This is a genomic window from Pseudomonas gregormendelii (assembly GCF_017114825.1).
GTDB classification, from domain to species: domain Bacteria; phylum Pseudomonadota; class Gammaproteobacteria; order Pseudomonadales; family Pseudomonadaceae; genus Aquipseudomonas; species Aquipseudomonas gregormendelii.
In genome coordinates, this window is record NZ_JADEVO010000004.1 from 171,438 (window position 1) to 229,108 (window position 57,671).

General features: G+C 60.9%; 45 protein-coding genes and 1 riboswitch (1 of these 46 only partly in view). Of the genes, 13 read left to right on the forward strand and 32 right to left on the reverse strand.

Translation table 11 applies throughout. The annotated features are described in order from the left end of the window. Positions 1-237: the 3' end of a molecular chaperone gene (locus IMW75_RS04905; RefSeq protein ID WP_205892013.1), read on the forward strand. It extends 1,542 nt beyond the left edge of the window; only the last 237 of its 1,779 coding nucleotides appear in the window; its start codon lies beyond the left edge, outside the window; it ends in the stop codon at positions 235-237. A 170-nt stretch (positions 238-407) separates the two neighbouring features. Here IMW75_RS04905 and serB read toward each other — a convergent pair whose 3' ends face one another. Further along, positions 408-1,622 carry a phosphoserine phosphatase SerB gene (serB, locus tag IMW75_RS04910; protein WP_045061854.1) on the reverse strand — a complete coding sequence of 405 codons (1,215 nt, stop codon included), beginning with the start codon at positions 1,620-1,622 and terminating at the stop codon, positions 408-410. Between the two features lie 135 nt (positions 1,623-1,757). Here serB and IMW75_RS04915 point away from each other — a divergent pair, with 135 nt between their 5' ends. Then, positions 1,758-3,278 (forward strand): AhpA/YtjB family protein, encoded by a 1,521-nt coding sequence (locus IMW75_RS04915; protein WP_205892014.1) that lies wholly within the window; start codon positions 1,758-1,760, stop codon positions 3,276-3,278. A gap of 322 nt (positions 3,279-3,600) precedes the next feature. Here IMW75_RS04915 and IMW75_RS04920 read toward each other — a convergent pair whose 3' ends face one another. From IMW75_RS04920 to IMW75_RS04960, 9 genes are all read right to left on the reverse strand, one after another. Continuing rightward, positions 3,601-4,314, reverse strand: a complete 714-nt coding sequence (locus IMW75_RS04920; RefSeq protein WP_205892015.1) for a PqiC family protein — start codon at positions 4,312-4,314, stop codon at positions 3,601-3,603. Between the two features lie 176 nt (positions 4,315-4,490). Further along, positions 4,491-6,758, reverse strand: coding sequence for a DNA topoisomerase IV subunit A (parC, locus tag IMW75_RS04925; RefSeq protein ID WP_045061857.1), 2,268 nt, complete (start codon positions 6,756-6,758; stop codon positions 4,491-4,493). A gap of 7 nt (positions 6,759-6,765) precedes the next feature. Next, positions 6,766-7,290, reverse strand: a complete 525-nt coding sequence (locus tag IMW75_RS04930) for a retropepsin-like aspartic protease family protein (RefSeq protein WP_045061858.1) — start codon at positions 7,288-7,290, stop codon at positions 6,766-6,768. Beyond that, a complete protein-coding gene (locus IMW75_RS04935; RefSeq protein WP_205892016.1) occupies positions 7,287-8,273 on the reverse strand; it encodes an esterase-like activity of phytase family protein in 987 nt (328 codons plus the stop codon). Before IMW75_RS04935 ends, IMW75_RS04930 begins: the two co-directional genes overlap by 4 nt. Further along, complete coding sequence (parE, locus tag IMW75_RS04940) at positions 8,273-10,177, reverse strand: DNA topoisomerase IV subunit B (protein WP_205892017.1); 1,905 nt, start codon at positions 10,175-10,177, stop codon at positions 8,273-8,275. Before parE ends, IMW75_RS04935 begins: the two co-directional genes overlap by 1 nt. Positions 10,178-10,225: 48 nt before the next feature. Continuing rightward, entirely contained in the window at positions 10,226-10,834 is a 609-nt protein-coding gene (locus IMW75_RS04945; protein ID WP_045061861.1) for a YqiA/YcfP family alpha/beta fold hydrolase, read from the reverse strand. A gap of 174 nt (positions 10,835-11,008) precedes the next feature. Beyond that, positions 11,009-11,824, reverse strand: a complete 816-nt coding sequence (cpdA, locus tag IMW75_RS04950) for a 3',5'-cyclic-AMP phosphodiesterase (RefSeq protein ID WP_205892018.1) — start codon at positions 11,822-11,824, stop codon at positions 11,009-11,011. A 101-nt stretch (positions 11,825-11,925) separates the two neighbouring features. Continuing rightward, positions 11,926-12,378: a DUF1249 domain-containing protein gene (locus tag IMW75_RS04955; RefSeq protein ID WP_045061863.1), complete on the reverse strand. Its 453-nt coding sequence runs from the start codon at positions 12,376-12,378 to the stop codon at positions 11,926-11,928. Then, complete coding sequence (locus IMW75_RS04960; protein ID WP_045061864.1) at positions 12,369-12,986, reverse strand: NUDIX domain-containing protein; 618 nt, start codon at positions 12,984-12,986, stop codon at positions 12,369-12,371. The genes IMW75_RS04955 and IMW75_RS04960 overlap by 10 nt, the downstream gene beginning before the upstream one ends. A 205-nt stretch (positions 12,987-13,191) precedes the next feature. Here IMW75_RS04960 and IMW75_RS04965 point away from each other — a divergent pair, with 205 nt between their 5' ends. Next, complete coding sequence (locus IMW75_RS04965) at positions 13,192-13,938, forward strand: RsiV family protein (RefSeq protein WP_205892019.1); 747 nt, start codon at positions 13,192-13,194, stop codon at positions 13,936-13,938. On the opposite strand, the gene cytX is transcribed toward IMW75_RS04965, so the two are convergent. Then, positions 13,907-15,199 (reverse strand): putative hydroxymethylpyrimidine transporter CytX, encoded by a 1,293-nt coding sequence (gene cytX, locus IMW75_RS04970; RefSeq protein ID WP_205892020.1) that lies wholly within the window; start codon positions 15,197-15,199, stop codon positions 13,907-13,909. The genes IMW75_RS04965 and cytX overlap by 32 nt on opposite strands. Before the next feature lie 151 nt (positions 15,200-15,350). Continuing rightward, complete coding sequence (gene thiC / locus IMW75_RS04975) at positions 15,351-17,240, reverse strand: phosphomethylpyrimidine synthase ThiC (protein ID WP_205892021.1); 1,890 nt, start codon at positions 17,238-17,240, stop codon at positions 15,351-15,353. Positions 17,241-17,408: 168 nt separating this feature from the next. Next, positions 17,409-17,514: riboswitch (TPP riboswitch) on the reverse strand. 202 nt (positions 17,515-17,716) lie between these two features. Between thiC and IMW75_RS04980 the strand changes: the two genes are divergently transcribed. Continuing rightward, a complete protein-coding gene (locus IMW75_RS04980) occupies positions 17,717-19,150 on the forward strand; it encodes a TolC family outer membrane protein (RefSeq protein WP_205892022.1) in 1,434 nt (477 codons plus the stop codon). Positions 19,151-19,214: 64 nt separating this feature from the next. Here IMW75_RS04980 and waaA read toward each other — a convergent pair whose 3' ends face one another. Both waaA and IMW75_RS04990 read right to left on the reverse strand, forming a co-directional pair. Continuing rightward, a complete protein-coding gene (waaA, locus tag IMW75_RS04985) occupies positions 19,215-20,492 on the reverse strand; it encodes a lipid IV(A) 3-deoxy-D-manno-octulosonic acid transferase (RefSeq protein ID WP_045061870.1) in 1,278 nt (425 codons plus the stop codon). An 11-nt stretch (positions 20,493-20,503) separates the two neighbouring features. Then, complete coding sequence (locus tag IMW75_RS04990; RefSeq protein ID WP_205892023.1) at positions 20,504-21,406, reverse strand: LysR family transcriptional regulator; 903 nt, start codon at positions 21,404-21,406, stop codon at positions 20,504-20,506. A gap of 102 nt (positions 21,407-21,508) precedes the next feature. On the opposite strand from IMW75_RS04990, the gene IMW75_RS04995 reads away from it, so the two are divergent. The 4 genes from IMW75_RS04995 to IMW75_RS05010 all read left to right on the forward strand — a co-directional run bounded on the left by IMW75_RS04995 (position 21,509) and on the right by IMW75_RS05010 (position 25,004). Further along, entirely contained in the window at positions 21,509-21,841 is a 333-nt protein-coding gene (locus IMW75_RS04995; protein ID WP_045061872.1) for a DMT family transporter, read from the forward strand. Positions 21,842-22,018: 177 nt separating this feature from the next. Further along, positions 22,019-23,194 (forward strand): NAD(P)/FAD-dependent oxidoreductase, encoded by a 1,176-nt coding sequence (locus IMW75_RS05000; RefSeq protein WP_045061873.1) that lies wholly within the window; start codon positions 22,019-22,021, stop codon positions 23,192-23,194. Further along, complete coding sequence (locus IMW75_RS05005) at positions 23,191-24,003, forward strand: aldo/keto reductase (RefSeq protein ID WP_205892024.1); 813 nt, start codon at positions 23,191-23,193, stop codon at positions 24,001-24,003. The genes IMW75_RS05000 and IMW75_RS05005 overlap by 4 nt, the downstream gene beginning before the upstream one ends. Positions 24,004-24,035: 32 nt before the next feature. Then, a complete protein-coding gene (locus IMW75_RS05010) occupies positions 24,036-25,004 on the forward strand; it encodes a hypothetical protein (RefSeq protein WP_045061875.1) in 969 nt (322 codons plus the stop codon). 97 nt (positions 25,005-25,101) lie between these two features. Here the strand turns inward: IMW75_RS05010 and hldE are convergent, their stop codons facing one another. The 3 genes from hldE to IMW75_RS05025 all read right to left on the reverse strand — a co-directional run bounded on the left by hldE (position 25,102) and on the right by IMW75_RS05025 (position 29,629). Further along, complete coding sequence (gene hldE, locus IMW75_RS05015; RefSeq protein ID WP_045061876.1) at positions 25,102-26,523, reverse strand: bifunctional D-glycero-beta-D-manno-heptose-7-phosphate kinase/D-glycero-beta-D-manno-heptose 1-phosphate adenylyltransferase HldE; 1,422 nt, start codon at positions 26,521-26,523, stop codon at positions 25,102-25,104. Between the two features lie 112 nt (positions 26,524-26,635). Then, a complete protein-coding gene (gene msbA, locus IMW75_RS05020) occupies positions 26,636-28,441 on the reverse strand; it encodes a lipid A export permease/ATP-binding protein MsbA (RefSeq protein ID WP_045061877.1) in 1,806 nt (601 codons plus the stop codon). Positions 28,442-28,456: 15 nt separating this feature from the next. Beyond that, a complete protein-coding gene (locus IMW75_RS05025) occupies positions 28,457-29,629 on the reverse strand; it encodes an O-antigen ligase family protein (RefSeq protein ID WP_122841537.1) in 1,173 nt (390 codons plus the stop codon). A 111-nt stretch (positions 29,630-29,740) separates the two neighbouring features. Between IMW75_RS05025 and IMW75_RS05030 the strand changes: the two genes are divergently transcribed. Continuing rightward, a complete protein-coding gene (locus IMW75_RS05030; protein ID WP_045061879.1) occupies positions 29,741-30,346 on the forward strand; it encodes a lipopolysaccharide kinase InaA family protein in 606 nt (201 codons plus the stop codon). Here the strand turns inward: IMW75_RS05030 and IMW75_RS05035 are convergent. The 15 genes from IMW75_RS05035 to glnE all read right to left on the reverse strand — a co-directional run bounded on the left by IMW75_RS05035 (position 30,341) and on the right by glnE (position 48,658). Then, positions 30,341-31,435, reverse strand: a complete 1,095-nt coding sequence (locus IMW75_RS05035; RefSeq protein WP_205892034.1) for a glycosyltransferase — start codon at positions 31,433-31,435, stop codon at positions 30,341-30,343. The two genes, IMW75_RS05030 and IMW75_RS05035, sit on opposite strands and share 6 nt — an antisense overlap. A 48-nt stretch (positions 31,436-31,483) precedes the next feature. Further along, positions 31,484-32,245 (reverse strand): hypothetical protein, encoded by a 762-nt coding sequence (locus tag IMW75_RS05040; RefSeq protein ID WP_045061880.1) that lies wholly within the window; start codon positions 32,243-32,245, stop codon positions 31,484-31,486. Between the two features lie 55 nt (positions 32,246-32,300). Continuing rightward, positions 32,301-33,257, reverse strand: a complete 957-nt coding sequence (locus IMW75_RS05045; RefSeq protein ID WP_205892025.1) for a glycosyltransferase family protein — start codon at positions 33,255-33,257, stop codon at positions 32,301-32,303. Then, positions 33,254-34,684 carry a PIG-L family deacetylase gene (locus IMW75_RS05050; RefSeq protein ID WP_205892035.1) on the reverse strand — a complete coding sequence of 477 codons (1,431 nt, stop codon included), beginning with the start codon at positions 34,682-34,684 and terminating at the stop codon, positions 33,254-33,256. Before IMW75_RS05050 ends, IMW75_RS05045 begins: the two co-directional genes overlap by 4 nt. Positions 34,685-34,692: 8 nt before the next feature. Beyond that, positions 34,693-35,589, reverse strand: coding sequence for an antimicrobial resistance protein Mig-14 (locus IMW75_RS05055; protein WP_045061882.1), 897 nt, complete (start codon positions 35,587-35,589; stop codon positions 34,693-34,695). Further along, complete coding sequence (locus tag IMW75_RS05060) at positions 35,589-36,719, reverse strand: glycosyltransferase (protein WP_045061883.1); 1,131 nt, start codon at positions 36,717-36,719, stop codon at positions 35,589-35,591. The genes IMW75_RS05055 and IMW75_RS05060 overlap by 1 nt, the downstream gene beginning before the upstream one ends. Then, positions 36,703-38,460, reverse strand: a complete 1,758-nt coding sequence (locus tag IMW75_RS05065) for a carbamoyltransferase (RefSeq protein WP_205892026.1) — start codon at positions 38,458-38,460, stop codon at positions 36,703-36,705. Before IMW75_RS05065 ends, IMW75_RS05060 begins: the two co-directional genes overlap by 17 nt. Before the next feature lie 252 nt (positions 38,461-38,712). Further along, entirely contained in the window at positions 38,713-40,161 is a 1,449-nt protein-coding gene (locus IMW75_RS05070) for a lipopolysaccharide kinase InaA family protein (RefSeq protein WP_205892027.1), read from the reverse strand. Continuing rightward, a complete protein-coding gene (locus tag IMW75_RS05075) occupies positions 40,161-40,913 on the reverse strand; it encodes a lipopolysaccharide kinase InaA family protein (RefSeq protein WP_045061886.1) in 753 nt (250 codons plus the stop codon). Before IMW75_RS05075 ends, IMW75_RS05070 begins: the two co-directional genes overlap by 1 nt. Continuing rightward, the gene (locus tag IMW75_RS05080; RefSeq protein ID WP_045061887.1) at positions 40,910-41,644 is read right to left on the reverse strand and encodes a lipopolysaccharide kinase InaA family protein; all 735 of its coding nucleotides are present in this window, start codon (positions 41,642-41,644) and stop codon (positions 40,910-40,912) included. Before IMW75_RS05080 ends, IMW75_RS05075 begins: the two co-directional genes overlap by 4 nt. Next, the gene (gene rfaP, locus IMW75_RS05085; RefSeq protein WP_205892028.1) at positions 41,644-42,450 is read right to left on the reverse strand and encodes a lipopolysaccharide core heptose(I) kinase RfaP; all 807 of its coding nucleotides are present in this window, start codon (positions 42,448-42,450) and stop codon (positions 41,644-41,646) included. The genes IMW75_RS05080 and rfaP overlap by 1 nt, the downstream gene beginning before the upstream one ends. After that, positions 42,447-43,571, reverse strand: coding sequence for a glycosyltransferase family 4 protein (locus tag IMW75_RS05090; protein ID WP_045061889.1), 1,125 nt, complete (start codon positions 43,569-43,571; stop codon positions 42,447-42,449). The genes rfaP and IMW75_RS05090 overlap by 4 nt, the downstream gene beginning before the upstream one ends. Next, entirely contained in the window at positions 43,571-44,632 is a 1,062-nt protein-coding gene (gene waaC, locus IMW75_RS05095; protein ID WP_045061890.1) for a lipopolysaccharide heptosyltransferase I, read from the reverse strand. The genes IMW75_RS05090 and waaC overlap by 1 nt, the downstream gene beginning before the upstream one ends. 1 nt (position 44,633) lies before the next feature. After that, complete coding sequence (gene waaF, locus IMW75_RS05100) at positions 44,634-45,668, reverse strand: lipopolysaccharide heptosyltransferase II (protein ID WP_205892029.1); 1,035 nt, start codon at positions 45,666-45,668, stop codon at positions 44,634-44,636. 50 nt (positions 45,669-45,718) lie between these two features. Next, a complete protein-coding gene (glnE, locus tag IMW75_RS05105) occupies positions 45,719-48,658 on the reverse strand; it encodes a bifunctional [glutamate--ammonia ligase]-adenylyl-L-tyrosine phosphorylase/[glutamate--ammonia-ligase] adenylyltransferase (protein ID WP_205892030.1) in 2,940 nt (979 codons plus the stop codon). Positions 48,659-49,042: 384 nt separating this feature from the next. Between glnE and aceE the strand changes: the two genes are divergently transcribed. The 4 genes from aceE to msrA all read left to right on the forward strand — a co-directional run bounded on the left by aceE (position 49,043) and on the right by msrA (position 57,574). Next, the gene (gene aceE, locus IMW75_RS05110) at positions 49,043-51,688 is read left to right on the forward strand and encodes a pyruvate dehydrogenase (acetyl-transferring), homodimeric type (RefSeq protein WP_205892031.1); all 2,646 of its coding nucleotides are present in this window, start codon (positions 49,043-49,045) and stop codon (positions 51,686-51,688) included. Between the two features lie 11 nt (positions 51,689-51,699). Further along, a complete protein-coding gene (gene aceF, locus IMW75_RS05115; RefSeq protein WP_045061894.1) occupies positions 51,700-53,658 on the forward strand; it encodes a dihydrolipoyllysine-residue acetyltransferase in 1,959 nt (652 codons plus the stop codon). A 399-nt stretch (positions 53,659-54,057) separates the two neighbouring features. Beyond that, positions 54,058-56,751, forward strand: a complete 2,694-nt coding sequence (locus IMW75_RS05120) for a sensor domain-containing phosphodiesterase (protein WP_045061895.1) — start codon at positions 54,058-54,060, stop codon at positions 56,749-56,751. A 175-nt stretch (positions 56,752-56,926) separates the two neighbouring features. After that, on the forward strand, positions 56,927-57,574 hold the full coding sequence (gene msrA / locus IMW75_RS05125) for a peptide-methionine (S)-S-oxide reductase MsrA (RefSeq protein WP_045061896.1): 648 nt from the start codon (positions 56,927-56,929) through the stop codon (positions 57,572-57,574). The last annotated feature ends 97 nt before the right edge of the window (positions 57,575-57,671 follow it).

Below are 57,671 nucleotides of genomic sequence, written 5' to 3' on the forward strand. Positions count from 1 at the left end.
ATCAGCGCGGTAGACCTGCCCGCCACACTATTGGCCCCGCGCCTGCCCTTTCAGGAAGGGCAAAAGGTGATGATCAACACCAACGGCGAGGAACATCGGGCAGGGCTGGATCGACGGGTGGCGAGTACCAACAGTTTTAATCAGTTCGCTTACCGGTCGTTGGAGGGTGCCAAAAACGACAACGCCGCGGGTGGCGGCGTCGAGGAAGACTTTGATTCTTTGTGGAAGTCGCTTTGAGGTCAGGCATGAAAAATGTAGTGCGGCCATCGCGGGCAAGCCTTGCACCCACAGGTCAGTGATTTTGTAAGATTTTGGTGTGGTCATCGCGGGCAACCTTTGCTCCCAGGTCGGTGATTCTGTGGGAGCAAGGCTTGCCCGCGATGAGGCCTGATCAGGCGGCTAAAGTCTCAGAGCTGCCCATCACGATCCCGAAAGCCCAGCAGATACAGCACACCATCCAGCCCAAGGGTCGAAATCGCCTGCTTTGCCGACTGCTTGACCAGAGGTTTGGCACGGAACGCCACGCCCAACCCGGCGATCGCCAGCATCGGCAAATCGTTGGCGCCGTCGCCCACGGCAATTGTCTGCTCCAGACGCAGGCCTTCCTTGTGCGCCAGCTCCCGCAACAGGTCCGCCTTGCGCTGCGCATCGACAATTGGCTCGACCGCCACGCCAGTCACCTTGCCGTCGACCACTTCCAGTTCATTGGCAAATACGTAGTCGATGCCCAGTTTTGCTTGCAATTGCTTGGCGAAGTAAGTGAAGCCGCCTGACAGGATCGCTGTCTTGTAGCCCAGGCGCTTGAGTTCGGCGAACAGGGTTTCGGCGCCTTCGGTCAGGCGCAGCGAGGCGCCGATCGAATCCAGCACGCTGACGTCCAGCCCCTGCAGCAAGGCCAGGCGCTCCTTGAAACTCGCGCGGAAATCCAGCTCGCCGGCCATCGCCCGCTCGGTGATCGCAGAAACCTGCTCGCCCACACCCGCGGCCTTGGCCAGTTCATCAATGACTTCGGCTTCAATCAGCGTGGAGTCCATGTCGAACACCGCCAGGCGGCGGTTGCGGCGGAACAGCGAATCTTCCTGGAAAGCGATATCGACGTTGAGGTCCTGCGCCACGCTGAGGAACTCGGCCCGCAGCGCCTGCGGGTCGGCCGCTTCGCCACGCACAGAAAACTCGATACAGCCCTTGCCCTTGTCGGCCGGCGTATCCAGCGGCATGCGTCCCGACAAGCGATCGATATGATCGATATTCAGCCCATACTTGGCCGTGATCGAGCTGACGGCCTGCAATTGCTCGGCAGTCACCTTGCGGGTCAACAGGGTAACGATGTGGCGTTTTTTCCCCTGGTTGCCGACCCACTGCTGGTAATCCTCTTCGGAAACCGGCGTGAAACGGACCTGTTGATCGAGCTTGTAGGCCGTGAACAGAATGTCCTTGAGGACGGACTTGCCTTGCTCGGTGTCGGGAATCTCAACCAGGATGCCGAACGACAGGGTGTCGTGGATCACCGCCTGGCCGATGTCGAGAATGTTCACACCACCCTGGGCCAGAACGCCGGTAATGGCCGCAGTCAGACCCGGACGGTCGACTCCCGTGATGTTTATCAGGACGATTTCGCGCAAGGCGCACCCCCGCAAGTGGAAAAAAACCGCATTCTACCCACATTCAGTGACCATCGGGCACCGTGAGCGCTTTGCCGGTCTGGGGCCTGTCGCTATACTGCGCGTCAACTTCACGGACAAAAGAGCCGAGCTCAAGTGAACCGGCCCACGCCAGTAAAAACCGATAACTTCTTTCTGCTGATCTTCCGGGCACTGCGCCATCGCCGTGTACCGATTGCATTACGCATTGCCAGCCATAACGTGATCCTGGTCGCCCTGGCCCTGGTCATCTACGCCTGCGTGATGGGATTGCAGTTCAAGCAGGCCATGCACGAGCAAGCGGATGCGCTGGGTGAAAGCCTGACCACGCAAACCGCCACCTCCGCCACTGAGTTGCTGGTGTCCAATGACATCCTCAGCCTGAATGTGCTGCTCAACAACCTGACCAAGAACAAGCTGGTGGCTCACGCTGCCATCTATAGCGTGGATAACCGCATCCTCGCCGAAGCCGGGCAGCGCCCCAAGCACAGCCTGCTGGGCGAAGCCGAGGGCATGTACCAGAGCAAGATCACTTTCCAGGACGTGACGGCCGGGCAACTGCGCATCAGCCTGGACATGGATCAGTTCCAGCAGCCGATGACCATCAGCCTGCAGAGCATGGGGATTCTCAGTGCCATTCTGCTGGCCTTATCCCTCGCGCTGAGCCTGCGCCTGGGTCGGCACATCTCCACGCCGCTGCTGCAACTGCGCGTGTGGCTGCGCAACATCGACGAATACACCCCGGCCACCGAGCGTCAGGACGAGATCGGCGACCTGGCGCGTCAGCTGCACGCCAACTTCGCCCCGGAGCCCGTTGAACCCGAGCCGGACCCGGAGCCTGAGTACGAAGAGACAGAAGACGAAGACGAGCCTTCTTTCGAGGTGCGCAACCTGCGTGACCCGAGTTTCGACGAAACCAGGCCGGTGGCCGGCTTGAAGCCCGCGCCTCGGCAGATTGTCAGCACTGTCGAAGATGACGACGACGAAGACCCGTTCGCCGACCTGCGTGACGAGGCAGTGGCCAGCGCGCCCAAGCCCGTGGTTAAAGCGCCCGTTTCCAACGTGCCTCAACACAGCGCGGTGCTGGCCGTGCAACTCGGTGCCCAGGATCAACTGCGCCGCCTGCCCCGTACTCGCCTCGAGGAGTTGCTCAAGCGTTATCGCGACTGCCTCGACCAGGCCGCCTCGCTCTACCAGAGCGAGCTGCACACCCTGAACGACGGCAGCACCCTGATGCTGTTCCACACTGAAGACAGCGGCGAAGACTACCTGACCAATGCGATCTGCTGTGGCGATTTGCTGCGCGCACTGGGTCATCAGTTGCAGATCGAAGTGGCCGACTCGGGCATTACCCTGCAACTGCAGCTGGGCCTGACCTTGGGTGACGAGCTGTTCGGTCTGAGCCAGATTGACCTGCTGCTGACCGAATCGGCTCAGGACGCCCTGGCCTTGTCTCAACACAGCCGCAACCTGCTGCTGGTGGAACGCAAGGTCGGCGACGACGTGCTGATCCGCCAGCGCGCGCGGATCCGCCCGATCGCCAGCCCTGAAGGCGCATGCTGCGTGGAGCGTTTGATGGAGCCGTATCCATCGATGCTGGAGCGGCAACTGGCGCGGATGCATGAGCGCCGGGCTTAAGCCCTGATGTGAAAAAGCCCGCAGACAAGTGATTGTCTGCGGGCTTTTTGTTACCCCCGCTGGCGCCATCGCGGGCAAGCCCGCTCCCACAGGGGTTCTGGGTCCACACATTTTCTGTGGACACTGCGGGTCACCGCAGGAGCAGGCTTGCCCGCGAACTGCCCCCTACAGGGTTCTGGGTCTACACATTTCCTGAGGACACCACAGGTCACTGTGGGAGCGGGCTTGCCCGCGAAGAGGCCCCCACAGGCAACATCGATCTCCCAAGACAGACAAAACAAAGCCCGCACAAGGCGGGCTTTGCTCTGGCTTCATTCAGGCCTTAAAACCTGAACACTTCCATATCGGTGCGAATTGGCGAAGCCATCGGGATCTTCGGCTGTTTGTCCTTTTCCGCTGCGGGCGCGGCAGGCTTGGCGGCCGGTTTCTTCGGCCCTTCGGCAACTGGGGGCTGGTTGGCCAGGGGCTTGAGCGCCACCGACAGCTGCTTGGCCAGCCGTTGCAGCAATACGCCCTGGGCCTGGACCTGCGCCGCCGTGCCGCCTGCGTGCTGCTCCTGCAGATGAATGATGCGGTTGTCCCGCACCTGGCCGCGACGGTCGATCAAGCGCCATTGCGCATCGAGGATAGCTGGCTGCGACTCACCCGAATCCAGGCGTGTAATGGTCAACAACACCTGCACATCCGGCGTGAAGCCAAGCGTCGCCGGCGCCAACACCACGCGCTGGCTGTCCAGGTGACCAGACACCTGGCGTAGCAGCAATTGATCGATGTCCGAAGACAGGCTGCCAGCCCAACGACCGTCGGTCGAGGCCTGGAGGCTGCCGTCCGGTTGCCGCTGCAAGAGGGTCTCACGTTGCAGGTAGTCGGCAATTGTCACCGGGCCCAGCAAAACGGCCATGCCGGCACTTTGTGCCGGCTGCACCGGATTACCGCTGTCCAGCTGATACAGCGACACCGGTTGGTGAACGCTGCAACCCGCCAGGCCAAGAACGCCAGCGAGCATCAAGATAAAAGGAAGGCGCAGAGCAGTCATCGTCCCATCCAGGTGGTTGCCACACGGCTAACCACAGTGAAAATACTCAATAAATATGAAGATCGCTCGGCCACGCCGGCGCTTGAAAGGCCGTATCATCCGTGAATATGCGTCCCGACTCCAGCGCGAAAGCGTCGATCTACGCGTTAAATCGTAGATCGAGCGCTCTAGCACGCCTAATTGAGGTTTTCGACGAACAGCGCATCCACTCTCTGAAAGCCTCGTGGCAGTTTGTTACCACGGCGTCCACGCTCACCTTTGTAGTGTTCGAGGTCGTCTGCCTTGAGCGAAAGCGTGCGTTTGCCGGCCTGCAGCACCAGTGTGGCGCCATCGGGCAGTACGGCGATGTCCGTGACATATTCTTCGCGACTGGCTACTCGCTCACCGGGAATGCCGATGATCTTGTTGCCTTTGCCCTTACCTAATTGTGGCAGATCACTGATCTTGAAGATCAGCAGGCGACCTTCGGTGGTCACCGACGCCAGCCAGTTATGCTCACGATCAGCTACCGGCCGCGGCAGGATCACCTTGGCGTTGTTCGGCAGGCTCAACAGCGCCTTGCCCGCCTTGTTCTTGGCCTGCAGGTCCTCGCCCTTGACCACGAATCCATAACCGGCGTCGGATGCGATCACGTACAGCGCATCGTCCTCGGGCATCATCACGCATTCAAAGGTGGCGCCTGGCGGCGGCGTCAGGCGACCGGTCAGGGGTTCGCCCTGGCCACGGGCCGATGGCAGGGTATGCGCCGCGACCGAGTAGCTGCGACCGGTAGAGTCGATAAATACCGCGAACTGGTTGGAGCGCCCGGCAGCCAGGGCCTTGTACCCATCACCAGCCTTGTAGGACAGACCGGTGGCGTCGATTTCGTGGCCCTTGGCGGAACGTACCCAGCCTTTTTCCGACAGCACTACCGTGACTTTCTCGTTCGGCAGCAGATCGTGCTCGGTCAGGGCCTTGGCCTCGGCGCGCTCAACGATTGGCGAGCGACGGTCGTCGCCATAGGTTTCGGCGTCCTTGATCAGCTCGGTGCGCACCAGTTTCTTCAACTTGGCTTCGCTGCTCAGCAAGGCTTGCAGCTTCGCTTGCTCCTTGAGCAACTCGTCCTGCTCGCTGCGCAGCTTCATCTCTTCCAGCCGCGCCAGTTGACGCAGGCGGGTGTCGAGGATGTAGTCGGCCTGGATCTCACTCAGGGCAAAGCGCTCGATCAGCGCAGCCTTGGGGTGCTCCTCGGTGCGGATGATGTGGATCACTTCATCCAGGTTGAGGTAGGCAATCAACAAGCCGTCCAACAGATGCAGGCGACGCTCGACCTTGTCGAGGCGGAATTGCAGGCGGCGACGCACGGTCTGCACGCGGAATTCCAGCCATTCCACCAGCAGCGCGCGCAGGTTCTTCAGCTGCGGCTTGCCGTCCAGGCCGATGATGTTGATGTTGACCCGGTAGCTCGACTCCAGCTCGGTGCTCGCGAACAGGTGCTGCATCAAGCCATCGTGGTCGAAATTCTTGCGCGCGCCCGGGATGATCACGATCCGGCACGGGTTCTCGTGGTCCGATTCATCGCGCAGGTCAGCGATCTGCGGGGCCTTGGAAGGCTTGGCCTGCATCATCGCGGCGATCTGTTCCAGCACTTTGGCACCGGACACCTGGTGCGGTAATGCGGTAACGATGATGTCGCCGTCTTCGATGTGGTACACGGCGCGCATGCGCACCGAGCCGCGACCGGTCTCGTAGATTTTCAGCAGGTCGGCGCGGGGGGTGATGATCTCCGCCTCGGTCGGGTAGTCCGGACCCTGGATGTGCTCACAGAGTTGTTCGACCGTGGCCTTGGGTTCATCCAGCAAACGTACGCAGGCCGTGGCCACTTCACGCAGGTTGTGCGGCGGCACGTCGGTGGCCATGCCCACGGCGATGCCGGTGGTACCGTTGAGGAGGATATTCGGCAAACGTGCAGGTAATACCAGCGGTTCGTCGAGCGTTCCGTCGAAGTTTGGCCCCCAATCTGCCGTGCCCTGCCCCAACTCGCTGAGCAGTACTTCGGAATAACGCGACAGCCGCGCCTCGGTGTAACGCATGGCGGCGAACGACTTGGGATCGTCGGGCGCACCCCAGTTGCCCTGGCCGTCGACCAGCGTGTAGCGGTAGCTGAACGGCTGGGCCATCAGGACCATGGCTTCGTAGCAGGCCGAGTCACCGTGCGGGTGGAATTTACCGAGCACGTCACCGACGGTGCGCGCCGATTTCTTGTGCTTGGAATCGGCGTCCAGCCCCAACTCGCTCATCGCATAGATAATGCGCCGCTGCACCGGCTTCAGGCCGTCGCCGATATGTGGCAAGGCGCGGTCCATGATCACGTACATGGAGTAGTTGAGGTAGGCACTTTCGGTGAAGTCAGCCAGCGATCGGCGTTCTACGCCGTCTAAGCTGTCTGCAAGGATGTCGCTCATGCGGGCCTCATCGGTTCGTTGTCTGGCGCAGCAGCATGGTGCCACCGCGCTGAGTAAATTCAAGTTTGTTAAGGGCGCTCATACCAAGCAGCACCTGATTACCTTCGAGCCCGGGGGCGACCAGCGCGCGAACATCACGCAGCACGATGTCGCCGACCTGCAGCCGGTCGATTCGGGTTCGATAACCCTTGCTCAAACCGTTGGCGGTGCTCAGGGTCACCCCGAAGCCCTCTTCCAGTTTCAGCTGCTTGGCCATCTCTGCAGGGACCGACACATCTGTCGCCCCGGTGTCGAGCATGAAATCCACCGGCTGGCCGTTGATCTGGCCGCTGGCGACGAAGTGGCCCTGGCGATTGCTGGCCAGTTTTACCTCGATGAACCCCTCACCCTGTTCGGAGTCGACCACAACATTAGGGTTGTGCTGGCGCGCTTCCCATTCGCCGAAAAACCGCGTCGCCAGAAACAACGCGGCGCACCAGGCCAGCACCATCAGCACCCGGCCGGCACGCTTGCCCGGCGTCTGTTGACTCATAATTTGCCACTCCAGCCGCCTTCAGGCGCAGCAAAGCGCCAGATGAACGGGCGAACCTCACCATCGACGCGAGCCCCTGTGTTGTTGTCGACGCCTATCCAGGCGCCCGTGGCGTCCACTACCAGTGCTTCTTCCAGCCCGTAGTCCTGTGGATAACGCCGGCCATCCTGCAGCAACTCGGCGGCATAAGACCAGCAACGCTCGACCTTGGCCGTTGTTGCATCGCGCCGGCATATTTCGTAGGCATTGCGTTCGAGGGTGAACAGCTTGCCGTTGAACAATGACAGGTCGGCGAAGTCCAGCGACACCGGCCTTGCGTGGTGAAACTGCGGCGGCTGCGCTCGCTTGCCACCCTCGCTCAGCAGCACACAGTTGCCGTCACAGTCCCATTGCGTGGCCCCTCGCTTGATCAGCAGCAGGCCGCGGCGATCACGCTCGGCGGCCAGCCATAGCTGGTCGCCTTGCGGGTTGACCGCCAGGCCTTCGAACAGCGCATTGAAGCGCAGCAACATGCCCCCGGCCCGCGCCTCGCGGACCAGCCTGGGCGCAATGTTCAACCAGGACGCAGGCCCGGTCAGCGGCACCTGCAACACGGCCGCATGGGATTCACTGACGATGTAACGATTACCGGCGTTGTCGCAGGTGATGCCTTCGAAGTCCAGGTCGCCGCCGCGCACGAACGATGCCGCCCAACTGCGCGAGCTCAAGCTCCAGGGCAAACCGCTGGCCGGTGCCACGGGCACATCGATGTGCACGGCTTCGGCCTGCCAGGGATCCTGCCGGGTATCGAGACGGTAGATCTGGTCATCGTCGCGATCGGACACCGTCCACAGCTCGTCGCCGCACTGTGCCAGCCCTGACAGGTTGCCGCCGGGCATGCCGGCCACGGCATGCCCGGACACCAGGCGCAACTCCGGGACCGGGTCGGCCAACGCCGCCGTGCTCAGAAGTAACGCACATGCCAGGGCCAAGCCAACCCGCATCAGCCAAGAACCTCGGCCAGGTTGCCTTTGGACTCCAGCCAGGACTTGCGATCGCCAGCGCGTTTTTTCGCCAGCAGCATGTCCATCATTTCAGCGGTGGCTTCGTAATCTTCCAGCGTCAGCTGCACCAGGCGCCGGGTGTTCGGGTCCATGGTGGTTTCGCGCAGTTGCGGCGGGTTCATTTCACCCAGGCCTTTGAATCGGGTGACCTGTGGCTTGCCGCGCTTCTTCTCGGCCACCAGGCGATCGAGAATGCCATCACGCTCGGCCTCGTCCAGGGCGTAGAAGATCTCCTTGCCGAGGTCGATACGGTACAGCGGCGGCATCGCGACATAGACGTGACCGGCATCCACCAACGGGCGGAAATGCTGCACGAACAACGCGCACAGCAGGGTCGCGATGTGCAGCCCGTCGGAGTCGGCGTCGGCGAGGATGCAGATCTTGCCGTAACGCAGCTGGCTCATGTCCGCAGCACCGGGATCGACGCCAATCGCCACGGCGATGTTGTGCACTTCCTGGCTCGCCAGGACTTCACTGCCGTCGACTTCCCAGGTGTTGAGGATCTTCCCGCGCAGCGGCAGGATGGCCTGAAACTCCTTGTCCCGCGCCTGCTTGGCCGAACCGCCCGCGGAATCACCTTCCACGAGGAACAGCTCGGAACGCATCGGGTCCTGCCCGGCGCAGTCGGCGAGTTTGCCCGGCAATGCCGGGCCTTGGGTGATGCGCTTGCGCTCGACCTTCTTGCTGGCCTTCAGGCGACGCCCGGCGTTGTTGATCGCCAGCTCAGCCAGGAGCATGCCGGTTTCCGGATTGGCGTTGAGCCACAGGCTGAACGCATCCTTGACCACCCCGGAGACAAACGCCGCCGCCTCACGGGACGACAGGCGCTCCTTGGTCTGGCCGGAGAATTGCGGCTCCTGCATCTTCATCGACAGCACGAAGGCAATGCGTTCCCAGACGTCTTCCGGCGCCAGCTTCACACCGCGCGGCAGCAGGCTGCGGAATTCGCAGAATTCGCGCATGGCGTCGAGCAAGCCCTGACGCAAACCGTTGACGTGGGTGCCGCCCTGCGCCGTCGGGATCAGGTTGACGTAGCTTTCCTGCACGCTGTCGCCGCCTTCCGGCAACCACAGCAGCGCCCAATCGACCGCTTCCTTGTTACCGGCCAGGCTGCCGCAGAACGGCTCGTCCGGCAGGCGTTCGAACTCGGTGACCGCATCGACCAGGTAGGAACGCAGGCCGTCTTCGTAATGCCATTCGACTTTCTCGCCGGAGGCCTTGTCTTCAAAACTGACCAGCAAGCCGGGGCACAGCACGGCCTTGGCTTTGAGTACGTGCTTGAGGCGGCTGACGGAAAATTTCGGCGAATCAAAGTATTTCGGATCCGGGGCGAAGAAAACACTGGTGCCTGTGTTGCGCTTGCCGACGGTACCCAAGACTTCCAGCTCGGTTTTCTTGTAGCCATCGGCGAAAGTCATCTGGTATTCGTTGCCGTCACGCTTGACGCGCACCCGGACTTCGGTCGACAGGGCGTTGACCACGGAGATACCCACGCCGTGCAGACCGCCGGAAAACTGGTAGTTCTTGTTGGAGAACTTGCCACCCGCATGGAGCTTGGTGAGGATCAGCTCGACGCCTGAAACGCCCTCTTCCGGATGGATGTCCACCGGCATGCCACGGCCGTCATCGCTGACTTCCAGGGAGTGATCGGCGTGCAGGATGACCTGCACCGAGGTCGCGTGACCGGCCAGGGCTTCGTCGACGCTATTGTCGATGACTTCCTGGGCGAGGTGGTTCGGCCGACTGGTGTCAGTGTACATGCCAGGGCGTTTGCGCACCGGGTCGAGGCCCGAGAGGACTTCGATGGCGTCTGCGTTATAAGAGCTAGCGCCGGGAGTGGCCATGGGGTCTCGTCGTCCTTTGAAAAAAGTGTTCTGTAGAAAAGGGACCGGTCACAGTGCTTTGAAATCAATCGCTTGATACAAATCTGCGCCAATGCCGGCAAAACTCAACATGGCCGGCAGGTGCGCGGCAAAGCCCTGAAAGCTGTGATCGCCGCCGGCCTGGATGCGCAAGGCACAGGCCCGGTAGTAGTGCTGGGCGTGGCGATAGTCCAGGGTTTCATCACCGGTCTGCAACCACACCTGATAACGCTGGGGGTCCTGCGGTGCCGGCACTTCCAGCTCGGCCAGGGCCGTTACATGGTCGTGGGTCAGTTCCCAGGCCTCATCGGTGTACAGGTTTTTCTGCGTCCCCAGGTGCCCGTCGAACATCCGGTGCGGGCTTACGGCCGGGTTGACCAGCAGGGCCTTCAGGCCATGGCGCTCGGCCAGGTGAGTCGCATAGTAGCCGCCGAGTGAGCTGCCGACCAGCAGTGGCCGCCCCAGCTCGGCAATCGCCTGTTCAAGCTGACCGATGGCTTCGCGCGGATGATGATGCAGGGCGGGTACCCGCAGCTGATCGCTCAAACCCAGGCGGCCCATCACCGTCATCAGCTGCGTGGCCTTTTTCGAGGAGGGCGCGCTGTTGAAACCGTGGATATAGAGGATCGAGCCGGACATTTGAGCTCCCTGTTCGTCGGGTAAAGAAGGCGGAGTTTACAGGGTGTCGGGGGAAGCGGGGATATCCGTGGAATTTGGAGCGTCTGTGCGAACGCCTTCGCGGGCAAGCCCGCTCCCACAGGATATGCGCTGCGGGCTTGCCCGCGAAGGCCATCACGCGGTCCTCAGGAATGACTAATAACCGTCAGCGTCGTAATCGACCTTGAATTCGAACCCCGTAACCCGCTCAACGCCCGTCTCAATCCGCCCATCCGGCAGCAACCGCAACCATCGATACCCCGGCGCTTGATCCCCCACCTTGAAATCATCGCTCCCCGGTTCAAACTGGATGCAGGTCGAAGGCGAAGCGATCAACCGAACACCGTTGCGCTCACGGTCAATTTCCTGGTGCACATGCCCCCAGAGCACCGCCCGCACTTGGGGAAAGCGATCCAGCACGGCAAACAGCGCCTCTGGATTGCGCAAGCCGATCGGCTCCATCCAGGCACACCCGATAGATACCGGATGATGATGGAAACACACCAGGTGATGGCGCTCCGGCGCTTCGCTCAGCGAACACGCAAGCAATTGCAGCTGTTCATCCTGCAAATAACCGGGCACCGAGCCCGGCACCGCCGAATCCAGCAGCGTCACTCGCCAGTTGCCGATATCCACCACCGGCTCCAGCAAAGCGCTTTGCACCGCCGCCTCGGCCATGATCTGCGGCTCATCGTGGTTACCGGGAATCCAGCGCGCCGGGGCATCGAGCTGGCGGGTCAGGTCGCGAAACAGCTGGTAAGACTCCAGTGTTCCGTCCTGGGACAGATCTCCACTGGCAATCACCAGGTCAATCAGGGGCTGCTGCAGGCGCACCAGATCGAGGACTTTCACGAGGCTGTCCCGGGTATTCATGCCCAGCAACGTGCCATCCGCGGCAGCGAACAAGTGGCTGTCAGACAGCTGCACCAGCAACGCCGAATCGGCGGTGGTCAATGTGGATACGCTCGGCAAGGCGTTCTCCCAGGGCGAAAGCACGGGTATTGATGAGTGCCGCAATTATGCTGGGTGACAAGCGAAAGAGGAAAGTGGTGAACGCACAACGCAGTTCACAACTAACGAACGACTTCGTATTCATGCCCCAACGCCAGGCAATGGCTCAACCACTCTCCCAGGAACATGTTCAGCTGGGCTTTTTCATCCGGTTGATGCATCGAGGCATTCGGATAAGGATAGATGCCGCGAAAGCGTCGTGCATGTTCGGCACTGACGACTTCAGCCATGCAGGCGTCGTGATACACCTGGACTTCCAATTGCGGCACCGGCAGCCATGGCAGGCTGTGCTCCTGGCGCACTTGCAGGGTAGTGGTGTACGGGCAGACCTGCAGCACCTCTAGCGCCAGTACGCCGAGCATCTGGTCGCCATGAGTCACGGCAATGCGTCGCGCCGCCGGCTCGCTGCGCATGTCCGGCAACAGTCGCATAAGGCGCGCATAGTTGGCCTCACAGGAAGCTTGCAGCCCCGCAAGGTCGACTCGATAGCGATCGCGCAACTTGTTTACGACCATAACCCCCTCACTTCAGCGCGGTTTAAAGCTAGCCATTGCAAGGCAATGATGCTGGCCGCGTTGGCAATTCGTCCGTCGCGCACGGCTTGCAGGGCATCTTCGAACGCCCAGACCGTAACGCGGATATCTTCTGCTTCTTCTTCCAGCCCATGCAGGCCACCGGCCCCGGTGGTCTCGCAACGTCCCAGGTACAAATGCACAAACTCATTGCTGCCGCCCGGCGATGGAAAATACTTGGTCATCGGCCAGAGCGCCCCAAACACAAGCCCAGCTTCCTCCTGCGCTTCGCGGTGAGCAACTTCTTCCGGCACTTCATCCTTGTCGATCAGACCGGCGACCAGTTCAATCAGCCACGGGTTGTCGGTCTTGCCCATGGCGCCGACGCGAAACTGCTCGATCAGTACCACTTCGTCACGCTGCGGGTCGTACGGCAGGACGCAGACGGCGTCATGGCGAACGAACAGTTCTCGATTGATTTCGCGACTCATGCCGCCGGCGAACAATTCGTGGCGCAGGTGCACACGATCAAGCTTGTAAAAGCCCTCGTAGCACTTTTCGCGCCGAACGATCTCAACGGCGGTCGGAATGGCGTTGGCAAAATCAGTCATGACAATCCTCGTAGTTGCTCCGAGGCTCCAGCCTCGACTTCGCGCCATCCTAACGCGCCCGCGACCTTTGATGCAGCCCCTTTCCAGACAGCGGGATAGACGGTGAGGGCGAAACCAACTCTAATTAGCTTAGTGGCGAACTGATTACCGCGCTGGCAGTCGAAGCGGGTAACTTTCGCCTTTCCCTGTTTCATGAAGGACGCCCATGTCGCTTTTCAAAATCGCCTCCGTGGCCGCAATCGCGTTGACCCTGGCCGCTTGCCAGAGTCTGTTCCAGCCCAACTACCGGACGCCGCTGGAAACCACCCGTGACGCCTCCGAACAGCTGAAGCCGGGCTGCACGACGCCTGATTGCCCGCTGGTCAATATCGACACCCTGCGCTTCCCTGCCGAGCCTGCGCTCGACGGCATCATCGAAAAGCGCTTGCTGCAAATGACCCGCACCTCGCCCGACGCCCCGGTGGCGCCGACGCTGGCGGCCTATCGCGATGAGTTTTTGCGCACCGCCGGCCCGCGCTACAGCAGCTACTTGCAGGCCAAGGTACGGGAGCAGCATGACGGCTTGGTGATCATCGAGTTTTCCAGTTACCTGGACACTGGCGGCGCCCATGGCACGCCGGGCCGCAGCTTCATCAACTATTCCCGCCAGCAACACAAGGTGCTGACGTTGTCTGACATGTTGCTGCCAGGCCAGGAAGACGCATTCTGGAAAGCCGCGCAGGTGGCCCACAACAGCTGGCTGATCAGCACCAAGCTCGATCAGGAGGCGGAGTTCGTGAAGAGCTGGCCCTTCCAGAAGACCCAGAACGTGGCGCTGACCTATGGCGGGGTGATCCTCAAGTACGAAACCAGCACCATCGCCCCCTACGCGCTGGGCCATGTCGAACTGAAGATCCCCTACCCACGCCTGAACGGCATTCTCAGACCCGAGCTGTTTCCCGGCCGTAACTGAAGGCAGCTCCCAGCATAAGCTGCAGCAGCCCTGCCAGAATCAGTGACGGCAGGGTTGCGCCGATGTCCGGGTACAGATTGGCCAGCAAATGATAAGTGCTCACCCCGCCCAACCAGGCGAGCAACGCCGGCCAGCGCAATGCGGCTGATGCGACTCGGGCACTGCGCTTGCGCAGGATGAAGTGATCCACCAGCACCACGCCGAACAGCGGCGCAAACACCGAGCCGATCAACAGCAGGAAGTTCTGGTACTGCGCCAAAGGCGCCAGCAAGGCGATCAGCGTGCAGACCAGGCCGATGGCCAACGCCAGGTACTCGACTTTGAAGCGCACCAGCACCGCGCTGGACACTGCCGCCGAGTGAATGTCGGCAAAGGCGTTCTCTGACTCGTCCAGCAGGATCAGCAGCAGCGGAATCCCCAGGCCGGCGCCAGCCAGTGCCAACAGCAGGGCATTGACTTCACCACTCGGGGCGAACGCCAGGGTGTAGGCCACGCCAAGGCTCATCAGCCAGAAGTTACCGATAAAAAAGCCCAGCGCGGTTCCGCCGAAGACGTTTTTCGCACGCTTGCCGAATCGCGAGTAGTCGGCGATCAGCGGCAGCCAGGACAATGGCATCGCAATGGCGATGTCGAAGCCCACGGCGAACGGCATCGAACCGTCGCCCGCCTGCGCCCACAGTGCGGCCAGGTCGGCTTTGGCGAACAGGTTCCAGGTCAGCCAGATGCACGCGGCCAGCAATAGCCAGATACCCCACTTGCGCAGGATCTGGCGCACGAACGTCAGGGGCCCGCTGACCGCCAGCAAAGTGGCCAGGCCACCGAAGAACAGGGTCCATAGCAGTGGGCTCGACAGCAGACTGCCTTCGCTGAAGGCACGTGCGCCCAGCAGACTGGCGGCGTCGCGCATGACGATGATTTCGAACGAACCCCAACCGATCAGTTGCAGCAGGTTCAGCACCGCCGGCAGGCTTGCGCCCTTGATGCCGAGGCTCAGCTTGAGTGCGGCCATCGACGACAGGCCGGTGTCGCTGCCGATCACGCCGACGGCCGCCAGCAGCAGGACGCCGACCAAGGTGCCGAGGAAGATTGCCAGCAGTGAACCGGACAGGCCGAGGCCAGGCGCGAGCAAAGCGCCGGTCTGCAGCACCATCAGGCCGATGCCGAGGGAGAACCATAGGGAAAACAGATCGCGACCACCGAAGACACGCTTTTCAGCGGGCACCGCAATGTCGGGGGAGTAAGTGCTGGGTTGAATGCTCACGGGTGTTATCTCAGAGGGACATTTGTTGTTGTATTGATCGCTATCGCCAGCAGGCTGGCTCCCACAGGGGACTTGTGAACGCTACAGATCCAATGTGGGAGCCAGCCTGCTGGCGATGGGGCCTGTGCAGGCCCCACCTTTTCAGGTCAGATCAAACCTTCTTGTACAGCTGACTGCCTTCCTGCCTGAACCGCTCAGCCTGCTCCGCCAGTCCCTGGGCCACTTCGGCATCAATGGTTTCGATCCTCTGGTTGGCCGCATATTCACGGACTTCCTGAGTGATCTTCATCGAGCAGAATTTCGGTCCGCACATGGAGCAGAAATGCGCGACCTTGGCCGAATCCTTCGGCAACGTCTCATCGTGATACGAACGGGCGGTGTCCGGGTCAAGGCCCAGGTTAAACTGGTCTTCCCAACGGAATTCAAAACGCGCCTTGCTCAGGGCATTGTCGCGAATCTGTGCACCCGGATGGCCTTTCGCGAGATCGGCAGCATGCGCGGCGATCTTGTAAGTGATGATCCCGGTTTTCACGTCATCCTTGTTCGGCAGGCCCAGGTGCTCCTTGGGCGTCACGTAGCAAAGCATGGCGCAACCGAACCAGCCGATCATCGCCGCACCGATACCGGAAGTGATGTGATCGTAGCCTGGCGCAATGTCGGTGGTCAGCGGGCCGAGGGTGTAGAACGGCGCCTCGTCGCAGCACTCGAGCTGCTTGTCCATGTTCTCCTTGATCAGCTGCATCGGCACATGGCCCGGGCCTTCGATCATGCACTGCACGTCGTGCTTCCAGGCAATTTTGGTCAGCTCGCCAAGGGTTTCCAGTTCGCCGAACTGCGCGGCGTCGTTGGCGTCGGCAATCGAACCTGGGCGCAGGCCGTCACCCAGCGAGAAGCTGACGTCGTAGGCCTTCATGATTTCGCAGATGTCTTCGAAATGCGTGTAGAGGAAGTTTTCCTTGTGATGCGCCAGGCACCACTTGGCCATGATCGAACCGCCACGGGAAACGATGCCCGTCAAGCGCTTGGCGGTCAGCGGCACGTAGCGCAGCAGCACACCGGCGTGGATGGTGAAGTAGTCCACGCCCTGCTCGGCCTGTTCGATCAGGGTGTCGCGGAACAGCTCCCAGGTCAGGTCCTCGGCCGCACCTCCGACTTTTTCCAGGGCCTGATAAATCGGCACTGTACCGATCGGCACTGGCGAGTTGCGGATGATCCACTCACGGGTTTCGTGAATGTGCTTGCCGGTGGACAGGTCCATGACCGTGTCCGAACCCCAGCGAATGCCCCAGGTCAGTTTCGCCACTTCTTCTTCGATGGACGAACCCAGGGCGCTGTTGCCGATGTTGCCGTTGATCTTCACCAGGAAGTTACGGCCGATGATCATCGGTTCCAGTTCGGTGTGGTTGATGTTGGCCGGAATGATCGCGCGGCCACGGGCGATCTCGTCACGGACGAATTCAGGGGTGATGATCTTCGGCACGCTGGCGCCGAAGCTGTGGCCGGCGTGTTGCTGGTCCAGCAGGCCGGCGGCACGGGCCACTTCGAGCTTCATGTTCTCGCGGATGGCAACGTATTCCATCTCGGCGGTGATGATGCCTTTGCGCGCGTAGTGCATCTGGCTGACGTTGGCCCCGGCCTTGGCGCGGCGCGGGTTGTTCACGTGGGCGAAGCGCAGCTTGGTCAGTTCGGCATCGGCCAGGCGTTCCTGGCCGAAATTGGAGCTCAGGCCGCTCAGGCGCTCGGTGTCGCCACGGGCTTCGATCCACGGCGAACGCACATCGCCCAGGCCTTTGCGCACGTCGATGATGACGTTGGGGTCGGTGTACGGGCCCGAGGTGTCGTATACAACGACAGGCGCGTTGATCTCACCGCCGAAATCGGTCGGGGTCACGTCTAGGCTGATTTCACGCATCGGCACGAGGATGTCCGGGCGAGAACCCTGGACGTAGACTTTTTGCGAGCGGGTAAAGGGCTGAACCGACTGTTGATCGACTTGGGCCGAATCACTCAGGTTCGTCGTATTTTTTAGTTTTATCGTCATCACGGGCTCTCCAGACAGCATCCAGGCAGTGGATTTTTGTCGGAGCGAACCTGTAACGAATGGACGCGACCAATCAGCGATGACACTGCTGCTGGTGCTGTGCTCAGTGCTCGAGGGGTGTTCGATTGTCGAACAACATCCCGGACGAAGCACAAGAGGACTCGCCGGGTGACGAGAAATCTTGTTCCCTACGCAGGCGCTAACCTGATCAGGTTCAACGGGATCCGAAATTATTCGATCTCAGCCTCATAGCAAGGCACCCCGACAAGAACCCGGCCAGTCTAGACACAACTGACACGGAACGCCAACCCCGCAGTAAACACCTTGATGAATGGCGTAATTACAGGATTGTTGCCGAACGTGTGCGCAACTACACTCGCTACGCCGCATCGCGTCATGACGTTGTGCGTTGACGATCTACAACATCGCGCCGTACCTTGGCGCAAATTATCAGCGTAATTTTTAGGGATGGCCGCATGCTGCGCAAACTTTCACTGGCCCTTGCCGTGTCTTGTGCTTCGAATGGAATGGCCTGGGCAGCGGAAGCGCCCTTATCGACCAGGACTGACCTGGTGAGCGTCTATCAGGAAGCCGTGGATAACAACGCCGACCTGGCTGCTGCTCGCGCCCAATATGGCGCGCAGAAAGAGGTAGTGCCCCAGGCACGGGCCGGGTTGTTGCCGAATCTGTCCGGCGGAGCCCAGGTCGCCAATGTGCGCACCGACATCAATCAGCCGTCCGCCGTGGCCTCCCGCAGCGCCAACTCCTACCAGGCGACACTGGCCCAGCCACTGTTCCGCGCCGATCGCTGGTTCCAGTACCAGGCGGCCAAGGACGTCAACGAACAGGCGGCGCTGCAACTGTCCGCGACAGAGCAGAACCTGATCCTGCAGACCGCCGAAAACTATTTCAATGTGCTGCGCAGCCAGGACAACCTGGCCTCGACCAAGGCTGAGGAAGCGGCATTCAAACGCCAGCTGGACCAGTCCAACGAACGCTTCGATGTCGGCCTCTCGGACAAGACCGACGTGCTGCAATCGCAAGCCAGCTACGACACTGCACGGGCCAACCGCATCGTTGCGCAGCGCCAGGTGGATGATGCGTTCGAAGCGCTGATCACCCTGACCAACCGTCAGTACAACTCGATCCAGGGCATCGTCCATACCCTGCCCATCCTCCCGCCGGCACCGAATGACGCGAAGTCCTGGGTCGACACGGCCGCCCGGCAGAACCTCAATCTGCTGGCCAGCAACTACGCGGTCAGCGCGGCTGAAGAAACGCTCAAACAGCGCAAGGCCGGCCACGCTCCGACGGTGGATGCGGTGGCGAAGTATGAAAAAGGTGACAACGACGCTTTTGGCTTCAGTAATCCGAATGCTTTCAACCAGGCCTATGGCGGGCCGGTCGAACAACGCACCCTGGCCCTGCAGTTGAACATCCCGATCTACAGCGGCGGGCTGACCAGTTCCCAGGTCAGGGAGTCCTACTCGCGCCTGGACCAGACCGAACAACAGCGTGAAGGCCTGCGCCGGCAAGTCGTGGAGAACACGCGCAATCTGCACCGTGCGGTGAATACCGACGTCGAGCAGGTGCAGGCGCGCAAGCAGTCGATCATTTCCAACCAGAGCGCGGTGGAAGCAACTGAAATCGGCTATCAGGTTGGAACGCGCAACATCGTCGACGTGCTCGATGCCCAGCGCCAGCTGTACACCTCGGTGCGCAACTACAACAACACCCGGTACGACTACATCCTCGACAACCTGCGCCTGAAACAGGCAGCGGGCACGTTGAACCCGGGCGACCTGGAAGACCTCAAGCGCTACCTCAAGCCCGACTACAACCCCGACAAGGACTTCCTGCCGCCGGATTTGGCCAAGGCTGCGGCTGAGCAATTGAACGCCCGGCCGTAAAAGCAAAAGATCGTCCGAAGGCTCGGGCCGCGTTCGGGCGATCTTTTATTTCAGGCGACGCAGTCTAACGGTCGATCAACCGCCCCAACCCATCCAGCAATCGTTGCAACGCGCCCTGATTGGCGCGCATCACGTTCAATCCGGCCTGGGCCATGCGCTGTGCGTCCCGGGGCAATTCGAACAATCGTCGCACCTCTACCGCCAACCCTTCGGCATCTTCCACCTCCTGCAGCGCGCCGGCATTGCGCAGTTGCGCGGCTATCTCGAGGAAGTTGAACAAGTGCGGGCCGCTCAGTACCGGCTTGGCCAGTGCTGCCGGCTCCAGCAGGTTGTGCCCGCCGTTCGGTACAAGGCTGCCACCGACGAATGCGGTATCAGCCAGGGCGTAAAGGAACAGCAATTCGCCCATGGTGTCGCCCAGCAGTACTGAAGTACCGGCGCTGACAGTTTCGCCGGTGGAGCGTCGAACCGTGGCGAAGTCCTGCCGGGCGCACAGCTCGAACACCGAATTGAACCGCTCCGGATGGCGCGGTACCAGGATCAGCAGCGCATCGGGATGATTGGCGAGCAACTGACGGTGAGCCGCCAGCACCACCTCGTCTTCGCCTTCATGGGTACTGGCGGCAATCCACACCGGACGCTCCTGTGCTTGCCATTGGCCGCGTAACTCGGTGGCACGCTGCAGCAGCTGCGGGTCGATGGTCAGATCGAATTTGATCGAGCCGGTGACTTCGACGGTTTCCGGGCGCGCACCCAGGTCGCGAAAGCGCGAGGCCTCGGCCTCGGTCTGCACTGCAAACAGGCTCATTTCGGCGAGCATCGGCTGGGTCAGTTTGGGCAAACGGCCGTAACCCCTGGCCGAGCGCTCGGACAGTCGGGCATTGGCCAGCGCCACGGGAATACCCCGTTTTGCACACTGGTGGATATGGTTGGGCCAAAGCTCGGTTTCCATGATCACTGCCAGTTTCGGCCGCACGCGATCCAGGAATCGCTTTGCCGCACAGGGCAGGTCATAGGGCAGGTAGCAGTGTTGAATTCGCGGTTCATTGGCGAACAGGGCCCGAATGCGCTCGGATCCGGTCGGGGTCATGCAGGTCACGGTGATCGGCAACTGTGGATAACGTTGCAACAGAGCGCGGATCATTGGCGCCGCCGCGATGCTCTCGCCAACTGACACCGCGTGTACCCAGATTCCGCCGGGCTGCAACACCGGCAGGCCATAGGAAAATCGCTCGCCGATGCGTTTGGCATACGCCGGCGCCTTGCGCGCCCGCAGCCAAAGCCGAATCGCTACCAATGGCAGCCCCAGGTAAAACAGCGCGGTGTAGAGAGTTCTATTCATGGCGGCGGAGTTTATCGGCTTTTGTCGCCGATCGCCCGCAAGTGCACGGCAAAACGTTCCGCCAGCCAGCGCGCGGCCGGGCCCAGTGGCTCGTCGCGACGCCACACCAGCTCCACGACAAGGGCCGGAGGCGTCCATTCGCTGACCAGTTCGACCATCTGCCCCTGATAAGCAGGGTACTGCACCACGTGCCGGGGCAACCAGGCCCAGCCGAGGCCACGTACCAGCCATTCGGCCATTACGTAGAAACTGTCGGCCCGCCAGACCTGCGGACTGGCGGGTTCGCTACCGGGGTAGACACTGGATTGAGTGGACATGAGTAACTGGCGATGCTGCGCCAACTGCTGGCAATCAACTTCGTTTTTGCCGGCCAAGGGGTGGCCGGTGCCACACACTGTCACCATTTCGACGCTGCCCAATACCCGGCGCTCAAGGGATTCGGGAATCTGGTCGTGATAAAACAGCAGGCCGAGGTCGGCCCGGCGCTCCACCAATTTACGCGCCACATCGCCCTGGGCAGCACTGGTCAGTTGCACCTCAAGGCTGGGAAATTGTTGCGCCAGGGCTTCAAAGCTATCCACAACTGCCTGGTAGGGCATGGCCTCGTCCTGGGCCACCCGCAGACGGGCTTCCTGCCCGCGCATCATCGCCAATGCCCGGCCGTTCAAACGCTCGCACTGACGCAGGACTTCCCTTGCTTCTTCGAGCAAGGCATCGCCGGCTTCAGTCAATTTCGGCTGGCGCCCGCTACTGCGATCAAACAGGCTGACGCCGAGGTCTTCTTCCAACAGCGCAATCGAACTGCTCACGGCCGACTGGGCCTTGCGCTGAGCGCGCGCCACCGCCGAGAACGAGCGTTGTTCCGCTACGCTGACAAACAGACGAAGCTGTTCCAGACTCCATTGCATGCTCATGTGCAACCCATCTCCGTAACAGATAGGTAATGACTTTACCGCATCTGGCGAATCTCTAAAATGCAGGCTTGATAAAGCAACACATCACTTGAGGATGCACCCATGACCGCTTACTACTACCTGGCCATTGCCATCTGCGCCGAAGTGATCGCGACCGTTTCAATGAAAGCCGTCAAAGGTTTCAGCACGCCCCTGCCGTTGGTGCTGGTGATCGTTGGCTACGGCATCGCCTTCTGGATGCTGACGCTGGTGGTGCGCAGCGTACCGGTAGGCGTGGCTTATGCGGTATGGGCCGGCCTGGGCATCGTGCTGGTCAGTGTCGCCGCGCTGTTTATCTATGGGCAGAAGCTGGATGTGCCGGCGATGCTGGGCATGGCGCTGATTGTGCTGGGGGTGGTGGTTATCCAGTTGTTCTCCAAAACTGCAGGCCACTAACGCCTGCAATGCTGTCTAGTGTGGGAGTGAGCCTGCTCGCGATAGCGGTGCGCCAATCGACGCGTCGGTTGCCAGGTAAACCGCTATCGCGAGCAGGCTCACTCCCTCGGGTCTGTCGGCCGCTGCAATGTTTGAGTCTGTATACTGCGCCCTCGTCTTGAACACTGAGGTCGCTGCATGCCATCCGTTATTTCCACCGACGTTTTGATTGTCGGCGCTGGTGTCGCCGGCCTCTGGCTGAACGCGCGCCTGCGCCGCCAGGGTTTTTCGACCGTGCTGGTGGAAAGCGCCACCCTCGGTGGCGGGCAGAGCCTGAAGTCCCAAGGCATCATCCACGGCGGCGCCAAGTATGCGCTGCACGGTGCACTGACCGGCGCCTCGGAAGCCATCGCCGATATGCCACGACGCTGGCGTGAAGCGCTGGCCGGCGACGGCGAACTGGATCTGAGCGGCGTACGCCTGCTGTCCGAAGCCCACTATCTCTGGTCCCCCGGCACCATCGCTGGCAACCTCACCAGTTTCTTCGCCAGCAAAGCCGTGCGGGGCCGGGTCGACCAGGTCAAGGGCGAGCAACTGCCACCTGCCCTGCAAGACAAGCGTTTCAAGGGCAAGGTCTATCGCCTGGCCGAGCTGGTGATCGATGTACCGAGCCTGATCCAGCGCTTGGCCGACCTCGCGGGCGACGGCCTGCTGGCCGGGCATGAGATCGAACCGTTTCTGGAGGCTGGCCTGCTGGTCGGCCTTAGAGTCGACGGGCGCGATATTCGGGCGCAACGCATCGTTCTCAGCGCCGGGGCGGGTACCGCAGCGCTGCTCGAAGCACTGGGGTTGAGCCAGCCGGCCATGCAACGTCGACCGCTGCACATGATCATCGCCAAGGGCCCCGGCCTGAAGCCGTTGTACGCCCACTGCCTGGGTGGCGGGACCAAGCCGCGCATCACTGTCACCACGCACCCGGCGGCCGATGGCCAGTGGGTCTGGTACCTGGGTGGCGATATTGCCGAAGCCGAAGGCGTCGCCCGCGAGCCGGCCGAGCAGATTGCCACCGCGCAGAAAGAACTCGGCCAGCTCCTGCCCTGGATCGACCTCAGTACCGCCCGGTGGGCCACTTTGCGAGTGGATCGTGCAGAGCCTTTGCAGTCCGGCCTGACACGCCCGGACAATGCCTTCCTGGCTGAACAGGGCCGGCTGCTGGTCGGTTGGCCGACCAAGCTGGCACTGGCGCCGGACTTCGCTGACCGGGTCATCGCCTCTCTACAACGCGATGGCATCCAGCCCAGCCACAACGCTACGTTGCCTGAACTACCGAAACCACCCATGGGCATTCCTGCCTGGGAGCAACTGCTACCATGAGCCAACCAACCCTGCACGAACTGCACCGCCCGCTGGGCAGCACAGGCCTGATGGTTTCGCCACTTGGCCTGGGCACCGTGAAACTGGGCCGCGACCAGGGCGTCAAGTACCCGAACGGTTTCCAGATTCCGGGCGATGATGAAGCGCGCATGTTGCTCAAGCTCGCACGGGATATGGGGATCAACCTGATCGACACCGCCCCGGCGTATGGCCACAGCGAAGAGCGCCTCGGCCCGTTGCTGCGTGACCAGCGCCAGGAGTGGGTGATCGTCAGCAAGGTGGGCGAAGAGTTTGCCAATGGCCAGTCCAGTCACGACTTCAGCGCCGCCCACACCCGGTTGTCAGTGGAACGCAGCCTGAAACGTCTGGAAACTGATTTTATCGACCTGGTGCTGGTGCACTCCGACGGCAATGACCTGGCGATTCTCAACGACAGCGAGGTCTACGCAACCCTCGCCGAACTCAAGCAAGAGGGCAAGATCCGCGGATTCGGCTTCTCCGGAAAAACCGTCGAAGGTGGCTTGAAGGCTCTGGAACAGGGTGATTGCGCGATGGTCACCTACAATCTGAACGAATTGAATGAAAAAGCCGTCATTGACTATGCTGCTGCTCACGGCAAAGCCATTCTCGTCAAGAAAGCCCTGGCCAGCGGCCATGTGTGCCTGAGCCCTGGCGTCGATCCGGTGCGCGCCAGCTTCGAGTTGTTGTTTGAACATCCGGGCGTTGCCAGTGCTATTGTCGGGACCATCAATCCGCTGCACCTCGCCCACAATGTCGCGACCGTTGCCAAGGTCCTTCGTAGAAACTGACGCCGCCGACGCGGCCTTAAGCAGGAGCCGACATGCCGCGTACGCTCATAAGAAAGAACCCCAGCAACTTCAAGACCCTGCCGTTATTCGTCGAAGCGACTCCCGAAGGCCTGAGTTACCAGAGCGTCGGAATGCCGCTCAATTTCTCGCAAACCCTGCAGCGTCGCCGCCCCGTGGCCGTGGCCGATGCAGAGCGCTTCGCCGTGGAGCTGGCCAATCTCGGGGTTTCGGTGCGCCTTACATTGCACTGGCAGAACCGCGATTACTGGGTCTTGGTGCGCCAGCGCCGACAGGATCGCGGCGACGTGGTGCTCAAGCTGATCTCCGGTTATGTGCCGGCCCACGAGCTCAACCTGCCGCTGCACACGGCCATTCAGGAAATCGCCGAAGAATGCCTGCTGGAAACGCCCGAAGGCTGGCTTGGCGGACGCTTCAATGACACCTGGCTGCCTGCGCCCTACTCGTCCGCCCTGCATTATCGGGAAGCCTTGCCGTTTCGATTGACGCCCCTGTCGGGGTCGGCTCGACCGGTGCGCTGCGCGAACATGCAACTGATCGAACGTCCACGCGCTTACGTGCACCTGCCCACCGCCTCGTTGCAGCTGATCTACGACTTGCGCCTCGAGGTCCCCAAGGAAGCCAAGTCGCTCAGCCTGTTTCATGTCGACGAACGCCTGGAAGGCGACCAACTGGTGGCCAGGCTCGATCGCAAGCGGCCCGATCTGTACCTGATGCCTTTGCAGGACGGCCAGCCGATGGCTGAGCTCTACACCTTGAAGAAAGACCACCTGTATCCGGCGAGCACTCGCGGGTTGTACCTGGCAGAGAGTTTTGCCCAGCAGGAAGGCTGGCTGGTGCGCGATGAGCGGATCAAGTGGAAGGATTGGGTGAAGCAGCAGGGACTGAGCCTCCCGGGGAAGGACTCGGGTTTAGCGCGGTTGCGGGGCAAGGCCAAGCAATTGCTGAAGAGAATCGTGCCACGCAAGAAGCTCAGTTCCTGAACCAAAAGATCGCAGCGCCTACAGGGCAGGAGCTGCCGCTGGCTGCGATCTTTTCACGTTGCGATCAAAGAAATCTTCAACGATCGCAGGCCAGCTCTTACGACTTGCGGATCTTCTCCACAATCGCCGTAGTCGAGCTGTTTTCCACCAGCCCCAGGACCTTCACCGTGCCGCCGTAGGCTGCCACGATGTCAGCACCCACCACCTGCTCAATGCCGTAATCGCCACCCTTGACCAGAACGTCGGGCTTGACTTCGCGCAGCAGGTTTTCCGGGGTCCCCTCCGAGAAGCTGATAACCCAGTCCACAGCGCCCAGGCCGGCCAGGACGGCCATGCGCCGGTCAACACTGTTGATCGGACGCCCAGGACCTTTCAGTCGGCTCACTGACGCATCGTCGTTGACTGCAACGATCAGACGATCGCCTTGGGCCCGCGCCTGCTCGAGGTAAGTCACGTGACCGGCATGCAATATGTCGAAGCAGCCGTTGGTGAACACGATCTTCTCTTTGTGCGCACGGGCATCGTCAACCGCCAGCAGCAGTTGCTCGAGCCCCAGCACACCGCGCTCGGAGCCTTCTTCGCGCTGAATGGCGCGCCGCAGTTCCGGTGCACTGATGGCAGCAGTACCCAGCTTGCCGACCACGATACCCGCAGCCAGGTTGGCCAGGGCCACTGCATGGGGCAATTCTTCACCGGCAGCAATCGCTGCTGCCAGGGTCGAAATCACCGTATCACCGGCACCCGTGACGTCGAACACTTCACGCGCCCGCGCGGGAAGGTGCAGCGCGGGATGACCGGGGCGCAACAAGGTCATGCCGTGCTCACCGCGAGTCACCAGCAAGGCGCCGAGGTCGAGCTCCTGCATCAGGGTCGCGCCCTTGGTCACCAGCTCGTGCTCATCGCTGCATTTACCGACGATGGTTTCGAACTCGCTGAGGTTCGGCGTGATCAGGCTTGCACCACGATAGATGGAGAAATCCTTGCCCTTGGGATCGGCCAATACCGGAATACCACGGGCGCGAGCAGCCTGGATCAGCACCTGATGGTTCTTCAGCGCGCCTTTGCCGTAGTCGGACAACACCAGCACCTTGATGCCTTCGAGCAATTCGTCGACTTGCTCGCCCAAGGCGAGGGCATCGGTAGCGAAAGGTTCTTCGAAGTCGATACGCAGCAATTGCTGGTGACGACTCATGACCCGCAACTTGACGATGGTCGGCTGGTGCGCGATGCGCTGGAACAATGCCCGCACGCCGGCGCCCTTGAGGCTGTTGGCGAGGCTGTCGGCGGCTTCATCGTCGCCGGTGACGCCAACCAGGGAAGCCGGCGCACCCAGAGCGGCAATGTTCAACGCAACGTTGGCGGCACCGCCTGGGCGGTCCTCGATTTGCTCGACCTTGACGACTGGTACCGGCGCCTCCGGGGAGATCCGTGAGGTACCACCATGCCAATAACGGTCGAGCATGACATCGCCGACCACCAAGACAGGGGCTTGATCGAATCGCGGCATGGACAACTTCATGGAGCAACCCACATACAAAATGAACAGGGGCGCGATATTAACACAGGGTTGCCGTGGGCTTGCGCCACGGCTGCAACCGAATGAAACATCGTTCTTCGCCCCCGGGCCTGGATCAGGCGATATTTTCCGTCGGTGCGTCGAGCCCCATGGCGTGCAGGCGCGAGTAGTAGCCATTTTGCGCCAGCAACTGCGCGTGGGTACCACGCTCGACAATTTCACCATGGTCCATGACCAGAATGAGGTCGGCCTTTTCGATGGTCGACAAGCGGTGAGCGATCACCAGCGTGGTGCGGCCCTTCATGACCTGGTCCAGTGCCGCCTGGATATGGCGCTCGGATTCGGTGTCGAGTGCCGAAGTCGCCTCATCCAGGATCAGCAACGGAGCGTTCTTCAACAGGGCCCGGGCAATTGCCAGGCGCTGGCGTTGACCACCGGACAACAGCACGCCGTTTTCACCGACCTGGGTATCCAGGCCATCGGGCATCTGGGAAATGAAGTCCATCGCATAAGCATCGGTGGCGGCCTTCTCGATGTCGGCCCGCGGGGCGCCAGCCAGGTCGCCGTAGGCGATATTGTTGGCGATGGTGTCATTGAACAGCGTCACATGCTGGGTGACCTGTGCCACGTGCCGACGCAGGTTACGCAGGCGATAGTCTTCGATTTCGACATCATCGAGCAGGATCTCGCCGGTCTCGTGATGGTAGAAACGAGGGATCAGGCTGGCCAGGGTCGACTTGCCACTGCCGGAGCGACCCACCAGCGCGATCATCTGGCCGGGTGCCGCGGTGAAGCTGATGTTTTTCAACACTTCACGATCGGTGTCCGGGTAGGTGAAGCTCAGGTTGCGCACTTCCAGGTAACCGCTGACGCGATCACGCTCGACCGTGCCGCTATCAACCTCAGGCTCAACGTCCAGCTGTTCGAAAATGCTTTCGGCACCGGCCACGCCTTTCTGGATGGTCGAGCTGACTTCCGACAATTGACGGATTGGCTTGGGCAGCAGGCCCGCCGCCGTGATGTAGGCCACCAGGTCGCCCGCCGTAGCGTCGCCCCGCAGGAACAGTACCAGGAACATCAGCACGGCCATGGCGGTATAGATGACCAGCTGCAACATCGGCGTATACACCGCGCCGGTCTTGGTCATGCGCAGCTGCTTGTCCGTGTTGCCCTGGCTGGCTTCGGCAAAGCGGCGCTCTTCATAGCTCTCGCCGCCGAAGCTGCGCACCACGCGATAACCCTGGATGGTTTCGGAGGCGACGTGGGTCACATCCCCCATCGCCACCTGGATTTTCTTGCTCTGCTTGCGGAATTTCTTGCTGGTGTTACCCACCATGAAGGCAATCACCGGCAGAATCGCCAGCATCACGATCGTCAACTGCCAGTTCATCCACAACAGATAGGCAAACAGGAACACCACGGTCAGGCCTTCACGAATCACGACCTTGATCGCGTCCGTGGCGGCGCCGGTGACCATTGTCACGTTGAAGGTGATGCGCGAAATCAGATGCCCCGAGTTATGGGTATCGAAGTAGCGGTTGGGCAATACCAGCAGCTTGTTGAACAGCTCGACGCGCAGGTCATGCACCAGCCCCAGCGAAACCTTCGCCAGGTAGTAGTTACCCAGGAACGAGCCCAAGCCCTGCCAAGCCGCGATCAGGATGATCAGCAGTGGCACCGCCATCAGCAACTGCAGGTCCTTGAGATAGGGAACATTGGGAAAGAGCACGGCTTCAGGGTTGCTCAGGCCGTCGACGAAATATTTGAGGATCCCCGCCAGCATTGGCTGGGTGGAAGCAAAGATCACGAAGCCCACGATACTCAGCAGGAAAAGGCCAACATAGGGTTTTACATACCCCAACAGCCGAAGATAGATTTTCAGGCTGGAGTCCTGTCCCGCTTTGGGCGGTGCGTCACTCATCGTAGAGCTCACTTGTTAGGAAGAACGCGAAATTTTATCACAGGCACCGGGGTTGGCCCGCGCCCATACCAAAACACTGGCCAATCCGATCGGTAGCCAGCTGATGAACCACTCAGCCCTGGGCGTGCCGGTCAGGCTGGCCGCATCAAATTGCATGGCCAGGGTGGAAAACAGCCAGATGCCGATAATGCCCTGCCCGTACAGCGACGTCCTGGCTTTCCAGGCCTCAAGCAGCACGCCAAACCAGACTGCACACCACAGCAGCAGGCCTGGCAGACCCAACTCGATTGCCACATGGCTGAACAGATTATGGGCATGGTCGAAATACATGTCTGCGGCGAACACCTTGTAGTCGCCGCCGAGCCCGAGGCCGCGCCATGGATGCTCGGCGATCATGTTGAGGCTGGCAACCAGGATCTCCGGGCGATAGGAGGCACCGCGGGCCAGCACCAGTGGTTCGAGCAACCAGAACGCCAGCAGCGCCACCGCCAGGGCACCGATTGCGACGACGCAGCTGCGCCGGTCCCGGCACCAGATGGGCATTGCGAGCAACGTGAAGAACAACGCCAGGGCCGCGCCCCGGCTTTGGCTCATCACCACGAACGCGCCAAGCAAGCCCAAGGCCACAGCCCAGAGGGCCTGCATCCAGCGCTCGCTAGGCACCCAAAGCACGAGCCACACGGCCGCGAGCCCGATGACGTAGCCGCCAAGGATCGGGTGAGACAGCTCCCCCAGGCCTTCAAGACGTGCAACCCAGGCATTGCCATTAACACCATAGAATTTTATGACAGCGGCCAGGGCTGTCAGCGCCAGGCCGAAACCTCCCCACTGCATGAGGCGAATCACGCGCTCCGGCCGACCGTTGGCCAATATCGGAAAAAACAGCAGGAACACGACTATGTACAACAGGCGCTTGGCCTCGCGAGCGGGTTCCTCGACGTTGGTCCACGACAGGCTGATCAAAGACCAGACCAGCAAACCCAGCAGCGGCAGGTAGATCCAGCGCTGTTCGTACAACAGCTCTTTGAGTCGAACCCGCGCAGGCCAGGCGAACACCAGGGCCGGGAGCCAGAGCAAAGCGACCAGGCCCTGTTGATAGGCTTTGTTGGTAGGCGCTACGGCAATGGCCAGTAAAAACCAGATCAGCCCTGCGGCCATCCATAGTTGCGCCCAGCGTGTTTCCTGCATCGATTTGCTCCTTGGATAGTTCACCCTGCCTCACCCGGCATGGTTAAAACTGAAACTTTTCGGCATCATTGCCCGCCACGGTGCTCCGCAATTCCGACAAGGCTTTCTACGATGCAATGTTCCCGACTTCCGCAAGACGCTTTAAATCAAATGATTGAAGGCGCCAGAGTATTGGAGGCTGATAGCTACGGTCCGAAAGTCTACCTGTTGCAGGATGGGAATATCCTCAAACTGTTCAGGCGCAAGCGACTATTTTCTTCCGCAATATTTCGCCCGTACTCGAAACGGTTCATCGATAACACCCTGGAGCTGCAAAAGCGCGGCGTGCCCACCCTTCAGGTGCTGCAGTTCTACTGCCTGCAAGGTCCAGGCATGACCGCCGTACTGTATGAGCCATTGCCGGGTGAAACCCTGCGCCAGGTTGCGGCAAAAGACGGCTTTGACTGGCAGCAGAACCTGCCGGCGCTCGCAGAATTGATCCGCAGCCTGCACAAATCGGGAATTTATTTTCGCTCGTTGCACCTGGGCAACATCGTGGTGACGCCAGATAACCGCATGGGTTTGATTGATGTCGCAGACATGCGCTTTGTGCGTGCCCCACTGCCGAAGCACCTGATCAAGCGCAACCTGCAACACTTCGCGCGCTATATTGCACGCGAGAACCTGAACGGCAGCTTTCCAATGCAAGCATTGGAGCAGGCCGTCATGGCGTCATGACAACAGTTCGCGGACCGCTTGGCTGAAGTCGAGCCAGGCCTGGTCAGGTGCCAGCTTGCGGTACTGGCCCGCTGCAATCGTTGATGCGCAGTCATTGAATGCACTCAGAATGGCCGCGCTCCAGGCGTTGACGTCGGCAGCGGCGACATACACACCCTTGTCATCCAGCTGTTCGCGAAACACCGGAAGTTCGCTGGACATCACCGGCACGTCCGCCATCACGGCCTCCTGCATGATCAGCCCCAGGCCCTCGCTCAACGAGGGGATCGCAACCCAGTCGAAAGCGCGGTAGAGCTGCGCGGCGTCGTTCAAATGCCCCGGCAACGAGACATTGCCGCCGAGCCCCAGGCTATCAATACGCGCCTGCAGCGCGGCACGATTCGAGCCCTCGCCGATAATGACCAGACGCAGATCTGCGCGCTGTTTCAGTGCTACCGCGAAGGCGTCGAGCAGGCACGCAAATCCTTTCTTGTCTTCCAGTCGACCGACCGCACCCAGCACCGGCGTCTCGTCGAGCGGCAGCCCCAGGCGAGCACGGGCATCCTCTCGCGAGAGCACCTCGGCGCGAAAGGCAACAGGGTCATATGCACTGCGCAGCGCCTGGATCGGGAGTTGAAGGTCCTGGCCCAGCTTGGTCGCCAGCGTGCCTGACACTGCGACCAGCGTCAGTTGGGTTGGCTTGAAGTGCTGGAACAGCGCCCGGTCTTCGGGACGAAGTCGAGTGGACCCGTGGAAAATCACAATGGCACGCACGTGAGGCAGTTTCTTCAGCAGGGGCAACAAGGTGCGGGCAACGCCCAGGCCGTCGAGCAGCAAAAGATCTGCCTGGCTTTCCAGGAGCGCTTTCTTGAACCCGGCCTGCATCCAGGGCTTGGTCAGCCGCCAGAAATGCCGCCCTTTCAACTGCGCGGAGGACAGGTTCCACTCCCTGGCGCCAGCCACGTTCACGCCACAATCAGTTGCGCAGCCCTGTAACAGCCAGGTCTTGACCGGTGATGTCGAGGCCGCCTGGGACAGAATCTGTTGGTGAACCTTGTGTATCGACGCAAAAGGCGCACCGCCGGACCACATCACATTGAGAATGCTCATGGCGCCACGTGCCGCTTCAGGCATCTGCCGGGTTCTCTCCTGGTGCACTTAATTGATGAACCAGCCAATGCATACTCCCACCAGTAGAGACAATGCGAACTTGATCTGTTCGCGCCGACTGCGCCGCGCCTTGCGCTCACGCTCGACAGAAGTCTGGACGTGCAAACCAAACCCCGTATGCCGCACCGCATCACCCTCAAGCGTCACTGCAGTGAGGTTCAGCTGCGCGTAACGCTTGGACAGCGCCTTCTCCCCGTCGTGCGAGGCATAAGGGGCACACAGCCGATATTCCTTGATCCTGCGCAGCCCGGGGTTCAGCGAGAAACTCTGCCACTCGGGCTTGTCCGAGATCAGTGGATAGCAGGCCACACCACCAATGAACTCCCGAGCACCCAGGCGAATGTAAGGGCTGTGCACACTCAGATCGTAAATATAGCTGCGCATCCAGACCTGGAGGATTTCCGGACGCAATTCGAGGATTTTCAGCGAGTCTTCCACGAATCCTGGGCGATAGAATTCCCAGTCGTCTTCGCAATGAAAAATGTACGGAGTGCTGACATGTTCGTAAGCCAGGTCGATGGATGCCAACTGACCGAGCTTCGGGCGATTGACGAACACCGTGCAATGGTCTTTCCAGCCCGCAGGGATGGCCGAATGCACAGCCTCGTCCCCGGCATCTTCAGTAATGAAGACTTCGCGGATGGGCGCTGTGTTGAACCGGTCAAAACTCTCGAGAGTGGTTTTGAGCAGGTCCAGGCGGCCACAGCTGGTGACCACCAAGGTGATGTTACTTTCGGTTGAAAACTGCACTTGATTCTCGTTTAAAGTCAAAGTGCCAGCAATATCAATGGCTGACCGGCCCTTGTCAAACGCCCAGTTTCAGGCGCACTTTTTCCAGCAGACTCAGTGGTGCACGGGTGCGCAGCGCCGGCTTGAGCGCCTCGACGATGCGTTCGCCGATACGCGCAAAGCTCAATTGCACCACTACCAGTTCCCGGCCGTTATCGGCAATGCGCCGTGCCAGCTCAGGGTCGGCCCGCAGTTGCGCGAGTTTTTCCTGCAACTGGGCGATGGTCTGGTAGAACACGATGTTATGCATGTCCTGCAGACCCAACGCGCGGCTCTCGGCCTCGCCCTGGTCATACGCCAGCAACACGCAACCGCAGGCCATGGCTTCGAAGTTCTTGATCATGAACTCGCCCATGCCGACATCGGCACTGACGAAAAAACGGATACGGTTGAGGGTATCGCAGTATTCCTCGCCGGACTTGGTCCGGGTCACGACCAGCGGCTCAACGCGCCCCAGCTCATCGAGCAAGGCTTTGCGACCGCTGTAGGCAACGCTGTTGGTGCTGCCGACAAATGCCAACTCGATATCACGTTCGCGACCCTGGTCCTGCAGCAGGGTCTGGTCGTAGCCCTTGGGCACGAACACCGCATCAAACCCTTCCTCGCGCAGACGCTCGGCCACCACATATCCCGAGCTGATCACCCGCACCCACGGCAGCTTGCGGTAATGGGCGCTGAACTTGCCGGTGTACTTGCACGGGATGTAATTCTGGTAGGCATCGTGCTCCAGAAACACCAGGTTGGGCACGGTCTGGATAAAGCGAACCTGCCTGATTTCCTTCTTGAAGCGCAGGAAGAACACAATGCGGTCGTAGCGAGTTACATCGACGTGCTTGCGGAAATAGCCGCGCAGGTCGTCCTGCTCCTCGCTGGTCAACTCGCGCTTGTCGCAATCGCAATGGGCGGCGATTCCGTCGTAGAGGCGATCAAGGATCGCTCGCTGCTCTTTCTGCACCAGGAACAGAACTTTCAATTGGTTTCTCTCTTTCCAGACAGATCTTGCACCCAGAACAATTCATGGCGCCGGACGGTTTTGCGGAAAAACTCGTTTTCCCCGTAAGCCGGCCAGCGTCGAGCCGCCAGGCACCTCTGTATTGCCCGCCGCAGCAGGCGCTTCAATGGCAGCCTCGGTTGGAGGTCATGCATCATGCCCAGGGCCATTGCCTTGTGGCATTGTTGTTTGTCGGACAGGCCGAGCGCCCAGGGACGCATGGGCTCGTCGGCCGTCAGTTGCGGCGGCAACGCCACGCCAGTGCCTGCCTCACCCATGGGCCAGCAATCGTTATCGTGGAGGTGATTGGCGTAATACAACAAGGTTTCAGGCTGCCAGGCAGTGGCGCCCAGCGCCTGCATGACGGCTTGCTGCGAACACTGGTGGTCCGGATGGGGATCGAAGCGCGGATGCGGCAACACGATGACCTGGGGCTGAATGCGCTCGATCAGCTCATGCAGATCCCCCAGCAAGTTGTTCCAGGTAGGGGCACCGTCAGCATCACTGCGTAGGGCAAACGGGTTGAAGCGGCGGAAGTAGCGAGTATCGCCAAGCTGCGCTTCGCGGGAGGCCGCCGGACAGTCCGGTGCATCCTGCATCGCCGGCAATTGCAGACAGAAATACCCCAGCTGGATGCAGCGTTCCTGCGCGACACCGCCCCACAACGGCACGCCAATGCTGTCCCACGCACGCAGCGAGCCTTTGAGGCGCGCCGCCTCGACGCTATCAAGGCCCATTTGCTGGTAGTGCTCGGCTTCTATTTCACCGGCTGTCACGGTCACGATCCAGCTTTGCTCGGCGCTGCTGTACAAGCCGAACGCCGCCAGCTCGGCGTCGTCGGCGTGGGGGGCGATGACCAGCACCCGCTTGTCACGGTAGTCGGGGTATTCGAAGGCCCACAGCACGGGTTCGCCGAGCAACCGGCAGAACCGTCCGCGCAAGCGCAGTTGCCCCTGGGACAGCACCGACGCCTGCCCGGTCAGGTTGAGGTAGCGCAACCCGTCGACACCCCGCTCGAAAGCCTGACGGTCGGGATTACTGCCCCCCGTTAACTCGACCACGGGATCGAAAAAGCGCCCCAGCCAGGTGCTTTGTATGCGCAGCGCCAACACCAGCGTGGCGTCGTCGACCAGCATGACGCCCTCGTCCAGGCGCAACCGCTCGCCGTCCAGATGGACTTTGGGTTGCTGAGTGTAGGGTGGAAAGCTGTATTGGTAATCATCGCCAGGGGAATAGAACAGATGGTCAGCGAACCAGGCTTCATGGGCTACCCAGCCCAGCACCGCAATGACCAGCGGCAACCACCAGGTCACCAGCCAACCAACGACCACTAACACCAGCAACACGATAAGCAGGCTCAAACGCTTGTTGCGTCGATGGCGCTTTAGCAGCAACTGTTTACGGCTGATGGGCTGATTCATACAGTGAATACCGGGACAGGGTTACACCAGCGATCCTTGTATTCCCGATCGGCTCGCCCGAAAGAGAATCGCAAGGGCTTGTCCAGCGCCCGGGCATGCTCCCAGGCACTTTGCGTATTGAGGAAACTCAGCACGCTGCCGGGACTGAATTCGCGGGTTTCAGGATCGACGCCACCGTTGATGTACTCGACGCTGATCCATTGCGGCGCTTCAACCCGGTAGACCAGTTGAATCGCGATCGGCGCATCATTGAGGAAAATGACCGAGCCAATCAGCAACTCACGCAACAGCTCGATGACCTCTGCCATGCGTTCGGCACCTGTGGCCGGGAAACCCCATCTGCGCTGGAACAGATCGCAGTAGATCGCTGCCAGTTCGCCGCTGGAAAACTCGGTGACTGGTCGCACGACGCCGCCGGCCTCTTCCAGAAGACGCAATTCACGGCGCTGGTTATAGCGGAACTTCTTCGACAATTCTTCAGGGGTGCGGGCCATGGCCAATTGCTCGGCTTGCAGCCTGATACCGGTGAACCTTCCTTCGCTCATCGCGCACAGGTAGCGTGCACGATGGCGCAGCGGCGCCTGGGCATCGGCGGCGGCCGGCAGGATCAGTTCTGCATTGCCCAGGTCGAACAGGCCTTTTTTACCCCGTCGCTTGAGCACATCCTTGGACAGCGCCAGGTCGCGACCCCAGGTCGGGATAGCAGCCTTGATTTCACCTTGCTGTTCCCATGCCAGATAACGCACCGGGATATCGGCCATGTGTGCCAGGCGTTCAACGACCATCGGATGGGTTGCGACACTGCCGCCATAACGGTGCCAGGCATCGGCATAGGTCGCGGCATCGATTACTGCCCAGCCACGTTCGCGCCAGCCTTGAAGTCGGTTGAGCATCAGCCCCTCTTTGCCAGTTCGGTAACACGCGGCAAACGCCAGAAAGCGTCACCCACCGCGCGATCGGAGAAGCGTTCGCGCAAGCGATCAGTCATCAGTTCCGCGCATTGGCGGCGCTGGTGATCGTCCATCGCGGCCAGGTGCTGCAGCCCTTGGGCCAGATGCTCGGCATCACCCAGGGGGAACAGGATACCGACACCTTCGACCACTTCCCTGGCGCCGCCCGCTGCAGTGGCGAGCAGCGGCACGCCGGCGGCCATGGCTTCAAGCAGCACCATGCCGAACGGCTCATGATCGGAACTCAGGGCAAACACATCGAAAGCACGGAAATAACGACGAGCCTCGGGCACCTGGCCCAGGAACAGTACCCGGTCACCGACTCCCAACTCGCGGGCGAGCGCCTTGAGGTCCTGCTCCAGGCGACCGGTACCGAGGATCACCATCTGGCTGTTCACCGGCAAGCCAGGCAAAGCCTTGGCAAAACCGTGCAACAAGGTGGCCTGGTCCTTGTCGGGATGCAGGCGCCCGACGTTACCGACGATCCACGCATCCATCGCCAGGCCAAGGGTCTCCCGGGCTACCTGCCGCGACAGCTGGCTGTCTTGCAATGCCTGCACGTCGATGCGGTTGTAGAGCGTCTGGATTCGGGAATCCGGCCATTTCGGCAGGCATTTGCGCATATCGTCGCGCACGGCATCGGACACCCCGAGCAGGCTCAGGCGCTTGCGAAAAATATGCGCAAAAAGTTTGCGGGTGCCGCGCTTGTAATCGCCAAAGGCATGGTGCACGCCAATCACCGGCAACGAGGTACCGAGCAAGGCGATATAGATCGGTTTGAAGCGGTGGGCGATGCAGAAGCTGAAGTTGCGCGACGCGGCGATCTTGCGCAGATCCCGGATCGCTCCCAACTTCAGGCCACGAATGGACTTTGAACTGTACTCCATGAATAACACTTCATCGGAAGCACAGCCCGCAGCGACTTCGGCATCGGCCGCCCCGGTAAGAAACACCGTGGTCACCCGATAACCGGTCCCCGCGAACAGGCTGGCGTACTGCCGGGCGCAGTCCAGAAACGGCCCGTCATAGCCGTGACAGAACTGCAGCACATGGCGTTCAGCCGAGCGTGTCATATGCGTCAGCGCCCTCTTTGACCACCAGAATGTCTTCCATGATCAGATACTGCAGGTCGGAACCGAAGAACATGTTCAAGGCGTCGGCCGGTGAGCAAATCATCGGCTCGCCACGACGGTTGAGCGAGGTGTTGAGCGAAACACCGTTGCCGGTCAGCACTTCCAGCGCCTTCATCATGTCGTAGTAACGCGGGTTGTATTCGCGCTTGAGCACTTGGGCCCGGGAAGTGCCGTCTTCGTGGACGACTTCCGGCACGCGGGTCTTCCACTCTTCAGCCACTTCAAAGGTGAAGGTCATGAACGGCGCCGGGTGATCGATCTTGATCATCTGCGGTGCAACGGTGTCGAGCATCGACGGGCAGAAAGGCCTCCAGCGCTCGCGGAACTTGATCTGGTGGTTGATGCGGTCAGCAACGCCAGTGGCACTCGGGCAGCCAATGATCGAACGACCGCCCAACGCACGCGGGCCGAATTCCATCCGCCCCTGGAACCAGGCAACCGGATTGCCATCGACCATGATCCTGGCGATATTTTCCGGCATGTTCTCGAGCTTGCGCCACACCGGCTTGCTCGGGTGACGGGCGCATGCTGCCAGCACGTCTTCGTTGGTGTAGGACGGGCCGAGGTAGACGTGTTCCATCTTCTCGACTGGCACACCACGGGCGTGCGACACATAAGCCGCGGCACCGACTGCGGTACCGGCGTCGCCCGATGCAGGCTGGACGAACAGTTCCTTGACGTCGTCGCGGGCGATAATCTTCTGGTTCAGCTTGACGTTCAACGCACAGCCGCCAGCAAAGGCCAGCTTGCCGGTTTCCTTGAGCACGTCGCCCAGATAATGGTCGATCATCTGCAGCGCCAGCTTCTCGAAAAGCGCCTGCATGCTCGCGGCGTAGTGGATGTAAGGCTCGTCGGCAATGTCGCCTTCGCGCTTTGGACCCAGCCACTCGATGAGTTTCGGCGAGAAGTAGAAACCTTTGCCTTTCTCTTTGTAGCGGCGCAGGCCAATCACGTTGGCGTAATCGGTGTTGATCACCAACTCACCGTTCTCGAAGGACGCCAGGCGGGAAAAGTCATATTTGCTGGCATCGCCATAAGGCGCCATGCCCATGACCTTGAACTCACCGTCGAGCATCTCGAACCCGAGGAACTCGGTGATCGCGCCATACAGGCCGCCCAGGGAGTCAGGATCGAAGAACTCCTTGATCTTGTGGATCTTGCCGTTCTCGCCATAACCGAAGAAGGTCGTAGCGTACTCACCCTTGCCGTCGATCCCCAGGATCGCGGTTTTCTCCTTGAAACCGGAGCAGTGGTAGGCGCTGGAGGCGTGGGCCAGGTGATGCTCGACCGGCTCGATCTTGATTTTCTTCGGATCGAAGCCCAGTTGCTCGAGGCACCAGACAATTTTGTTGCGATAACGCTTGTAGCGACGGTTGCCCATCAGGATCGCATCAAGTGCACGATCCGGGGCGTACCAGTAACGCTTGGCGTAGTGCCAGCGAGCCTCGCCGAACAGGCTGATCGGGGCGAACGGAATCGCGACTACATCGACGTCGGACGGCTTGATGCCCGCCTGTTCGAGGCAGAACTTCGCCGATTCGTAGGGCATGCGGTTCTTTGCATGTTTATCGCGCACAAAGCGCTCTTCCTCAGCCGCCGCGACCAGCTTGCCGTCGATGTACAAGGCTGCGGAAGGATCATGGCTAAGGGCGCCGGACAGGCCAAGAATCGTCAATGCCACAGGGGTCTAGCCTCTTTAGTCTGCATGCAGGCGCAATGCGCCTCAAAAAATTGATGTGCCCTCGCAAGCGGCGAGAGACAGCTAAAGGGCGGGATTATAGCGTAAACAAGGCGGGAATGACCCAGCGCTTATTTGACTTGGACGATCAAGATCAAAAGATCGCAGCCTTCGGCAGCTCCTACCTCTGGGCGCGAAGGCGAGACCGGCACAATCCCCGTAGGAGCTGCCGCAGGCTTCGATCTTCGCGCCCTATCAGACGCGGGAGATGTCTTTGGGCAAACGCTGATCGATGATTTGGTAGAGGGCGCTGCTCTCTGGCCAATTGCGCATGAATCGCGCCCGATCCCGCGCATAGGCAGGGGCGAAGCTGCCTGGCGAGCCGTGCTGGCACATGGAGTCCAGGTCGATCAATGCCCAGCGATCATGATGCCAGAACAGGTTATGGCCTTTGAAATCGCCATGACTGATGCGCTCGCTGATCAGTTCGGCGAACAGATGATCCAGCGCCAGCAGCTCGGCCTCGGGGGCGTCCCCGCTATCTACATAGGGGGCAAAACGTTCGATGATATCCGGACCTGGAAGGTACTCGGTGACCAGATACGCCCGACTGCGCAGCCAGAAAAAACGCTTCTCCAGCAAGGCCAGCGGCTTGGGCGTAGCAATGCCCAGGAAGGCCAGGCGATTGCCTTCGCGCCACGAATGCCAGGCACGACTTGGGCGCCAGAAACGCTTCAACCAATGGGCGAACCCCTTGATGTTGTAGCGCTTGATAACCAGCGTCCTACCTTCTACCTGCACTTTTCCTACACTCGCCGCGCCACCGGTCTTGTACAGATGGCCTCGATCAAGTAACTCGTCCGCCTGCTCCAGCACTGGCAGCATCGCCGCCTCTTCCTCGCGCCGAATAGCCCTCAAGGCAAACGCCCCGCGCTGGACGCTGAAGAGCGTGCACTCGCGCCCAACCTTGATCAGGAAGTCCTTGAGGCGCCAGGCGCGAACCTTGTTGATCTGCTTCTGCAATGCCTCCATGGGTAAGGCATGCTCGCCATTGCTCAACAGGTAATACACCAGGAGCTCTTCGGTGAAAGGCTCGAGGGATTTGGGCAGTTGGGCGAAAAAAACCCCGAGATTTTCCAGTACTTTCTGCCGCGACAGTGGCTGCCCCGGCGTTTCAGCGCAGATTCCCGCGCCATCAATCAAATACAGACGGCCGCGCTGGCGCAACAGGTTGTCCAGGTGCAGATCTTCCTGCCACAAGCCTTTGCGGTGCATCTGGCCGATCGCCCCCAGCGCAGCTGCCAGGACGGCCGACTGCTCGTCCGCGAGCATTGGCAAACTCTCGACCTGCTTCCACGCATCGCCCAGGCTCTCGGCGTCCTCGAGAAAATCGAACAGCAGCCAGCCGCCCTCGCCTTCCTTCAAGCCATCGGCCAGCAGCAACGGGGTGGTCAAGCCTTGATCGGCGAGCAAGCGCACGCCATTGAGTTCGCGCTGGAAGTGCCGCGACGCTTTAGCGCCGACCAGTAACTTGGCCAGCACGGGACGGCCGCGCCAAACGCCAGCACCGACGTATCGCTGCCCAGGCAGCACGCGCAGCAAGCTCAGCAACTGCAAGTTGGCAGGACCGGCGGCATCGGCCAGTGAAATGCTCAATGGCAGGCCCGGGTTACGCCCTGCATGCTTCAGTTCGGACAAACGCATCAGCGCGCCTCCTTGTAACCGCGCCGCGCACCCAGGCGCTGCAGCCAGCTGTCGATCAGTGAACTGGCCACTGGCTGATCCAGGTAAACCGCCAGCAACTCACGCACTTGTGCGTCGTTCCACTGCGGCGCACGACGCAGCAGAGGCTCGAGATCCTTCACCCGGTCGCGCTGCCCCAGCAGCAATGGCCGGGTCTTTTCCAGGTCAATCAGCTGGGCTTGATAGCCGCTGGCGGTGGCTTGCAGGAAAATGTGCTTGGGATAAAAACAGCCGTGAACCTGGCGTGCACCGTGCAGGCGCCGAGCCAGTTGACCACAGGCTGTAATGATCGCCGAATGTTCCACCTCGCCGAGTTGCGACCAGCGCTGCAACAGCGAGTCGAGGTCATCCCAACCATCCAGCGCACGAGTCAGCAGAATCGCCCGCACTTCGCCCTTGACCTTGCGCTCACCAAAGAACGCCGCTTTCAAGGCCGGAATGCCCAGGCTTTCATAGCGACTGATATTGCGAAACTCCCGGGCGAAACTCGGTTCGCCAAAAGGCGCATGCAACGTACGCATTTGGTAATTGCACTGCCGCTTGAGGTAGTAGCCATGACCTTCCAGGTCCAGGCGAAACACGCTGCTCCAGCCACCGCGTGCGGTGTTCGGTTCGTCCACCGCTTCCAGCTGCCTGGCCCAAAGCGCTTCGAAGGTGCCCAGACCATGGCGTTCAAGTAAAGCGCGGTCCTCAGCAGCGAGATAATCAGTCATTCGCGACCCTCGAAAAATCTGACAACGTGACGAATGCGCTTCTTGTCCGCCTCATTCAGGCGATCACGTTGGCGGTACTGCAAGTAGAACCGCAGGCGCTGAGTGGCCGACAGCTGGTACTTGGCGACCTTGTCCAGGCACGCCAGGTCTTTGGTGATTCGATACTTGAGCCAAAAGCCGCGCCAGAAGTCGCCGTTCGGGCAATCGATCAGGAACAGCCGGGCCTGATCGTCAATCAACAGGTTTCGCCACTTCAGGTCGTTGTGGGTGAACCGATGGTCGTGCATGGTCCGGGTATAGCCGGCCAACTGCCGGCTCACAACATCGACCCAGGCACGGTCATGGAGTTTCGGATCATGGCGCTCGGCCAGTGCCGACAAGTCTTCGGTGCGCGGCAGTTCCCGGGTGATCATTGCACCTCGATCATAGGCTGCCCCCCGCCGCTCCAGGCCCCACGCCACGACTTCGGCGGTGGGAATACCCCATTTGGCGAACCGTTTAAGGTTCTGCCATTCGGCCTTGACCCGTGGTTTGCCCAGGTAACGACGCAGGCCCTTGCCGGCGCCAACGTAACGCTTGACGTAGTAATTGACGCCGTTGCGTTCGACGCGGATGACTTCGGACAGCGGATCGCGGGTCAGGCGCTCGCCCTGAAGCGCAAACACTGCATCAAGAGTTCCGAAATCTTCTGCCAGCTCGCTGTACGCAGGCTCCAGCTTCCAACCCGACATCAGAGCGCATCTCCGTACCGCTGTTTACGATCGTAGAGTTTGTTCGCCTTGCCTTCGAGCCAGGCGAGCAAGGTTGCTTCCTGGCCCAGGACCTGCCGCAGCGGCTGCTGGAAGTAACCTTTGAGGAAGCGCAACTTGTCGCGACGGGTCAGGCCAATGTCCAGCGCCGAAAAGTACAGCGCGGCCAGGTCCTTGTTGCGCCAGCGCTGAGTGATTGCCGGGCGGGTCTGGGCCCGGTGCAGATCGATCACCGAAAGCTTGAAATCGTCAGCCTTTACCGGCTTGTCGGTGTGCAGCAGGAAATGGCAAATGTAGCAGTCGCGGTGGTTGACGCCGGCGCGGTGCATCATGCCGGTCATGCGCGCCACTTCGGCGATCAGCGCCCGCTTGAGTGTCGGTTCCGGTGGGTTCTTGACCCAATCGATACTGTAGTCTTCGAGGCTGACGGTAGGCGCCAGCTCTTCGGTGACAATGAACGAGTGCTGGTCGGCCGGGTTGCTGCCTTTTTCCCCGTAAGCCACCGCCGTCATGCTCGGCACCCCCACTTCCTTGAGGCGCTGGATGGCCTTCCACTCCTGGCCGGCGCCGAGCACCGGCAGCTTGGCGGTGAGCAGGTTCTTGAAGATCTCGCCCCAGCCAATGCCACGGTGGATTTTCACGAAAAAACCGTGGCCGTCCACTTCAGTGCGCAAGGTGCGGCGCGCCTCAAGCTCGCGATAAACCTCGCCCTCGAGGCGCTCGACTTCGGTAAACGGGTCGCGTCCAGCCCAAAGGCTCTTGAACGGTTCAGCCAACATCAATTTCATTTCGCCTGCTCCGCCAGAATCACGTCGGCCGCGTGCTGCGGCATGCTGTAGAGGTCGGCCGTGTCGGCGAAGGCCAGACCGTTGCGACTCCAGGCCGCACGCGCCTGAGCGTCGTTCAGCATGTCGGCCAGGTAGTGGGTCAGTTGCGCCTGATCGAAAGGTTCGTCCAGCACCCGCCCTGCGTCCGCCTCGGCGATGTAATGGGCGTAACCGCAGACCGCGCTCACCAGCACCGGCAGGCCAGCGACCAGGGCTTCAAGCAGAACGGTCCCGGTATTTTCGTTATAGGCCGGGTGGATCAACAGGTCAGCACCCAGCAGGAACCGCGGAATATCGCTGCGCCCCTTGAGGAAGGTCACGTTATCGCCGAGGCCCAATGTCGCACTCTGCATCTGGAATATCTTGGGGTCGTCCTGGCCAATTACAAACAGCCGGGTACGTTTTTTCAGATCGACAGGCAGTCCGGCCAGCGCCTTGAGGCTACGATCGACGCCCTTGGTCTTGAACCCGGAGCCGATCTGCACCAACAGCAGCTCATCGTCCTGCAAGTTGAACTCACGGCGGAATTCAGCCCGGATCTCGTCGGCATTTGCCGGTGCGCGACGATCCTGGGAAATGCCCGGCGGCAGCAGATGAAAGCGCTCCAACGGGGTGCCGTAATGCTTGATGAAAAGCGGTTGCTGGACTTCAGAAATCATCAGGACTTCGGTCTTGGCGTCCTTGGCGAACACGGCGCGCTCGTACTCGGCGAAGTGGCGGTAGCGACCCCAGCGACGGTAGAGCGAGTTGCGCAGGTTCTGCGCCTTGTCTTCAAAGCAACCATCGGCGGCGTAGTAGACGTCCAGGCCGGGCATCTTGTTGAAGCCGATCAGACGATCCACAGGACGCCTGGCCAGATCCGCGGCCATCCACTCGCTGAGTTTTTCGTTGCGACGATGATTGAAGAACGCCTTGACCGGTGCTACCAGCACCTCAAAGCCCGGCGGAATATCGCCTTCCCAGATCAGCGTATAGACGCGGATCTGGTGGCCACGCTGCTGGCATTCCAGGGCGATGCGCATGAAGTCGCGCTGCAGGCCCCCGAATGGAAAATATTTGTACAAGACGAATGCCAATTGCATCAGCGCAGCTCCTCAGCCAGTAACAACGTGCTCAGTCGGATCGCGACACGCTCGGGATTCAAACGCGTGAAGCACAGCGGCCACTCGCGTTTCAGGTCAAACCGGCTGGCATCTTCGGCCGTCGGTTGATAGGTGCATTTCTTTTGCAGGCAGGGTGCGCAGGGGAAGTCGCTGGCGATGTGAATCTGCGACTTTCCGTAAGCGCCAGTCAGGCCCGGGTTGGTCGGGCCGAACAGAGACAATGTCGGGACGTCCAGTGCTGCTGCCAGATGGCCAAGACCGGTATCCACCGCCACACAGGCCTGCGCCCCGGCCAACACTTTGCCAACGCCCGCCAGGTTCAGCTTGGGCAGGACTTCAACGTGGCGCATGTCCTTGGCGATGCGCTCGGCGCGCGCTTTTTCGGCCGGGTTGCCCCAAGCCAGCTTCACGCCGACACCCAGGTAGCCAACGCGCTCGGCCAGCTCTCGCCAATAGGCCTCGGGCCAGTGCTTGGTGTCCCAGGTGGTGCCGTGCAGGAACAAAACGTAGGGATTCTTGCGCGGCAGCTCGACCAGACGTTCGACGTTCAGGCCATAGTCACCCAGACCCTTGGGCAAGTCGTAGCCCAGGGCGATGGCGAACAATTGGCGTACTCGCTCCACGGCATGCTGGCCGCGGGCAACTGCCAGGCGCCGATCATAGAAACGTGCCGCGATCGGCTCTCGTGCCGAACCTTTATCGAGGCCTGCCACCGGCGCCTTGACATAACGAGTCAGCAAGGCACTTTTCAACAGGCCCTGGGCATCGATCACCAGATCATATTTTGTCGCGCGAATGCTTTGCTTGAAGCGCTTCCACTCGCCGCTCCTGATGGTCTGCCAGATGTTTTTGCGCCAGCGACGAATCGCGACCGGAATCACCTTGCCCACCGCCGGATGCCAGGTCGGGATCTCCGCGAAGCCCTCTTCCACCACCCAGTCGAATTGAATGCCGGGAATCGCCCGGGCCGCGTCCGTCAGCGCCGGCAACGCATGGATCACGTCACCGAGCGAAGACGTCTTGATCAACAGGACCCGCAAATTATTTGACCTCGACTACAGTGCCCTGCAACCGCTGCAAGGCTTCGTTCACCGCTTGCGGCATAAGCTGGCGCAGGCAGTTGTAATGACCGAAACGGCACGTACGGTCAAAGCAGGGGCTGCATTCGATGCCCAGGCGGACAATTTCGACGTGCTCGGCCAGGGGTGGTGTGAACCCTGGCGAGGTGGAGCCATACACGGCCACCAGCGGTCGGTTCAACGCAGCGGCCACGTGCATCAAGCCGGAATCGTTGGACACCACCGAGTCGGCACAGGACAGCAAATCGATGGCCTCGGCCAGGGACGTCCCGCCGCTGAGGTTCACCGACTCTTCACGCAAGCCCGGGATCAGACGGGCGCGGATGTTCTCGCCAACGGAGTGATCGTTTTTCGAACCGAACAGCCACACCTGCCAACCCTCGCGAATCCTGGCTTCGGCAACCTGGGCGTAATGCTCGGACGGCCAGCGCTTGGATTCGCCGAACTCGGCACCCGGGCACAGCGCCAGCACCGGACGGTCCAGGGTCAGGCCGAACTTGGCCAGCGCCGCTTCCCGGGACACCGGGTCGATCTGCAGCGTCGGGCGTGGATAAGGTTTTGGCAGCTCGACGCCAGGCTCGAAGGCCAGGGCCATGAACCGCTCGATCATCAGCGGATAACGTTCCTTATCCAGCGTGCGTACGTCATTGAGCAAGCCGTAGCGGAATTCGCCGCGCCAGCCGGTGCGTTTCGCGATGCCGGCAAAGAACGGCACCAGCGCCGACTTCAACGAGTTGGGCAGCAGGATCGCCTGGTCGTACCGGCCAGCCAGGGATTTTCCGATGCGCCGCCGTGTAGCCAATTCCAAGGCGCCGTGGCCGAGCGGAAAGCTCAAGGCCTGACGGACTTCGGGCATGCGCTCCAGGATCGGCCGGCTCCACTCGGGGGCCAGGACGTCGATTTCGCATTGCGGGTGGCGTTGCTTGAGACACTGAAAGAGTGTCTGCGCCATCACCATGTCACCGACCCAACTGGGCCCAACGATCAGAATTTTCATGTGGTTTCCAAAAACGAACCGGGGAGGCCTACGCCTCCCCGCCTCGTGAATCAGCTTAGCCCCAGCTCACGCCAGATCCGCGATACCTGCCGTCGTTCGTCCACGAACTGATCGCCCGGTATTACTCCTGCATCCTTCTGCAAAGCCTGCCGGTGGGCGGCGGAGCGGTAGGCTTTATAGGCCTCGCGCAACAGGCTGGCATCTGCGGCAGGCATCAAGCCTTCCTCTTCCAGCCCTTCCAGAATACGGATGTTGTCGGTCCAGCGTAGCAATGACGGGTGCGTCTGCGACCACGCCAGGGCCGCGTATTGCACCATAAATTCAATATCGACGATACCTCCGGCGTCCTGCTTGAGATCGAACGGCGCCGTGGCCTCGAAGGCATTTGCCGCCGTGCCGGCCGCCGTACTCTTGCTGCCAAGATTATCGCGCATCTTCGCACGCATCTCGCTGACCTCCTGGCGCAAGGTTGGCAAGTCCCTGGCCTTGCCCAGCACCGTGGCTCGCACCTTCTCAAATGCCTGACCGACGTCCTGGCTACCTACCAGCACCCGCGCCCGCACCAATGCCTGGTGTTCCCAGGTCCAGGCTTCGTTTTCCTGATAGCGCGAAAACGCGCCAAGCGAACTCACCAGCAACCCCGAGGCACCGGACGGTCGCAGGCGCATATCCACTTCATAGAGCTGGCCGGAGTTGGTCTGGGTCGTAAGCAAGTGAATGATGCGCTGCCCCAGCCGGGTGAAAAATTGCGCGCCATCGATGGATTTCGCCCCGTCGGTTTCCGCCTGCGGGTCGCCGTCATGAATAAACACCAGGTCCAGGTCCGAACCATGCCCGAGTTCCAGCCCGCCGACTTTGCCATAACCGACAATGATGAACCCGGGATCGCACAAGGTACCGTCGGTGCGCAGCGGAGTGCCATATTTGGCCACCGTCTGCCGCCAGGCCAGGGCCAGCACTTGCTCCAGAATGGCCTCGGCCAGCCAGGTCAGGTAGTCGCTGACCTTCATCAGCGGCAGGCTGCCGGCAATTTCCGATGCAGCCACCCGCAACCGGTGAGCCAGCTTGAAATGCCGCAGGGCTTCCATCTGCTGCTCAAGATCGTCCTCGGGAATGCGCGTCAGGCGCTCGCGCAATTCCGCCGCCAGCTCTGGCGCCAGGGGTGGTTTGAACAAGCGACCTTCATTGAGCAGCTCGTCGAGCAGCAGCGGAAACCGCGTGATCTGCTCGGCAATCCACGGGCTCGCGGCACACAAAGTCAACAGCCGACGCAGCGCCCCGGGGTTTTCGGTCAACAACACCAGGTAGGCCGAACGACGGGCGACAGCCTCCACCAAGGGCAGCACCCGCTCCAGGACCAGGTCCGGGTTGGCATGCTCCACCGCCTGGGCCAGCAACCGTGGAATAAAGGCATCAAGCCGCTCCCGACCGAGACGCTGCATGGCACGCAACTGCGGGCTGCCGCGCAAACTGGCGAGTGCCTTCAGGGCCTTGGTCGCATCAGCAAACCCGCCCTCCTCCAGCTGCCGACAGGCGGCCTCTTCATCCTGGGCTTCCTCCCACAGCGGCAACCATTCCCCGCCGACCACCACTTCGCTTTCGGTGCCTTCCTCTTCGTCCGGGTCGGCAATGACCTGGCCGAAGTGCCAGGCCACCCGATTGCGCCAGTACATCAATTGTTCATGGAACGCGGGCCAGTCGGCAAAACCCAGCATAAAGGCAATACGCGCCTGATCCTGCGCGCCATCGGGCAACATCTGGGTCTGGCGGTCGGCAATCGCCTGTATCGCATGTTCGGTGTAACGCAGGAACTCGTAACCTTCACGCAGTTCGCTGACCACGGCCGGCGGCAGGTAGCCCTGGCCTTCAAGAGTGCTCAGCACCTTCAACAGGGGACGCTGCTGCAGGCTCAAGTCCCGGCCGCCGTGGATCAGCTGGAAGGCCTGGGCGATAAACTCCACTTCACGGATCCCACCGGAGCCGAGCTTGATATTGTCAGCCATGCCCTTGCGCCGCACTTCCTGCTGGATCAGCTGCTTCATCGTGCGCAGCGCTTCGATAGCCGAAAAGTCCAGGTAACGCCGGTAGACGAACGGGCGCAGCATCTCCTGCAGTTGCGCACCGGCGACTTGATCACCCGCCACCACCCGCGACTTGATCATGGCGTAGCGCTCCCAGTCGCGGCCCTGATCCTGGTAATACTGCTCCAGCGCGTTGAAGCTCAGCACCAATGCACCCGCCGAACCGTATGGCCGCAGGCGCATGTCGACGCGGAAGACAAAACCGTCGACCGTCATCGGGTCCAGCGCCTTGATCAGGCGCTGACCCAACCGAATGAAGAACTCCTGGTTATCCAGCGAGCGTTTGACGCCCACTGTTTCGCCGCCCTCGGGATAGGCGAAGATCAGGTCGATGTCCGAAGACAGGTTCAGCTCCACCGCACCGAGCTTTCCCATGCCAAGGATGACCATCTGCTGCGGCTCGCCACTGCGCCGCCCCGTGGGCACGCCGAACTGCTGGCAATGGCGTGCGTACAGCCATTGATAAGCCTGGTCGATGCTGGCGTCGGCCATGTCCGAAAGATCGCGACAGGTCTGCACCAGATCGGCCTGGCGCGTCAGGTCACGCCAGATGATTCGTACCTGATGCCGGGTGCGCTGGCGGCGCAAGGCTCGCCCGAGTTCGTCGTCGGTCTCGGCCTGGTTCACCGCTGCGGCAATCTGCGCGCACAACTCACCCGGGGCAAAGTTACGGTCCAGCTCCCCGGACCGCACCAGCTCCAGCAGCATCGACGGGTCACGCACCGACTGTTCAATCACAAAGTCGCTGGCGGCGCTCACCCGGGCAAATTGTGCCCATCGCTCGGGAGGCCATGCCGACAGACCATGATCATCCTCCAGCGCCTCGACGCCAGCACGGAACGACTGCTCGGCACGGGTGACCAATGGCAGGAGAATGGCGGGCAGTTCAGCAAGCGAAGGGAGGCTCATGGTCTATCCTTGATCGGCGTGGAACGGGCTGCATGTAGTGATTTTCGAAAAGGCACTACCTGATCGACTGTCGAACAAAGGTTAGAAATAGCTAAAATTGTTTTAATGTTGGCAGCGATCATCAAGCTTTCACCTTTTTCGGTTGGCAAAAGACCAACCTTAACGATTATTCTCACAACGCAGCCAGAGGCCACAAGCCGCTCATCTGTAGTTTTACTACTCGTATATACATGCGGAATGCTGAAATGCTCGATGATTTGTAGTAAAACTACACGCCGCCGGAACCTACCTCTCGGCAATCCAAGAATTTATATCGTCTGCCCACAAGGCCAGTCGCAAACTCAGGCAACCGATTCTGGAAGCCTTTCCGCCCTGGAGCAAGCCATGCAAGACCTCGATCCCGTCGAAACCCAGGAATGGCTGGACGCCCTGGAATCGGTTCTCGACAAAGAAGGCGAAGACCGTGCCCACTATCTGATGACCCGTATGGGCGAACTTGCAACCCGCAGCGGTTCGCAGTTGCCTTACGCCATCACCACGCCATACCGCAACACAATTCCCGTCACCCACGAAGCACGCATGCCTGGCGACCTGTTCATGGAACGCCGCATTCGCTCGTTGGTACGCTGGAACGCGATGGCAATGGTAATGCGTACGAATTTGAAAGATTCGGACCTGGGCGGACACATCTCCAGCTTCGCTTCCAGTGCGACTCTGTACGACATCGGCTTCAACTACTTTTTCCAGGCCCCGACCGACGAACACGGCGGCGACCTGATCTACTTCCAGGGCCACACCTCGCCAGGCGTTTACGCCCGTGCGTTCATGGAAGGCCGCATCACCGAAGACCAGATGAACAATTTCCGCCAGGAAGTGGACGGCCAGGGCCTGTCGTCCTACCCGCACCCTTGGCTGATGCCTGATTTCTGGCAGTTCCCGACTGTATCCATGGGTCTGGGCCCGATCCAGGCGATCTACCAGGCGCGCTTCATGAAGTACCTGGAAGCTCGTGGCTTTATTCCGGAAGGCAAGCAGAAAGTCTGGTGCTTCCTGGGCGACGGCGAGTGCGACGAGCCGGAATCCCTGGGCGCGATCTCGCTGGCTGGCCGCGAGAAGCTCGACAACCTGATCTTCGTCATCAACTGCAACCTGCAGCGCCTCGACGGCCCGGTTCGCGGCAACGGCAAGATCATCCAGGAACTCGAAGGCGTGTTCCGTGGTGCCCAGTGGAACGTGACCAAAGTCATTTGGGGCCGTTTCTGGGACCCGCTGCTGGCCAAGGACGTCGACGGTATCCTGCAACGTCGCATGGACGAAGTCATCGACGGCGAGTACCAGAACTACAAAGCCAAAGACGGCGCGTTCGTACGTGAACACTTCTTCAACTCGCCAGAACTCAAGGCGATGGTTGCTGATCTGTCCGACGACGAGATCTGGAAACTCAACCGTGGCGGCCACGATCCGTACAAGGTCTACGCGGCGTACCACGAAGCGGTCAACCACAAAGAACAGCCTACCGTCATCCTGGCCAAGACCATCAAGGGTTACGGCACAGGTGCTGGCGAAGCGAAGAACACTGCGCACAACACCAAGAAAGTCGATGTCGACAGCCTGAAGTTGTTCCGCGACCGCTTCGACATCCCGGTCAAGGACGAAGAACTGGAAAACCTGCCGTTCTTCAAACCAGAGCCGAACAGCGCCGAAGCCCGCTACCTCAGCGAGCGTCGCACTGCACTGGGCGGTTTCGTGCCACAGCGCCGCGCACAGAGCTTCGGCGTACCGACGCCGGACCTCAGCACCCTCAAGGCCATCCTCGACGGCTCGGGCGACCGTGAAATCTCCACCACCATGGCCTTCGTGCGGATCCTCGCGCAACTGGTCAAGGACAAGGAAATCGGCCCGCGCATCGTTCCGATCATCCCGGACGAAGCCCGTACCTTCGGTATGGAAGGCATGTTCCGCCAATTGGGCATCTACTCCTCCGTCGGCCAGCTCTACGAGCCAGTCGATAAAGACCAGGTGATGTTCTACAAGGAAGACAAGAAGGGCCAGATCCTCGAAGAAGGCATCAACGAAGCGGGCGCCATGAGCTCCTTCATCGCTGCCGGTACTTCGTACTCCAGCCACAACCAGCCAATGTTGCCGTTCTACATCTTCTACTCGATGTTCGGCTTCCAGCGTATCGGCGACCTGGCCTGGGCTGCAGGCGACAGCCGTACCCGTGGCTTCCTGATCGGCGGCACCGCCGGGCGGACCACGCTGAACGGCGAAGGCCTGCAACACGAAGACGGTCACAGCCACATCCTGGCTGCCACCATCCCGAACTGCCGCACCTTTGATCCAACCTACGGCTACGAGCTGGCGGTGATCATCCAGGACGGCATGAAGAAGATGACCGAAGAGCAGCAGGACGTTTTCTACTACATCACCGTGATGAACGAGTCCTACCAGCAACCAGCCATGCCGGCTGGTGTCGAGGAAGGCATCATCAAGGGCATGTACCTGCTCGAAGAAGATACCCGCGAAGCGGCGCACCACGTTCAGCTGATGGGCTCCGGCACCATCCTGCGTGAAGTCCGTGAAGCAGCGAAGATCCTGCGTGAAGAGTTCAACATCGGCGCTGACGTCTGGAGCGTTACCAGCTTCAACGAACTGCGTCGCGATGGTCTGGCCGTAGAGCGCAGCAACCGCCTGCACCCGGGCCAGAAGCCGCAACTGAGCTACGTCGAGGAATGCCTGAACGGCCGTAAAGGTCCGGTCATCGCCTCTACCGACTACATGAAGCTGTTCGCTGAGCAAATCCGCCAATGGGTCCCGTCCAAGGAATTCAAAGTCCTGGGCACCGACGGTTTCGGCCGCAGTGACAGCCGCAAGAAGCTGCGTCACTTCTTCGAAGTCGATCGTCAATTCGTGGTGTTGGCAGCCCTGGAAGCATTGGCTGACCGTGGTGATATCGAACCTAAAGTGGTGGCTGAAGCCATCGCCAAGTTCGGCATCAACCCGGAAAAACGCAACCCACTGGACTGCTGAGGAGACACTCTGTGAGCGAACTCATTCGCGTACCTGACATCGGCAGCGGTGAAGGTGAAGTAATCGAACTATTTGTGAAGGTCGGCGACCGTATCGAAGCCGAACAGAGCATCCTGACGCTTGAGTCGGACAAGGCGAGCATGGAAGTTCCTGCTCCCAAGACCGGCATCGTCAAAAGCCTCAAGGTGAAGCTGGGCGACCGCCTGAAAGAAGGCGACGAACTGCTTGAGCTGGAAGTCGAGGGTGACGCTGCTGCGGCACCTGCGGCTGCCGCAGCGCCGGCGGCCAAGGCTGAAGAGAAACCGGCGGCAGCTCCTGCTGCAGCCGCTCCTGCTGCGGCGCCTGCTGCTGCCTCCGTACAGCAAGTGCATGTGCCGGACATCGGTTCGTCGGGCAAGGCCCAGATCATCGAGATCCAGGTCAAAGTCGGCGACACCGTCGAGGCTGATCAGTCGCTGATCACCCTGGAGTCCGACAAGGCGAGCATGGAAATCCCTTCGCCTGCCGCTGGCGTGGTCAAGAGCATCAGCGTCAAGCTCAATGACGAAGTGGGCACCGGCGACCTGATCCTGGATCTGGAAGTGGCAGGTGCTGCGGCGCCTGCTGCTGCCGCTCCGGCCCAGGCTGCTGCGCCTGCCGCCGCTGCTGCACCTGCTGCTGCCCCGGCCGCACCGGTTGCCGACAGTGTCCAGGACATTCATGTGCCGGACATTGGTTCGTCGGGCAAAGCCAAGATCATCGAAGTACTGGTCAAGGCCGGCGACACCGTCACCGCCGACCAGTCGCTGATCACCCTGGAATCCGACAAGGCAAGCATGGAAATCCCATCGCCTGCCGCCGGCGTGGTGGAAAGCATTTCCATCAAGCTGGATGACGAGGTTGGTACCGGCGACCTGATCCTCAAGCTCAAGGTCAAAGGCGCTGCGCCTGCTGCTGCCCCGGCAACCGCCGCTGCCGCACCGGCTCCTGCACCTGCGGCCGCCAAGGCTGACGCTGCTCCGGCTGCCACTGCGCCTGCCGCACCGGCTGCTGCCCCGGCCAAGCCGGGCGCCAAGGTTCACGCAGGCCCGGCTGTTCGCCAACTGGCCCGTGAATTCGGTGTCGAGCTGAACGCGGTCGGCGCCAGCGGTCCACACGGTCGCATCCTGAAAGAAGACGTTCAGGTTTACGTCAAAGCCATGATGCAGAAGGCCAAGGAAGCACCGGCCGCTGCTGGCGGCGCAACCGGTGGCGCGGGCATTCCACCGATTCCGGTCGTGGACTTCAGCCGCTTCGGTGAAACCGAAGAAGTGCCGATGACTCGCCTGATGCAGATCGGCGCTTCCAGCCTGCACCGCAGCTGGCTGAACATCCCGCACGTGACTCAGTTCGATTCGGCTGATATCACCGACCTGGAAGCGTTCCGTATCGCCCAGAAAGCCGTTGCAGAGAAAGCCGGCGTCAAGCTGACCATCCTGCCGCTGCTGCTCAAATCCTGCGCGCATCTGCTCAAGGAGCTGCCGGACTTCAACAGCTCGCTGGCGCCAAGCGGCAAGGCAATCATCCGCAAGAAGTACGTGAACATCGGCTTCGCGGTCGACACCCCTGAAGGCCTGCTGGTACCGGTCATCAAGAACGTTGACCAGAAGAGCCTGCTGCAGCTTGCCGCTGAAGCGGCTGCGCTGGCTGCCAAAGCCCGCGACAAGAAGCTCACCGCTGACGACATGCAAGGTGCCTGCTTCACCATTTCCAGCCTCGGGCACATTGGCGGTACCGGCTTCACGCCGATCGTCAACGCGCCGGAAGTGGCGATCCTCGGTGTCTCGAAGGCAACCATCCAGCCGGTCTGGGATGGCAAAGCCTTCCAGCCGAAACTGATGCTGCCACTGTCGCTGTCCTACGATCACCGTGTGATCAACGGCGCCGCTGCTGCACGCTTCACCAAGCGCCTGAGCGACCTGCTGGCCGATATCCGCACCATCCTGCTGTAACACCAACTGGCCCTCCCTCCCGGGAGGGCCAGTTGCGTTTCGCGTTTTCCGAGCGCCACGCTCGTACCTCAACCCCGCCAATTTGGCGGGGCTTTTTTTTGCCTGAATGTTTTAACCGAATTCCTGCAGCAGGGCAGAACAGGCAACCTGTTGCAGAGAATCGATATTCCGTTGCGCTGCCCCCCGGATCGCAGCCCTGGGTGCTGCGATTCTTTAGGGCCAAAATAATACTTTCGACCCGCAACTGCAGAATTCCCAATCCCTGCCGACATATTCTTATAGCACTTGGCCTCCATCTCTCTTGTCAGTCGGTGTCGCAATGATGCAACCTTGCGACACGCAACAGAAAAGAGGGCGCGAGCCCGGCGCGACCAGTACTTTCGCAGCGAGTCTCCCTTCATGAAAAGCCAACCCGATGCCGCCAGCCGTATGGCGGCCGAGGTAGTGACGCAATTGCCTGTGCCCTCGCGGCTCGGCATGCTGCGTTTCGAGCGGCTGAATGAAGCCAGCTGGGCGATGCTGTTTCTCGACCCCAACTGCGAACGACAATTTGGCCTGGCGGCGGTTGAGCTCTGCTCCCTGATCAGTTCGCCCTATGCCAGCCTGATGGAGCCGCAAGCGCGCCATCAGCTGCATGATGCGATTCAGCAGCAGCTCACCGAAGCCTCCAGTTACCTGATCCGCTATACCCTGCACACCCCCGCCGGCGCCTTGAAGCTGCTGGAGCTGGGCGAAGCATTCAAACAGCACAACCGACAGCTGTTGCGCGGCTACCTGCTGGTGGTGGACGAACTGTTCGAAGGCAACCCTCTACTGGCCGCATTGGACCTGGAAACCCAGAACTCGCGCCTGCAAATCGCCCTTGAACTCAACCAGCGCACCCAGCAGGAACAGCTGATGCACCTGGAACGAGTGCGTGCGCAGCAAGACTTGATCCTTCTGCTGACGCGTCAGCGCTACACCAGCATCAACTCCCTGCTGGAAGCCGCCGAGCTGATCACCCGCAGCGCCTGTGATATGTACGAGGTCGATTGCGCTAGCCTGTGGAACCTTGAGGGGGCGATGCTGGTACCGATCTCGGCCTATCACCGCGCGAGCCAGAAGCATCAACTGCCAGACCCGATCGATGTCAGTGGTTTCCCTGACTATCTGGAAGCCCTGCACACCGGCCGCGCCATCGACGCCCACAATGTCATGCGCGACCCGCGCACCCGCGAGCTGGTCGAATGCCTGCAACCACGGGATGTCATCGCCATGCTCGATGCCAGCGTTCGGGTCGACGGCCAAGTGGTCGGGGTGCTATGCCTAGAGCAGAATGCCACCGCCCGCGCCTGGCAGTCGGACGAAATAGCTTTTGCCGGCGAGCTGGCGGACCAGTTTGCCCAAGTGATCAGCAATCACAACCGCCGCACCGCCACCAGTGCCCTGCACCTGTTCCAGCGGGCAGTCGAGCAGAGCGCGAACGCCTTTCTGCTGGTCAATTGCGATGGCATCGTGGAGTACGTCAACCCCAGCTTTACCGCGATCACCCAGTACAGCACCGAGGAGGTTCACGGCCAGCAACTGTCCCAACTGCCGGCCCTGGAAAACCTCAGTGAATTGCTGTTTGACGCGACTTCAGCGCTGGCCAAGAGCAACAGCTGGCAGGGCGAATTCAAAAGCCGACGCAAGAACCTCGAACCCTACTGGGGCCAGTTGTCGATCTCCAAGGTGTACGGCGACAACCGCGAGCTGACGCATTACATTGGCATTTACGAAGACATCACCCAGAGCAAACTCGCCCAGCAGCGAATCGAACGTCTCGCCTACACCGACAACCTGACCAACCTGGGCAATCGACCCGCCTTCATCCGCAACCTCGACGAACGCTTCGCCCGGGATACCGATACGCCCATCAGCCTGCTGCTGGTGGACATCGACAACTTCAAGCGGATCAACGACAGCCTCGGCCACCAGACCGGCGACAAGCTGCTGATCAGCCTCGCCCGCCGCCTGCGCAACAGCCTGAGCCCCAGCGGCAGCCTGGCGCGCTTTGCCAGCAACGAATTCGCCGTGTTGCTGGACAACACCGACCTCTGCACCGGCCAACAGGTCGCCAACCAGCTGCTGGCGACGCTCGACAAGCCAATGTTCGTCGACAACCAGCTGATCAGCGTCACCGGCTCCGTGGGCCTGGCGTGCGCGCCACTGCATGGCCGCGACCCGCAGACGCTGATGCGCAACGCTGGCCTGGCGCTGCACAAGGCCAAGGCCAACGGCAAGCATCAGGTTCAGGTGTTCACCGAGGCATTGAATGCCGAGGCCAGCTACAAACTGTTCGTCGAGAACAACCTGCGTCGCGCCCTGACCCAGAATGAACTGGACGTGTTCTACCAGCCCAAGCTGTGCCTGCGCAGTGGGCGCCTGCTGGGCATGGAAGCGCTGCTGCGCTGGAACCATCCAGACAAGGGCATGATCCGCCCCGACCAGTTCATCAGCGTCGCCGAGGAAACCGGCCTGATCATCCCGATCGGCAAATGGATCGCACGCCAGGCCTGCCGCATGAGCAAAGACCTGACTGCCGCCGGCCTGGGCAATTTGCAGGTGGCGATCAACCTGTCGCCCAAACAGTTCTCCGACCCGGACCTGGTGGCATCCATCGCCAATATCCTCAAGGAAGAAGCGCTACCGCCCAACCTGCTGGAGCTGGAACTGACGGAAGGCCTGCTGCTCGAAGCGACCGAAGACACGCACTTGCAACTCGACCAGCTCAAGCGCCTGGGCCTGACCCTGGCCATGGATGACTTCGGCACCGGCTATTCGTCGCTCAGCTACCTGAAAAAATTCCCGATCGATATTATCAAGATCGATCGAAGCTTCATCCACGAAATCCCGGACAACCAGGACGACATGGAAATCACCTCCGCAGTGATCGCCATGGCCCACAACCTGAAGCTCAAAGTAGTAGCCGAAGGCATAGAGACCGCCGAGCAGCTGGCCTTCCTGCGCCGCCACCGCTGCGACGTCGGCCAGGGCTACCTGTTCGACCGGCCAATCCCGGGCAGCGAGCTGATCGAGAAGCTCAAACGCTATCCGCGCGGCCCGATTGCCTGAGACGCCCATGCGGGAGCCAGCCTGCTGGCGATAGCGTCGTGTCAGCCAGCATCCACGTCATTGACGTACCGTACTGCGAGCAGGCTCACTCCTACAGGGGTAGTGCGTTAACGGGCATCATTGGGCACACTGGTGGTCTACCTATTTACATCCAACCTGACTGAGAGGACTGATCATGGTTCTGCGCTCGGAAATACTGGTGAATAAAAACGTGCTCCCAACTAAAGAACAAGCTCTGCCTGGCCGCGAAACCCCTATGTCCCTGCCGGAGAAACATTTCGTCCACGACGCGCCGCTGCTGGGCCCGTTCGTCACCGACGTGGATTTCGCGATCTTCGGCCTGGGCTGCTTCTGGGGTGCGGAACGCAAATTCTGGCAGCGCGAAGGCGTGGTCAGTACGGTGGTCGGTTACGCCGGCGGCTTCACACCCAATCCGACGTACGAAGAGGTCTGCTCAGGCCTGACTGGCCACAGCGAAGTGGTTTTGGTGGTCTACGAGCCGGCGAAGGTCAGCTACGAAGCGCTGCTGAAAATGTTCTGGGAGCTGCACAACCCGACTCAAGGCATGCGCCAGGGCAACGACATCGGCACGCAGTATCGCTCGGTGATCTATGCGACCAACCCGACTCAACTGGAAGCGGCCAAGGCCAGCGCAAAAGTGTTCCAGGCTGAGCTGACCAAAGCCGGTAAAGGCACCATTACCACCGAAATCGAAGAAGCACCGACGGTCTATTTCGCCGAGGCGTATCACCAGCAGTACCTGGCGAAAAACCCTGAAGGGTATTGCGGGATCGGCGGCACTGGCGTGACTTGCCCGATCTGATCGGACACCGCTTCCCCCTGCAGGAGCCAGCTTGCTGGCGATGGTCGTCAACGATAACGCGGGAAACCTGATACCCCGCAGTGCTCAATGGCTTCTC

Bases quoted from the DNA above. Each gene is read 5' to 3' on its own strand.
- IMW75_RS04920 (WP_205892015.1), bottom strand. From the start codon at position 4,314: ATGACTGCTCTGCGCCTTCCTTTTATCTTGATGCTCGCTGGCGTTCTT.
- parC (WP_045061857.1), bottom strand. From the start codon at position 6,758: ATGAGCGACATCCTTGCAGACAGCTTAGACGGCGTAGAACGCCGATCG.
- IMW75_RS04930 (WP_045061858.1), bottom strand. From the start codon at position 7,290: ATGAGTCAACAGACGCCGGGCAAGCGTGCCGGCCGGGTGCTGATGGTG.
- IMW75_RS04935 (WP_205892016.1), bottom strand. From the start codon at position 8,273: ATGCGGGTTGGCTTGGCCCTGGCATGTGCGTTACTTCTGAGCACGGCG.
- parE (WP_205892017.1), bottom strand. From the start codon at position 10,177: ATGGCCACTCCCGGCGCTAGCTCTTATAACGCAGACGCCATCGAAGTC.
- IMW75_RS04945 (WP_045061861.1), bottom strand. From the start codon at position 10,834: ATGTCCGGCTCGATCCTCTATATCCACGGTTTCAACAGCGCGCCCTCC.
- IMW75_RS04955 (WP_045061863.1), bottom strand. From the start codon at position 12,378: ATGGTCGTAAACAAGTTGCGCGATCGCTATCGAGTCGACCTTGCGGGG.
- IMW75_RS04960 (WP_045061864.1), bottom strand. From the start codon at position 12,986: ATGACTGATTTTGCCAACGCCATTCCGACCGCCGTTGAGATCGTTCGG.
- IMW75_RS04965 (WP_205892019.1), top strand. From the start codon at position 13,192: ATGTCGCTTTTCAAAATCGCCTCCGTGGCCGCAATCGCGTTGACCCTG.
- thiC (WP_205892021.1), bottom strand. From the start codon at position 17,240: ATGACGATAAAACTAAAAAATACGACGAACCTGAGTGATTCGGCCCAA.
- IMW75_RS04980 (WP_205892022.1), top strand. From the start codon at position 17,717: ATGCTGCGCAAACTTTCACTGGCCCTTGCCGTGTCTTGTGCTTCGAAT.
- waaA (WP_045061870.1), bottom strand. From the start codon at position 20,492: ATGAATAGAACTCTCTACACCGCGCTGTTTTACCTGGGGCTGCCATTG.
- IMW75_RS04990 (WP_205892023.1), bottom strand. From the start codon at position 21,406: ATGAGCATGCAATGGAGTCTGGAACAGCTTCGTCTGTTTGTCAGCGTA.
- IMW75_RS04995 (WP_045061872.1), top strand. From the start codon at position 21,509: ATGACCGCTTACTACTACCTGGCCATTGCCATCTGCGCCGAAGTGATC.
- IMW75_RS05000 (WP_045061873.1), top strand. From the start codon at position 22,019: ATGCCATCCGTTATTTCCACCGACGTTTTGATTGTCGGCGCTGGTGTC.
- IMW75_RS05005 (WP_205892024.1), top strand. From the start codon at position 23,191: ATGAGCCAACCAACCCTGCACGAACTGCACCGCCCGCTGGGCAGCACA.
- IMW75_RS05010 (WP_045061875.1), top strand. From the start codon at position 24,036: ATGCCGCGTACGCTCATAAGAAAGAACCCCAGCAACTTCAAGACCCTG.
- hldE (WP_045061876.1), bottom strand. From the start codon at position 26,523: ATGAAGTTGTCCATGCCGCGATTCGATCAAGCCCCTGTCTTGGTGGTC.
- msbA (WP_045061877.1), bottom strand. From the start codon at position 28,441: ATGAGTGACGCACCGCCCAAAGCGGGACAGGACTCCAGCCTGAAAATC.
- IMW75_RS05025 (WP_122841537.1), bottom strand. From the start codon at position 29,629: ATGCAGGAAACACGCTGGGCGCAACTATGGATGGCCGCAGGGCTGATC.
- IMW75_RS05030 (WP_045061879.1), top strand. From the start codon at position 29,741: ATGCAATGTTCCCGACTTCCGCAAGACGCTTTAAATCAAATGATTGAA.
- IMW75_RS05035 (WP_205892034.1), bottom strand. From the start codon at position 31,435: ATGAGCATTCTCAATGTGATGTGGTCCGGCGGTGCGCCTTTTGCGTCG.
- IMW75_RS05055 (WP_045061882.1), bottom strand. From the start codon at position 35,589: ATGCTCAACCGACTTCAAGGCTGGCGCGAACGTGGCTGGGCAGTAATC.
- IMW75_RS05060 (WP_045061883.1), bottom strand. From the start codon at position 36,719: ATGACACGCTCGGCTGAACGCCATGTGCTGCAGTTCTGTCACGGCTAT.
- IMW75_RS05070 (WP_205892027.1), bottom strand. From the start codon at position 40,161: ATGCGTTTGTCCGAACTGAAGCATGCAGGGCGTAACCCGGGCCTGCCA.
- IMW75_RS05075 (WP_045061886.1), bottom strand. From the start codon at position 40,913: ATGACTGATTATCTCGCTGCTGAGGACCGCGCTTTACTTGAACGCCAT.
- IMW75_RS05080 (WP_045061887.1), bottom strand. From the start codon at position 41,644: ATGTCGGGTTGGAAGCTGGAGCCTGCGTACAGCGAGCTGGCAGAAGAT.
- rfaP (WP_205892028.1), bottom strand. From the start codon at position 42,450: ATGAAATTGATGTTGGCTGAACCGTTCAAGAGCCTTTGGGCTGGACGC.
- IMW75_RS05090 (WP_045061889.1), bottom strand. From the start codon at position 43,571: ATGCAATTGGCATTCGTCTTGTACAAATATTTTCCATTCGGGGGCCTG.
- waaF (WP_205892029.1), bottom strand. From the start codon at position 45,668: ATGAAAATTCTGATCGTTGGGCCCAGTTGGGTCGGTGACATGGTGATG.
- glnE (WP_205892030.1), bottom strand. From the start codon at position 48,658: ATGAGCCTCCCTTCGCTTGCTGAACTGCCCGCCATTCTCCTGCCATTG.
- aceE (WP_205892031.1), top strand. From the start codon at position 49,043: ATGCAAGACCTCGATCCCGTCGAAACCCAGGAATGGCTGGACGCCCTG.
- IMW75_RS05120 (WP_045061895.1), top strand. From the start codon at position 54,058: ATGAAAAGCCAACCCGATGCCGCCAGCCGTATGGCGGCCGAGGTAGTG.
- msrA (WP_045061896.1), top strand. From the start codon at position 56,927: ATGGTTCTGCGCTCGGAAATACTGGTGAATAAAAACGTGCTCCCAACT.